49 protein-coding genes and 2 pseudogenes (1 of these 51 cut by a window edge) are annotated in these 56,323 nt (G+C 71.1%); 17 read left to right on the top strand and 34 right to left on the bottom strand.

The window, feature by feature from the left end; all coding sequences use genetic code 11:
- On the bottom strand, window positions 1-4,016 hold the 5' portion of the coding sequence (locus AB0C46_RS15555) for an Ig-like domain-containing protein (protein ID WP_362828335.1). 2,719 nt of this gene lie to the left of the window's left edge; the window shows 4,016 of its 6,735 coding nt (coding positions 1-4,016); it begins with the start codon at window positions 4,014-4,016; its stop codon lies beyond the left edge, outside the window.
- A 695-nt stretch (window positions 4,017-4,711) separates the two neighbouring features.
- Between AB0C46_RS15555 and AB0C46_RS15550 the strand changes: the two genes are divergently transcribed.
- Complete coding sequence (locus AB0C46_RS15550; RefSeq protein WP_362828334.1) at window positions 4,712-5,251, top strand: GNAT family N-acetyltransferase; 540 nt, start codon at window positions 4,712-4,714, stop codon at window positions 5,249-5,251.
- 208 nt (window positions 5,252-5,459) lie between these two features.
- Here AB0C46_RS15550 and AB0C46_RS15545 read toward each other — a convergent pair whose 3' ends face one another.
- A complete protein-coding gene (locus tag AB0C46_RS15545) occupies window positions 5,460-5,924 on the bottom strand; it encodes a GNAT family N-acetyltransferase (protein WP_362828333.1) in 465 nt (154 codons plus the stop codon).
- Between the two features lie 131 nt (window positions 5,925-6,055).
- On the bottom strand, window positions 6,056-7,522 hold the full coding sequence (locus AB0C46_RS15540) for a PLP-dependent aminotransferase family protein (RefSeq protein ID WP_362828332.1): 1,467 nt from the start codon (window positions 7,520-7,522) through the stop codon (window positions 6,056-6,058).
- Window positions 7,523-7,569: 47 nt separating this feature from the next.
- Between AB0C46_RS15540 and AB0C46_RS15535 the strand changes: the two genes are divergently transcribed.
- The 4 genes from AB0C46_RS15535 (at window position 7,570) to AB0C46_RS15520 (ending at window position 9,904) form a co-directional block, all read left to right on the top strand.
- Complete coding sequence (locus tag AB0C46_RS15535) at window positions 7,570-8,130, top strand: carboxymuconolactone decarboxylase family protein (RefSeq protein ID WP_362828331.1); 561 nt, start codon at window positions 7,570-7,572, stop codon at window positions 8,128-8,130.
- Complete coding sequence (locus tag AB0C46_RS15530) at window positions 8,127-8,582, top strand: carboxymuconolactone decarboxylase family protein (RefSeq protein ID WP_362828330.1); 456 nt, start codon at window positions 8,127-8,129, stop codon at window positions 8,580-8,582. The genes AB0C46_RS15535 and AB0C46_RS15530 overlap by 4 nt, the downstream gene beginning before the upstream one ends.
- The gene (locus AB0C46_RS15525; protein ID WP_362828329.1) at window positions 8,579-9,340 is read left to right on the top strand and encodes an isocitrate lyase/phosphoenolpyruvate mutase family protein; all 762 of its coding nucleotides are present in this window, start codon (window positions 8,579-8,581) and stop codon (window positions 9,338-9,340) included. Before AB0C46_RS15530 ends, AB0C46_RS15525 begins: the two co-directional genes overlap by 4 nt.
- A gap of 66 nt (window positions 9,341-9,406) precedes the next feature.
- Window positions 9,407-9,904, top strand: a complete 498-nt coding sequence (locus tag AB0C46_RS15520) for an N-acetyltransferase (protein WP_362828328.1) — start codon at window positions 9,407-9,409, stop codon at window positions 9,902-9,904.
- A gap of 183 nt (window positions 9,905-10,087) precedes the next feature.
- Here AB0C46_RS15520 and AB0C46_RS15515 read toward each other — a convergent pair whose 3' ends face one another.
- Window positions 10,088-10,618: a carboxymuconolactone decarboxylase family protein gene (locus tag AB0C46_RS15515; protein WP_362828485.1), complete on the bottom strand. Its 531-nt coding sequence runs from the start codon at window positions 10,616-10,618 to the stop codon at window positions 10,088-10,090.
- Between the two features lie 142 nt (window positions 10,619-10,760).
- On the opposite strand from AB0C46_RS15515, the gene AB0C46_RS15510 reads away from it, so the two are divergent.
- A complete protein-coding gene (locus tag AB0C46_RS15510; RefSeq protein ID WP_362828327.1) occupies window positions 10,761-12,191 on the top strand; it encodes a PLP-dependent aminotransferase family protein in 1,431 nt (476 codons plus the stop codon).
- 449 nt (window positions 12,192-12,640) lie between these two features.
- Window positions 12,641-14,008 (top strand): amidohydrolase, encoded by a 1,368-nt coding sequence (locus tag AB0C46_RS15505; protein ID WP_362828326.1) that lies wholly within the window; start codon window positions 12,641-12,643, stop codon window positions 14,006-14,008.
- A 128-nt stretch (window positions 14,009-14,136) separates the two neighbouring features.
- Here AB0C46_RS15505 and AB0C46_RS15500 read toward each other — a convergent pair whose 3' ends face one another.
- From AB0C46_RS15500 to AB0C46_RS15460, 9 genes are all read right to left on the bottom strand, one after another.
- Window positions 14,137-15,294, bottom strand: a complete 1,158-nt coding sequence (locus AB0C46_RS15500; RefSeq protein WP_362828325.1) for a hypothetical protein — start codon at window positions 15,292-15,294, stop codon at window positions 14,137-14,139.
- Between the two features lie 406 nt (window positions 15,295-15,700).
- On the bottom strand, window positions 15,701-16,717 hold the full coding sequence (locus AB0C46_RS15495; RefSeq protein ID WP_362828324.1) for a DUF4344 domain-containing metallopeptidase: 1,017 nt from the start codon (window positions 16,715-16,717) through the stop codon (window positions 15,701-15,703).
- A gap of 428 nt (window positions 16,718-17,145) precedes the next feature.
- On the bottom strand, window positions 17,146-17,358 hold the full coding sequence (locus AB0C46_RS15490) for a hypothetical protein (protein WP_362828323.1): 213 nt from the start codon (window positions 17,356-17,358) through the stop codon (window positions 17,146-17,148).
- A 183-nt stretch (window positions 17,359-17,541) separates the two neighbouring features.
- Window positions 17,542-18,534 (bottom strand): ABC transporter substrate-binding protein, encoded by a 993-nt coding sequence (locus tag AB0C46_RS15485; RefSeq protein WP_362828322.1) that lies wholly within the window; start codon window positions 18,532-18,534, stop codon window positions 17,542-17,544.
- Window positions 18,535-18,536: 2 nt separating this feature from the next.
- Window positions 18,537-20,537 carry an ABC transporter permease subunit gene (locus tag AB0C46_RS15480; protein WP_362828321.1) on the bottom strand — a complete coding sequence of 667 codons (2,001 nt, stop codon included), beginning with the start codon at window positions 20,535-20,537 and terminating at the stop codon, window positions 18,537-18,539.
- Window positions 20,534-20,704, bottom strand: a complete 171-nt coding sequence (locus tag AB0C46_RS15475) for a hypothetical protein (RefSeq protein WP_362828320.1) — start codon at window positions 20,702-20,704, stop codon at window positions 20,534-20,536. The genes AB0C46_RS15480 and AB0C46_RS15475 overlap by 4 nt, the downstream gene beginning before the upstream one ends.
- Complete coding sequence (locus tag AB0C46_RS15470) at window positions 20,704-21,837, bottom strand: glycine betaine/L-proline ABC transporter ATP-binding protein (protein ID WP_362828319.1); 1,134 nt, start codon at window positions 21,835-21,837, stop codon at window positions 20,704-20,706. The genes AB0C46_RS15475 and AB0C46_RS15470 overlap by 1 nt, the downstream gene beginning before the upstream one ends.
- Entirely contained in the window at window positions 21,837-23,378 is a 1,542-nt protein-coding gene (locus AB0C46_RS15465; protein ID WP_362828318.1) for a GMC oxidoreductase, read from the bottom strand. The genes AB0C46_RS15470 and AB0C46_RS15465 overlap by 1 nt, the downstream gene beginning before the upstream one ends.
- Window positions 23,379-23,439: 61 nt before the next feature.
- Window positions 23,440-24,942, bottom strand: coding sequence for an aldehyde dehydrogenase family protein (locus AB0C46_RS15460; protein WP_362828317.1), 1,503 nt, complete (start codon window positions 24,940-24,942; stop codon window positions 23,440-23,442).
- A 216-nt stretch (window positions 24,943-25,158) separates the two neighbouring features.
- Here AB0C46_RS15460 and AB0C46_RS15455 point away from each other — a divergent pair, with 216 nt between their 5' ends.
- From AB0C46_RS15455 to AB0C46_RS15445, 3 genes are all read left to right on the top strand, one after another.
- Window positions 25,159-25,965 carry a hypothetical protein gene (locus AB0C46_RS15455; RefSeq protein WP_362828316.1) on the top strand — a complete coding sequence of 269 codons (807 nt, stop codon included), beginning with the start codon at window positions 25,159-25,161 and terminating at the stop codon, window positions 25,963-25,965.
- Between the two features lie 141 nt (window positions 25,966-26,106).
- Window positions 26,107-26,679: a Uma2 family endonuclease gene (locus AB0C46_RS15450; protein WP_362828484.1), complete on the top strand. Its 573-nt coding sequence runs from the start codon at window positions 26,107-26,109 to the stop codon at window positions 26,677-26,679.
- Window positions 26,680-26,752: 73 nt separating this feature from the next.
- A complete protein-coding gene (locus AB0C46_RS15445) occupies window positions 26,753-26,962 on the top strand; it encodes a DUF5988 family protein (protein WP_362828315.1) in 210 nt (69 codons plus the stop codon).
- A 27-nt stretch (window positions 26,963-26,989) separates the two neighbouring features.
- Here the strand turns inward: AB0C46_RS15445 and AB0C46_RS15440 are convergent, their stop codons facing one another.
- The 3 genes from AB0C46_RS15440 to AB0C46_RS15430 are packed head-to-tail and all read right to left on the bottom strand — an operon-like array spanning window position 26,990 to window position 30,156.
- The gene (locus AB0C46_RS15440) at window positions 26,990-27,952 is read right to left on the bottom strand and encodes a hypothetical protein (RefSeq protein ID WP_362828314.1); all 963 of its coding nucleotides are present in this window, start codon (window positions 27,950-27,952) and stop codon (window positions 26,990-26,992) included.
- Window position 27,953: 1 nt separating this feature from the next.
- The gene (locus tag AB0C46_RS15435) at window positions 27,954-28,325 is read right to left on the bottom strand and encodes a hypothetical protein (RefSeq protein WP_362828313.1); all 372 of its coding nucleotides are present in this window, start codon (window positions 28,323-28,325) and stop codon (window positions 27,954-27,956) included.
- Window positions 28,326-28,341: 16 nt separating this feature from the next.
- On the bottom strand, window positions 28,342-30,156 hold the full coding sequence (locus AB0C46_RS15430) for a hypothetical protein (RefSeq protein WP_362828312.1): 1,815 nt from the start codon (window positions 30,154-30,156) through the stop codon (window positions 28,342-28,344).
- Window positions 30,157-30,431: 275 nt separating this feature from the next.
- On the opposite strand from AB0C46_RS15430, the gene AB0C46_RS15425 reads away from it, so the two are divergent.
- Window positions 30,432-31,067, top strand: a complete 636-nt coding sequence (locus tag AB0C46_RS15425; protein ID WP_362828311.1) for a peptide deformylase — start codon at window positions 30,432-30,434, stop codon at window positions 31,065-31,067.
- Between the two features lie 78 nt (window positions 31,068-31,145).
- Here the strand turns inward: AB0C46_RS15425 and AB0C46_RS15420 are convergent, their stop codons facing one another.
- The gene (locus AB0C46_RS15420) at window positions 31,146-31,421 is read right to left on the bottom strand and encodes a DUF397 domain-containing protein (RefSeq protein ID WP_362828310.1); all 276 of its coding nucleotides are present in this window, start codon (window positions 31,419-31,421) and stop codon (window positions 31,146-31,148) included.
- A gap of 88 nt (window positions 31,422-31,509) precedes the next feature.
- Window positions 31,510-32,193: pseudogene (locus AB0C46_RS15415) on the bottom strand (helix-turn-helix transcriptional regulator); the annotation flags it as partial.
- 215 nt (window positions 32,194-32,408) lie between these two features.
- On the opposite strand from AB0C46_RS15415, the gene AB0C46_RS15410 reads away from it, so the two are divergent.
- A complete protein-coding gene (locus tag AB0C46_RS15410; RefSeq protein WP_362828309.1) occupies window positions 32,409-32,786 on the top strand; it encodes a hypothetical protein in 378 nt (125 codons plus the stop codon).
- A gap of 82 nt (window positions 32,787-32,868) precedes the next feature.
- Here AB0C46_RS15410 and AB0C46_RS15405 read toward each other — a convergent pair whose 3' ends face one another.
- The 4 genes from AB0C46_RS15405 to AB0C46_RS15390 form a co-directional block, all read right to left on the bottom strand.
- Entirely contained in the window at window positions 32,869-33,861 is a 993-nt protein-coding gene (locus tag AB0C46_RS15405) for a malate dehydrogenase (RefSeq protein WP_362828308.1), read from the bottom strand.
- Between the two features lie 481 nt (window positions 33,862-34,342).
- A complete protein-coding gene (locus AB0C46_RS15400; protein ID WP_362828307.1) occupies window positions 34,343-35,452 on the bottom strand; it encodes a DUF2690 domain-containing protein in 1,110 nt (369 codons plus the stop codon).
- Window positions 35,453-35,705: 253 nt separating this feature from the next.
- A complete protein-coding gene (locus tag AB0C46_RS15395; RefSeq protein WP_362828306.1) occupies window positions 35,706-36,737 on the bottom strand; it encodes a helix-turn-helix domain-containing protein in 1,032 nt (343 codons plus the stop codon).
- Window positions 36,734-37,660: a helix-turn-helix domain-containing protein gene (locus AB0C46_RS15390; RefSeq protein ID WP_362828305.1), complete on the bottom strand. Its 927-nt coding sequence runs from the start codon at window positions 37,658-37,660 to the stop codon at window positions 36,734-36,736. Before AB0C46_RS15390 ends, AB0C46_RS15395 begins: the two co-directional genes overlap by 4 nt.
- Before the next feature lie 316 nt (window positions 37,661-37,976).
- On the opposite strand from AB0C46_RS15390, the gene AB0C46_RS15385 reads away from it, so the two are divergent.
- Window positions 37,977-38,390: a peptidase inhibitor family I36 protein gene (locus tag AB0C46_RS15385; protein WP_362828304.1), complete on the top strand. Its 414-nt coding sequence runs from the start codon at window positions 37,977-37,979 to the stop codon at window positions 38,388-38,390.
- A gap of 137 nt (window positions 38,391-38,527) precedes the next feature.
- On the opposite strand, the gene AB0C46_RS15380 is transcribed toward AB0C46_RS15385, so the two are convergent.
- Complete coding sequence (locus AB0C46_RS15380) at window positions 38,528-38,956, bottom strand: DUF3017 domain-containing protein (protein ID WP_362828303.1); 429 nt, start codon at window positions 38,954-38,956, stop codon at window positions 38,528-38,530.
- A 66-nt stretch (window positions 38,957-39,022) separates the two neighbouring features.
- A complete protein-coding gene (locus AB0C46_RS15375) occupies window positions 39,023-39,877 on the bottom strand; it encodes a bifunctional methylenetetrahydrofolate dehydrogenase/methenyltetrahydrofolate cyclohydrolase (RefSeq protein ID WP_362828302.1) in 855 nt (284 codons plus the stop codon).
- A gap of 241 nt (window positions 39,878-40,118) precedes the next feature.
- Between AB0C46_RS15375 and AB0C46_RS15370 the strand changes: the two genes are divergently transcribed.
- On the top strand, window positions 40,119-40,904 hold the full coding sequence (locus tag AB0C46_RS15370; RefSeq protein ID WP_362828301.1) for an RDD family protein: 786 nt from the start codon (window positions 40,119-40,121) through the stop codon (window positions 40,902-40,904).
- Between the two features lie 189 nt (window positions 40,905-41,093).
- On the top strand, window positions 41,094-41,657 hold the full coding sequence (locus AB0C46_RS15365) for a hypothetical protein (protein WP_362828300.1): 564 nt from the start codon (window positions 41,094-41,096) through the stop codon (window positions 41,655-41,657).
- A 175-nt stretch (window positions 41,658-41,832) separates the two neighbouring features.
- Here the strand turns inward: AB0C46_RS15365 and AB0C46_RS15360 are convergent, their stop codons facing one another.
- From AB0C46_RS15360 to purN, 9 genes and pseudogenes are all read right to left on the bottom strand, one after another.
- Window positions 41,833-42,576: a class F sortase gene (locus AB0C46_RS15360; protein ID WP_362828299.1), complete on the bottom strand. Its 744-nt coding sequence runs from the start codon at window positions 42,574-42,576 to the stop codon at window positions 41,833-41,835.
- Between the two features lie 65 nt (window positions 42,577-42,641).
- Complete coding sequence (locus AB0C46_RS15355; protein WP_362828298.1) at window positions 42,642-44,102, bottom strand: glycosyltransferase family 2 protein; 1,461 nt, start codon at window positions 44,100-44,102, stop codon at window positions 42,642-42,644.
- Window positions 44,103-44,106: 4 nt separating this feature from the next.
- Window positions 44,107-44,709: an exosortase/archaeosortase family protein gene (locus tag AB0C46_RS15350; protein ID WP_362828297.1), complete on the bottom strand. Its 603-nt coding sequence runs from the start codon at window positions 44,707-44,709 to the stop codon at window positions 44,107-44,109.
- 24 nt (window positions 44,710-44,733) lie between these two features.
- Window positions 44,734-44,910: a hypothetical protein gene (locus tag AB0C46_RS15345; RefSeq protein ID WP_362828296.1), complete on the bottom strand. Its 177-nt coding sequence runs from the start codon at window positions 44,908-44,910 to the stop codon at window positions 44,734-44,736.
- A gap of 3 nt (window positions 44,911-44,913) precedes the next feature.
- On the bottom strand, window positions 44,914-46,011 hold the full coding sequence (wecB, locus tag AB0C46_RS15340) for a UDP-N-acetylglucosamine 2-epimerase (non-hydrolyzing) (RefSeq protein ID WP_362828295.1): 1,098 nt from the start codon (window positions 46,009-46,011) through the stop codon (window positions 44,914-44,916).
- A gap of 83 nt (window positions 46,012-46,094) precedes the next feature.
- Window positions 46,095-47,327, bottom strand: a complete 1,233-nt coding sequence (locus AB0C46_RS15335) for a DUF11 domain-containing protein (protein ID WP_362828294.1) — start codon at window positions 47,325-47,327, stop codon at window positions 46,095-46,097.
- 47 nt (window positions 47,328-47,374) lie between these two features.
- Window positions 47,375-49,336: a sigma-70 family RNA polymerase sigma factor gene (locus tag AB0C46_RS15330; RefSeq protein WP_362828293.1), complete on the bottom strand. Its 1,962-nt coding sequence runs from the start codon at window positions 49,334-49,336 to the stop codon at window positions 47,375-47,377.
- Between the two features lie 632 nt (window positions 49,337-49,968).
- A pseudogene (gene purH, locus AB0C46_RS15325) lies at window positions 49,969-51,519 on the bottom strand (bifunctional phosphoribosylaminoimidazolecarboxamide formyltransferase/IMP cyclohydrolase); the annotation flags it as partial.
- 17 nt (window positions 51,520-51,536) lie between these two features.
- Window positions 51,537-52,184, bottom strand: a complete 648-nt coding sequence (gene purN / locus AB0C46_RS15320) for a phosphoribosylglycinamide formyltransferase (RefSeq protein WP_362828292.1) — start codon at window positions 52,182-52,184, stop codon at window positions 51,537-51,539.
- A 245-nt stretch (window positions 52,185-52,429) separates the two neighbouring features.
- Between purN and AB0C46_RS15315 the strand changes: the two genes are divergently transcribed.
- Window positions 52,430-53,299 carry a hypothetical protein gene (locus AB0C46_RS15315; protein ID WP_362828291.1) on the top strand — a complete coding sequence of 290 codons (870 nt, stop codon included), beginning with the start codon at window positions 52,430-52,432 and terminating at the stop codon, window positions 53,297-53,299.
- 62 nt (window positions 53,300-53,361) lie between these two features.
- Here the strand turns inward: AB0C46_RS15315 and AB0C46_RS15310 are convergent, their stop codons facing one another.
- On the bottom strand, window positions 53,362-55,137 hold the full coding sequence (locus AB0C46_RS15310; RefSeq protein ID WP_362828290.1) for a DUF6350 family protein: 1,776 nt from the start codon (window positions 55,135-55,137) through the stop codon (window positions 53,362-53,364).
- 99 nt (window positions 55,138-55,236) lie between these two features.
- On the opposite strand from AB0C46_RS15310, the gene AB0C46_RS15305 reads away from it, so the two are divergent.
- Window positions 55,237-56,121 (top strand): hypothetical protein, encoded by an 885-nt coding sequence (locus AB0C46_RS15305; protein WP_362828289.1) that lies wholly within the window; start codon window positions 55,237-55,239, stop codon window positions 56,119-56,121.
- Window positions 56,122-56,323 lie beyond the last annotated feature (202 nt).

Raw genomic sequence — 56,323 nt, 5'->3', positions numbered from 1 at the left:
TAAATGCCCGCCGTCACCAGCCCGTTGGTGACCACACTGGTCGTACCGCCGACGAGGGTGCCGGTCAGCGTCACCGTGGTGACACCGTCGGTCGCGACGAAGGTCACCGTGCCCGTCGGGGTGCCCGCACCCGGCGCGACCGGGGCGACGGTGGCGGTGAAGGTCACCGGCTGACCGACCACGGACGGGTCCGGCGCGGAGATGACCGCGGTCGTCGTCGACGCCTGGTTCACCGTCTGGGTGTCCGTACCGCTGGATGTCGTGAAGTTGGGGTCACCGCTGTAGGTCGCGGTGACCGTGTGGCTGCCGACGCTCAAGGCGCTGGTGGTGACGCTCGCCGTACCGCCGGAGAGCGTGCCCACCAGCGTCGGGCCCCCACTGATGGCGAAGGTGACCGTGCCGGTCGGCGTACCCGCACCCGGCGCGACCGGCGCCACCGTCGCCGTGAAGGTCACCGGCTGACCGAAGACCGACGGGTCCGGCGACGAGGAGACCGAGGTGGTCGTCGAGGCCTGGCCCACCGTCTGAGTGTCCGTACCGACCGAGCCGGTAAAACTGGCGTCGCCACTGTAGGTCGCCGTGACGAGGTAAGTGCCCACCGTCACCAGACCGTTGGTGGTGACACTGGTGGCGCCGCCACTGAGCGTGCCGGTCAGCGTCACCGTGGTGACACCGTCGGTGGCGACGAAGGTCACCGTCCCGGTCGGCGTGCCCGCACCGGGCGCGACCGGCGCCACGGTGGCCGAGAACGTCACCGACTGGCCCACCACGGACGGATCCGGTGTCGTGCTCACCGCGGTAGTCGTCAACGCCGGGGCCACGGTCTGAGTGTCCGCACCCACGGAACCGGTGAAGTCGGGGTCACCGCTGTAGGTCGCGGTGACCGTGTGCGCGCCGACACTCAACGCGCTGGTGGTGACGCTCGCCGTACCGCCCGAGAGCGTCCCCGTGAGCGTGGGACCACCGGAAATCACGAAGGTCACCGTGCCGGTCGGGGTACCGGCCCCCGGCGCGACCGGGGAGACGGTGGCCGTGAAGGTCACCGGCTGGCCGAACACGGACGGGTCCGGCGCCGAGGAGACCGCGGTGATCGTGGCCGCCTGGCCCACCGTCTGGGTGTCCGTACCGACCGAGCCGGTAAAACTGGCGTCGCCGCTGTAGGTCGCGGTGACGGTGTAGACGCCCGCCGTCACCAGGCCGGTGGTGACCACACTGGTGGTGCCGCCGGCGAGGGTGCCGGTCAGCGTCACCGTGGTGACACCGTCGGTCGCGACGAACGTCACCGTCCCGGTCGGGATACCCGCGCCCGGCGAGACCGGGGCGACGGTGGCCGTGAACGTCACCGGCTCACCGACCACCGAGGGATCCGGCGCAGAGCTGACCGTGGTGGTCGTCGATGCCTGGTTGACGGTCTGGGTGTCCGTACCGACCGAGCCGGTGAAGCTGGCGTCACCGCTGTAGGTCGCCGTCACCGTGTGCGTACCGGCACCCAGCACGCTGGTGCTGACGCTCGCCGTACCCCCGGAGAGCGTGCCGACCAGCGTCGGGCCCCCACTGATGACGAACGTCACCGTCCCCGTGGGCGTACCCGCCCCCGGCGCCACGGGCGCGACCGTGGCCGTGAAGGTCACCGACTGCCCGACCACCGACGGATCCGGCGCAGAGCTGACCGTGGTGGTCGTCGATGCCTGGTTGACGGTCTGGGTGTCCGTACCGACCGAGCCGGTGAAGCTGGCGTCACCGCTGTAGGTCGCCGTCACCGTGTGCGCACCGGCGCCCAGCGCACTGGTCGTGACGCTCGCCGTACCCCCGGAAAGGGTGCCGGTCAGCGTCGGGCCGCCACTGATGACGAACGTGACGGTGCCGGTCGGCGTCCCCGCTCCCGGCGCGGCCGGCGTGACCGTGGCCGTGAAGGTCACCGGCTGCCCGACCACCGACGGATCCGGCGACGACGTCACCACGGTGTTCGTCGATGCCGGGTTCACGGTCTGGGTGTCGGTGTCACTGGAGCCGGTGTAGTTCGCGTCTCCGCTGTAGGTCGCGGTGACGGTGTAAGTGCCCGCCGTGACCAGTCCGTTGGTGCTGACAGTCGCGACACCGGCGCCGTCGAGGGTGCCGCTGAGGGTCACCGTGGTGACCCCGTTGGTGATGACGAAGCTGACGGTTCCGGTCGGAACTCCGCCGCCGGGGGACATCGCTCCCACAAAGGCGGCGAAGTTGACCGTCTGGCCCGTCACGGAAGGGTCGGGGAACGAGGTGACCGTGGTGGAGGTCGAGGCCTGGTTGACGGTCTGGGTGTCCGTACCGACCGAGCCGGTGTAGTTGGCGTCACCGCTGTAGGTCGCGGTGACCGTGTGTGTACCGGCGGAAAGGGCATTGGTGCTGACGCTCGCCGTCCCACCGGAAAGGGTGCCGGTCAAGGTCGGACCACCGGAGATGACGAAGGTGACCGTCCCGGTCGGCGTACCCGCACCCGGCGGCACCGCGGCGACCGTCGCCGTGAACGTCACCGACTGACCGACCACCGACGGGTCCGGCGACGACGTGACCGTCGTGGTCGTCGATGCCTGGCCCACCGTCTGGGTGTCGGTGCCGGTGGAGGGGGTGAAGCTCGCGTCACCGCTGTACGTCGCGGTCACGGTGTGCGTGCCGGCGCCCAGCGCGCTGGTGCTGACGCTCGCCGTCCCACCGGAGAGCGTTCCGGTCAAGGTCGGACCACCGGAGATGACGAAGGTGACCGTCCCGGTCGGCGTACCCGCACCCGGCGGCACCGCGGCGACCGTCGCCGTGAACGTCACCGACTGACCGACCACCGACGGGTCCGGCGACGACGTGACCGTCGTGGTCGTCGATGCCTGGCCCACCGTCTGGGTGTCCGTGCCAACGGAGGAGTTGAAGTTGCCGTCACCGCTGTAGGTCGCGGTGACGGTATGCGGACCGGCGGAAAGGGCACTCGTGCTGACGCTCGCGGTCCCCCCGGACAGGGTGCCGGTCAAGGTCGGACCGCCGCTGATGACGAAAGTGACCGTGCCGGTCGGCGTACCCGCACCCGGCGCGACCGGGGCGACCGTGGCGGTGAACGTCACCGACTGGCCGACCGCCGACGGGTCCGGCGCCGAGGTGACCGTGGTGGTCGTCGACGCCTTGTTGACCGTGTGGGTGTCCGTACCGCTCGACGACGCAAAAGTGCCGCTACCGCTGTACGTCGCGGTAACGGTGTGGGGGCCCACGCTGAGACTGCTGGTGGTGACACTCGCCGTACCGCCCGAGAGCGTCGCGACGAGCGTGGGACCGCCGGAGATGGCGAAGGTGACCGTGCCGGTCGGGGTGCCCGAACCGGGAGGGACGGGGGCCACGGTGGCCGTAAAGGTCACCGACTGCCCGAAGACCGACGGGTCGGGGGACGAGGTGACCGTGGTGGTCGTCGGTGCCAAGACCTGCAGCACCGTATGGGTATCGGTGTCGGACGACGCATTGAATTGCGTACTGCCGCTGTACGTCGCGGTGATGAGATGGGTACCGGGGCTGAGACTGCTGGTGGTGACGGTCGCGGTACCGCCCGAGAGGGGGGCGGTCAGCGTGCCGCCCCCGCCACCGCCGATGACGAAGGTGACCGTGCCGGTCGGGGTGCCCGAGCCGGGCGCGACCGGCGAGACGGTGGCGGTGATGGCGACCGGCTGTCCGAAGGTCGACGGGTCCGGCGACGAGAGCACCAAGGTCGAGGTTGATGCCTTGTTCACCGTCACGGACCCGAAGCCGCTGGACGGCGAGAACTGGGGGCTGCCGTTGTAGTTCGCGGTGAAGGTATGAAAGCCGATGGGGATACTGCTCGTGGTGACGGACGCGGTGCCACCGACGAGCGGTGCGGTCAGGGTGGGGCCGCCGGCGACGACGAAGGTAACGGTGCCGGTAGGTGTTCCCAGACCCAGCGGGATGACCGTGGCGGTCAAAGTGACCGGCTGTCCGAAGACAGCCGGGTTTGGCGCTGAGGACGCCAAAGTAAAGGTGGGTGCCATGCTATGGCCCTCCGGTTGCTGGATGGTGGCGGGCCGTTCAGCTCCCCGCTGAGCTCGTGGTTCTGCGGGAAGTGGGCATCAACCTGGGCGCAGGCTCGGCAATAACAGCCGACGGAGATTCGCATCTGCATACCAATGTCCTCCGCCAGGTAGGCAACCCGCCGGTCGTTAGCATCAGTAGGCGCGCCGATCAGGCCGCCACGCCATAGGCGTCACGCGCATTTACCCTGAATGGCGCAGCGCCAAGTGGCGCTCATGACGCAGCGGGGCGCGCGCCGCAGGGCGTACGTGTGACACCTGTCGACACTGGTGACGCGCGGTCAGTACGGGGGACCGCCGCAAGCGGTCGCGCCACCACCCCCAACACCGTTGCACAACGGCGCGATTGAGGCCGCGACGCACGCCGGCGGGAATCCTCCAACCCTTCGCTGCATTTGCTACAGCAATGCATTTCGGTGAAGGGGCGGCGGGGCGGCGGCTTCCTTCGCGGCGGGCGGGGCGGAGACTCCCTTCGCCACTCAACCAGCTTCCCTGGGAAGCGGGTTGCGGGTGAGGTCGGCGCGCGAGCGGACAGCAGGAACACCAAGCCCGCTGACAGAGATTTTTCGCCAGTCGCCCGCATCTCCCCCCGTCTACGCTGGCCAACAGACCGGGCCACCAAAGCCCGTTCACCCGTCGGACGGAGGAGCCGGACCATGACAGAGCACGCCCGGGTACGGGAACAGCTGCCCGGACACCTGACGTTGCGCCGCCCGGCCCCCGCGGATCACCCACGACTGCAGCAGGCCCTCGCCGACTGGTGGGACGGCCTGGGCGGCGAAGCGGGCGCACGGCAACGCCAGTTGCTCGTACCGCGGCTCTTCCTCCAGCACTTCGCCGACACCAGCTTCCTGGTCGAGCGGCCCGACCACACCCTGCACGCCTTCCTGATCGGCTTCCTGTCCCAGACGGACCCCAGCACCGCATATATCCACTTCGTGGGCGTGTGCCCGGAGGGCCGGCGGGAGGGTATCGGCAGCGTCCTCTACGACCGCTTCTTCACCACGGCCCGCGCGGCCGGCCGTAGCCAGGTCCGCTGCATCACCAGCCCCAACAACCGCAACTCCATCGCGTACCACACCCGTATGGGCTTCCAGTTGGAGCCGGGCGACCGGATCGACGAGAACGGGGTCCCGGTGCAGGGCGACTACGACGGGCCGGGGCTTGACCGGGTGTCCTTCGTACGGGAGCTGTGAGGCGTTCCCGGCCGATCGGCACGGACCGGGACTGCGTCCGCGGGGAGCTGTGAGGCATCCCCGGCCCTCGGCTCGGGCCGGGCCCGCGGCCGCCTCCGGACCGGGTGGCAGCAGTAGGCGGGCCTCCGCTCCCCTCCCGGATCAACCGGATCAACCGGATCAAGTGGATCAAGTGGCGTCGGCAGACCGGGCCTCGGCTCCCTCCCGATCAGCTGACGGCCCGGCGGTAGATCTGCCGTGAGCCGCCTTCCGGGCCGGGATCGGCGGCCTCGGCGGGGGTGAAGCCAAGAGCTTCGTAGAAGGCACGTGCACCGCTGTCGACGGCGCCCGGGTGGTCGGCGCCGAAGGTGACCACTTCCAGGGTGCCGGGCCCTCGAACGAACCGGTGCATCGCGTCCGCGAACAGTGCCCGGCCGACGCCCCGCCCGCGCGCTCGCTCCGCAACAACGAGCCAATGGACGTGGTGAGCCATGCCCTTCGTCCCGAACAGCATCCCGCCGAGCAGCTCCGGCCCCGCGGAGGCGGCGACGAGGGCGGTGGACCGACGGATGTGCCGCTCCACGGCCCGGCGGAAGCCTGGGTCCTCGACCATCGGCCCGAACCAGTGTTCAACCTCGGCGGCGAGCTGGAGGAATCCGGCCAAATCCTGCTCTTGCGCGGGTCTGACGAACATCCGAGCAGTCTTTCAGGGGTGGGGTGGCGTGGGGTGGGCTTGGGGGAGGGCAGCCGGTGCGCAGCGGATGATGAGAGGGAAGTGGGCGAAGTGGGGGAAGTGGGGGCGCAGTAGATGAACGGGGAGGCCCCTTACCTCCCCTCCTCCCCCGGCTTCTTCACCTCCCCCACCTCTCCCTCCTCCCCCAACTCCCCCGGCGGCAGCGCCCTGAGCAGTGCATCCAGGGCGTTGGCGAAGGAGTGGTCGGGCGGGGTGCCGTAGGCCACCACCAGGGCGTCGCGAGAGGCCGGTGGGGCGGAGGGGTCGTGGAAGCGGCTCAGGCCCTCCAGGGCGAGGCCCTGCCAGCGGGCGCCCTGGATGATGGACTGTTCTGTTCCGGACGGGAGTTCCAGCACGACATGCAGACCGGCGGCGATACCCGAGACATGGACGTGGGGCGCACGGTCGGCCAGGGCGGCCACCAGCTGATCGCGGCGCCGTCGGTAGCGCAGCCGCATGCTGCGCAGATGGCGGTCGTAGGCGCCCGAGGACAGGAACTCGGCAAGGGTGAGCTGGTCCAGCGTCCCGGACTGCCATTCGCCGGTGCCCTTGAGCGCGAGCACCGGGTCGACCAGACGGTCCGGCAGCACCATCCAGGACAGCCGCAGCGCGGGAGCGAGGCTCTTGCTCGCGGTGCCCAGGTAGACGACATGGTCGGCGTCCAGTCCCTGGAGGGCGCCGACCGGCTGGCGGTCGTAGCGGAACTCGCCGTCGTAGTCGTCCTCCAGGATGAAACCCCCGGTGTCCCGCGCCCAGTTGACGGCGGCGGCCCGGCGCTCGGGGTGCAGCGGCACGCCGGTGGGGAACTGATGCGCGGGGGTGAGCAGGGCCGCCCGTACGTCGTCGAGCGTGGCCAGCTCCTCGGTGCGGGCGCCGCGTTCATCGACGAGGAGCGGGACGGTGCCCAGGCCGGCGCGGGTGATGACGGAGCGGTGGAAGTCCAGGCCGTACGACTCGACGGCCAGCCGCCCGCTGCCCAGCGCCCGGCTGAGCAGTGCCAGCCCCTGCATGAAGCCGGCGCAGATGACGATGCGGTCGGGGTCGGCGCGTACCCCGCGGGCGCGGGCGAGGTAGTCGGCGAGGACGGTGCGGAGTTCGGGGCGGCCCATCGGGGAGCCGTAGCCGAAGGCCTCGCTGGGGGCGGCGGTCAGCGCGCGGCGGGCGGCGGCGAGCCAGGCAGTGCGGGGGAAGGCGGAGACATCGGGGGTGCCCGGGGTGAGGTCGAAGCGCGGCCGGTCGGCGTGGCCGGCCGGGCCCGGGGCGCGCCGGGCGGCGGGCGCGGCGCGCGGCAGGGCCCTCTCCGCGACGCGGGTGCCGGAGCCCTGCCGTGCACTGAGCCAGCCCTCGGCGACCAGCTCGGCGTAGGCGTCGGCGACCGTGTTACGGGCGATGCCGAGATCGGCGGCGAGCGAGCGGGAGGACGGCAGCCGGGTGCCGGGGACCAGCCGCCCGGACCGTACGGCGTCCCGCAGGGCACGCAGCAGCGCGGCCCGCAGCCCGCCGGGGCCGGTGAGGTCCAGGTGCAGATCACGCCCAAAAGTGGCCCAGGAATTCTCCATGGCAATGGACCATACAGCTGCGCCATTGCCGTCTTAGCGTCGTAGCCATGACGACATCGACGACGACACAGACATCGACACCGACAGCACAGGCGACACCGGCGACGGCCTCCGCGACGGCCTCCGCGACGGCCTCCGCGACGGCAGGCGGAGCGGAGCACCGGCACGGCCCCCGCCTCCCTTGGGCGCAGCTCGCACCGGACGTCTACAAGGCCATGATCGCGCTCGATGCGGCGGCGAAGCAGGGTCTCGACCCGACGCTGGTCAAGCTGGTCAAGATCCGGGCGTCACAGCTCAACCACTGCGCCTTCTGCATCGACATGCACATCAAGGACGCCCGCAAGGCCGGCGAGACCGAACAGCGCATCTACCTCCTCAACGCCTGGGAGGAAGCCACCGCGTTCTACTCCCCCAAGGAACAGGCCGCCCTCGCCCTCACCGAGGCGATCACCCTCCTCACCGAGGGCTTCGTCCCGGACGCCGTGTACGACCGCGCCGCGGCCCACTTCGACGCCACCGAACTCGCCCACCTCATCGCCCTGATCACCACCATCAACGCCTGGAACCGCTTCGGCGTCTCCACCCGTATGGCCCCGGGCCGGGCATGACCACGGCGCCCCCGCGACTTCCCCTCGGCAAGCTCGCCCATGGCATCCACGCCCCCCTGATGGCGCTGACCGCGGCCGCCAAACAGGATCTCGACCCGACACTGGCCGAACTCGTCCTGATCCGCGGCTCGCAGCTCAACCACTGCGCGTTCTGCATCGACATGCACATCAAGGACGCCCGCAAGGCCGGCGAGACCGAACAGCGCATCTACCTCCTCAACGCCTGGGAGGAAGCCACCGCGTTCTACTCCCCCAAGGAACAGGCCGCCCTCGCCCTCACCGAGGCGGTGACCCTGGTGGCGCAGGGTGGCGTGCCGGACGCGGTCTACGACCGTGCCGCCACCCACTTCGACGACGCCGAACTGGCCCACCTCATCGCCCTGATCACCGTCATCAACATCTGGAACCGCCTCAATGTCGCGGTCCGAACCCCGATGGGAGCTACCTCATGACGGCCGCCACACTGCGCGCCCTGCACCACGGCCCGGATCTACCGCTGGTTCTCCCCGGCCCCTGGGACGCCGCCAGCGCCAAGGTCTTCGCCGACGCCGGGTTCACTGCACTCGCCACCCCCAGCGCAGGTGTCGCGGCCTCCCTCGGCTACGAGGACGGCGCGACCCCGCCCGACGAAATGTTCGCCGCCGTCACCCGCATCGTCCGGGCCGTCGACATCCCGGTCTCGGCGGATGTGGAAGCCGGATACGGCCTGTCCGCCAAGGAGTTGGTGGGCCGGCTCACGGACGCCGGCGCAGTGGGCTGCAACCTGGAGGACACCGACCACACCACCGGCACTCTGCGGGACGCGCACCAGCAGGCCGACTGGTTGGCCCAGGTACGCGCCGAGGCGGGCGACGCCCTGGTGATCAACGCCCGGATCGACACCTACCTGCACGGTGTCGGGGACAGGGACGAGACGATCCGCCGCGGACGCCTGTACGCCGCCGCCGGTGCCGACTGCGTCTACCCGATCCTCGCCCCGCCGCCGCACCTGGCCGGCCTGTCCACCGCCGTCGGCCTCCCGGTCAACGCCGTGGTGGTACCGGACGGCCCCTCCCCCCGCGAACTCGGCGCCCTGGGCGCGTCCCGGATCACCTTCGGCCCGGGACTGCAGCAACAGGCGATGGCGGCTCTGGCGGGGATGGCGGAGCGGTTGCGGGCGGAGCTGGAGGGGGAGGTCCCGACGGCGGACCGAGGTCCGAAGACCGGGTGACAGGCGGTCGGTTGGGCCAGGGCAGGGGCGGGGGCGGGCCGGGCCCGCAGAGTAGCCTCGGCCCTTATGAGTTGGCTGCCTGACGACTTCGTCCACCCCGTCCACGTACCCGTGCCCGACACCGCGCTTCACCTGCGGCCGATCCGGGAGGCGGACACCGCGCTCGACTACCCCGCCGTGATGGGCTCCCGAGAGCGCTTGTGGGAGATCTTCGGCCCGGCCTGGGCCTGGCCGAAGGAGACGATGACCTATGAAGAGGACCGCATCGACTTGCTGCGGCACGAGAAGGAGATAGCCGCGCACCAGTCGTTCAACTACGCGCTGCTGGACGGGGAGGAGACCGCGATCCTCGGCTGCGTCTACATCGACCCGCCCGAGCGCACCGGCTCCGACGGCGAGGTCTCCTGGTGGGTGGTGGACGACCTCGCCGGCAGCGAGGTGGAGCGCGCGCTCGACGCGCTGGTGCCCCAGTGGATCGCCGCCGACTGGCCCTTCCAGCAGCCCCGTTACCTGGGCCGCGACATCACCTGGCAGGACTGGCTCGCATTGCCACCCGCCTCGTGACAGTTCTAGGCGGTGCACTGGCACGGGCGGCGCCTGCACCGACACCGACGCCGACACCCGCATCGGCACCCGGCACCGGCGGCATCGGCAAGGCGCTCAGTGAGGTGGCCGCCGGCTGACCGGAACGGGAGTGTGGTCGGCGGGATCGGACGCGCCAGGGGCCGCACCGAGTCCCGCACCGCGTCACCGCTCGTCCGTCCCCGCCACCTTCCCCGTGCTGAGGGCCATCCGGTTCCAGGTGTTGATGGTGAAGATCAGGGCCAGCAGGCGGGCCAGTTCCGGCTCGTCGAAGTGGGCGGCGGCCCGCTGGTAGACCGCGTCCGGTACGCCACCCTGCGCCACCAGGGTCACGGCCTCGGTGAGGGCGAGGGCCGCCTGTTCCTTCGGGGTGAAGAAGTGCGAGGCCTCTTCCCAGACGGCGACCATGTGCAGGCGTTCCTCGCTCTCGCCGGCCTTGCGGGCATCGGTGGTGTGCATGTGCAGGCAGTACGCGCACTTGTTGAGCTGCGAGGAGCGGATCTGGACCAGTTCCACGAGGGCCGGGTCGAGGCCCTCACGGGCGGCGGCATCGAACCCGATCAGGGCCTTGAATGCCTTCGGGGCGGCCTTGGCGAAGTTGACCCTGCCCCGGGGGCGGCGGCCAGCCGCTGAGTTCGCCTCGTTCACCTTGATCGCGTCGTTCGCCTTGTTCGCCTTGCTCGCCTCGTTCACCATGTTCGCCCCGTTCTCCTCGTTCGCCTCGTCGATCTGTGCCTTGTTGAGCTGTGCTTCGTTGAGCTGTGCTTCGTTGAGCTGCGCTTCGTTCGTCATGCCTTGAATCTAGAACGGCAGGCGACCGGCTGTAGGGTGCATTTCCATGCCGGAATCATGGGTCAATTCTGCGGAGAGTCTGGGCGCCGATCTGCATCTGGAGCTGGCCGGAAGCGGTAGCCGGCGCGCCGTCCTCATCGGGGCGCTGCGGGACGCCGTACGGTCCGGGCGCCTCGTCCCCGGTACGCGGCTGCCGCCCTACCGCTCGCTCGCCGCCGACCTCGGCATCGCCCGTAACACGGTCGCCGACGCCTATGCCGAGCTGGTCGCCGAGGGCTGGCTCAGTGCACGGCAGGGCTCCGGCACCCGCGTCGCCCACCGCGCGAAGCCGCTGACACCCGCCCGCGCCCCGGCCCACCGCGCCCCGGAGAGCCGCCCCACGCACAACCTCCTCCAGGGACAGCCGGACGCCGCGTCCTTTCCACGTACCGCCTGGCTCGCCGCCGCCCGCCGCGCGCTGACCGCCGCCCCGCACGACGCGTTCGGCCCCGGCGACCCCCGCGGGCGTCCCGAACTGCGCCGTGCCCTCGCCGACTACCTGGCGCGCACCCGTGGCGTACGCACCGACCCCGAACGCATCGTGATCTGCTCCGGCTTCGCCCACGCGCTGCGCCTGCTGCTGCCCGCCGTGCTCCCCGGGCCCCTCGCCGTCGAGTCCTACGGCCTGCCGTTCCACCGTCATCTCCTGGCCACGGCCGGTGTCCGCACCCACCCCCTCGCCATCGATGAACACGGCGTCGAGAGTGCGGAGTTGCCCTCGATCGAGGGGACAAATGCGGTGCTGCTCACTCCCGCCCATCAGTTTCCGCTCGGTGTGCCGCTGCACCCCGACCGTCGCGCGGCGGTCATCAACTGGGCTAGAGGGAGCGGGGGTTACGTAATCGAAGACGACTACGACGGCGAATTCCGCTACGACCGCAAACCCGTCGGCGCCCTTCAGGGCCTGGACCCGGAGCGCGTCCTCCATATCGGCTCGGTCAGCAAGAGCCTCTCCCCCGCGCTGCGTCTGGGGTGGATGGTGCTTCCCGACCGCCTCGTCGACGCCGTACTGGAGGCCAAGGGCGAGCGGGAGGCCTGGGCGGGGGTCACCGATCAGCTCACCCTCGCCGAGTTCCTCACACAGGGCGCCTACGACCGGCACATCCGCCGGATGCGCCAGCGCTACCGCAGACGCCGCAACCAGCTGATCGACGCGGTGACCCACCATGCTCCGCACCTCACCGTCACCGGTATCGCCGCCGGACTGCATGCCGTTCTCCAACTCCCGGACGGGTCAGGTGAGTCGGATGAGCGTGCTGCCCTGCGGGCGGCGCGCTGGCAGGGCCTGGCACTCGACGGCCTGTCCGGCTACCGCCATCCGGCGGCCACCATGGCGCCCCGCCACGGCCTGGTCGTCGGCTATGCGACGCCCAGCGACAGCGCCTTCCCCGGCGCCTTGGAGGCCCTGTGCCGGGCGCTGCCGCCGGTGGTGGGTTAGGGGCCGTCGGCTTGGCGGTGGCAAGCCTTCGCCGCGAGCATTCGTGACGGGCGGCAAGCCTTCGTGACGGGCATTCGTGACGAGCACTCGTGACGAGCACTCGTGACGAGCACTCGTGGCGAGTGGCAAGCCTTCGCGGCGGGCTTTCGTGGCGGGCTTTCGTGACTGGCGCCCCCGCAACAGTCGGCGCCGTGGTGGACAGCGGCCCCGTGACGGTGGTTATCCCCACCCCCTGAGTGGTGGCTCGCCGGATGGGCAACGGCATCCGGGCGCAGCAATCCTGTGGGCACAGATTCTCGGATCACCGGGCAGCGAGGGCACGACATGACGTGCCGAGGGCCGACCTCCGTGGTGCAACCTCCCTGTCGCAACCTCCTGTTGCGACCTCCTGTTGCGACCTCCCCGTTGGACGCCCGGAAGACCGCTTGAAGGATCACGAAGGGGCAACCGTGAAGCATCTCGTGGAACATGCTCCCGCGCGCCGCACACTGCTGGCCGGCGCCGCGGCAGCCGGTGCGGGCTTGGTGTGGGGAACCGCGGGGAGGGCCGAGGCCGCCGGGTTGCGGCCGCCGGTGGGTCAAAGCGCGCTGGGTCAAAGAGCGCTGGAGCAAGGAGCACTGGAGCAATTAGCGCTGGAGCAAGGAGCGGTGGACGCCGAGGTGGCGCGTCTGGAGCGAGGGCTGATCGCGCTGCGGCGGGACCTTCACCGGCACCCCGAGATGCCGGGGCAGGAGCAGCGCACCGCCGGTGTGGTGGCCCGCGAACTGCGAGCGGCCGGACTGACCGTCGCCACCGGGGTGGGCGGCCACGGCGTCGTCGGCGTCCTGCGCGGTTCACGTCCGGGCCGGACCGTGGCCTACCGGGCGGACATGGACGCGGTGCCGCCGAAGGACATCGTGGGGGGCGGCCCGGCGACGGCCCATGTCTGCGGGCACGACATCCACACCACGGTGGCCGTCGGCGTCGCGCGGGTCCTGGCACGGCTGCGGCGGCAACTGAGCGGAACGGTGGTGTTCCTCTTCCAGCCTGCCGAGGAAACCCTGTCCGGGGCCCGCGCAATGATCGACGCGGGCGTGCTGGAGCGCACCGGCGTTGCGGAGATCCACGCGCTGCACTGCGGCCCGTTCCCCGTCGGCACGTTCGCGGTGACGCCGGGCTACGGGCTGCCGGGCCAGGACAAGGCGGAGGTGACTCTCGCGGGGCCTGACGCGCCCGAGGCCGCGCGGCGGCTGGCCGCCGAGATCGGCGCACTCGCCACGGTGACACCGCCGCAGACGCCCGCCGACATCGAACGGATGGTCGCCGACGCCCAGACGCCCAATGGGCCGCTGGCCCGCTTCGTGGCGGTCCGGGCCAAGGCACAGGAGGCCAAGGTGAGTGTGTCCTACCGGTGCTGGCCGCAGGAGCGGTACAAGGAGGTACGCGCGGACATCCGCCGGCTGGCCGCGTCCTGTGCGGGGGCCGGGGTGCGCTTCCCCGCCGAGCCGTTCCCCGCGGTGGTCTGCCCGGAACGCGACGCCCGGATGCTCGCCCGGCGCCTGCGCCGCACCGTGGGCCGGGGCGCGGTTACCCAGCTCCATGCCGCCTTCCCGCCCTTCAGCGGCGAGGACTTCGCCTTCTACCTGGACCGCGTCCCCGGCACGTACACCTTCCTCGGCGTCCGCGCCCCCCGCGCACCCATCACGACCGGCTACCCGCACTTCCCCGACTTCGCCCCGGACGAGCGGGCTGTCGGCCTCGGCGTACGGGCGATGGCCGGCTGGCTCGCGGAGCGGACCCATGGGGCGCAGGGCCTCCCTGGCGGGTCCGGCCATTAGGTCTGCCCGGCGGTCATGAGCCGAGCCGACGGCCTCCGGCTCACCCGCGAGCCGGAGGCCTGGGTCGGCTTCCTCACGTACGCGCCCGCGCCCGCTACTCGTCCGCGCCCGCTACCGGTCCCCGCCCGCTACCGGTTCGCGAACTTCTGGCTGATGTTGGCGAAGACCCGCTGGGCCTCCGGGCCCAGGTGTGGGCCGGCCAGCCAGGTGTGGGCGTTGGAGCTGATCGAGGTGTTGGACACCAGGGTCAGCTTGCCGGCGCGGTTGACGAACCAGCCGCCGCCGGAGGTGCCGCCGGTCATGGTGCAGCCGATGCGGTTCATGGCAGGTGTGCCCTGCTGTATGACGAGGCGGCCGGGGCGGGCCGGGCAGTTCATCATGCGTGCGCCGTCGTAGGGCGGCCCCGCCGGGTAGCCGAAGGCGTCGAGGGAGCTGATCTGGTTGGCGGCGGGGGCGTTGAACCAGACCCGGGCGGCGTTGCCGACGGTCTCCTGGAGCGACTTGCCGCTGCCGTTCTCCGGCTTGACGTGCAGCACGGCGAAGTCGTAGGCGGAGCCGCCGTTGCCGGTGGCCTCGCTGCCCATGTTGATCCACTCACCGGACGTGGTGATCCAGTCGGCCCAGAACCGGCCGTACGGAGTGACCTGCTGGGAGGGCGTGTTGTTGACCTGGTTCATCGGCACGCCGTTGTCGTTGTAGGACGGCACGAAGACGATGTTGCGCATCCAGCCGCCCCGCTTGCCGGAGTGCACACAGTGGCCGGCGGTCCACACGAGGTTGGACTTGCCCGGGTGCGCCGGGTCCTCGACGACCGTGCCGGAGCAGACCATCGGGCCCTTCGGACTGTCGAAGAAGATCTTCCCGACGGGGGCCATGTGGTCGTGGTACGGCCGGGCGACCTGCTCGGCGGTGACGGGCTGCGGTTCGGGGTCCGTGCCCTCGGACCCGCTTCCCGCGCCGGTGGCCTTGACGCCGATCTCCGGCGACGTCTTCGCCTTGGCCAGCCGGTCCGACTTCCAGTGGTCCTTGATGATCGGGTTGGCGAAATCCGATGCGTCGCGGGCCCACTTGTCCCAGTTCTGCCAGCCGCCGTCCTTCCACTTCTTCAGGTCGTCCAGGCTGGTCGGCACGCCCTTGGGGAGCTTGAAGCCCCCGCCGGCCTGGTCCTTCTGATCGGTGGACGAACTGCCGGCGGCCTTGTCGTCGGGGCCGCAGGCGGTGGCGGTCCCCGCGAGCAGTGCGACGAGTGCCGCGGCCGCGGCGGTGGAGCGGCGGATGGATGGCATGGAGCGGGAGTCCCCCTGATGCAGGGCGGCGCCGAGCGCACAGCGCGCCGTTGCCGCCGTTAATTGTCATGTCCCTCATCGGGCTGCGCCCTACTATGCCGTCACGCCATGACCGCCGGGCAAGCAGGTCCCGGACGCACGGCGCACGACAGGACGGGACGTACGCAATGTCACCTTCGTCGGTCCTGCTCCGCTACGGAGCGCCTCGCTCTGCGCCGATTCACCGCGGGCGACGCGGAGTTGGCGGTCGCGCTGCACGGTGATCCAGAGGTCCTGCGCCTCACCGGCACCGGTCGGCCGGTGGACAGGGCGACCGCGGCCGGCCGGGAGCCGGGGCCGGCCCGGCCCTGATCCGGAAGACGCCCCTAAAGAACGGCCGGAGTTACGGGCCGACGGCTCCGCGCGCTCATTGCGCGCCGCGGATCTTGTCGAGCTTCTTCGCGAGCGCCTTCGTCTCCGCGATCAGCTGGTCGTGTGCGTGCTGCTGCGCCTTGTCGCCCTGGTCCTTGAACGCCCCGCTGAAATGTGGCGTGAGTTGGGTCCACCAGCCGTAGTCCAACATCGCCCATGCCTGCGGGCACAACGGGGCGCGGGTCTTCGGCAGGTAACCCGCACCGACCAGGGGCCCGTCGAACCTCTTCGGGTCGCTCCCCTCCAGGTAGCAAAGGAAGGTGAAGACGCGCTGCTGGGTGACAGGGTGATCGCTCGACAGCCCTTCCAGCGTCAGCCTGCCCTCCTCGCGGGCGAGCTCGTCGAAAAGGATTGCGGTTGCCAGCGACGGCTCCGGTCCGACCTCGTTGACGGTGTAGAACGACGCGAACCCGTCGGCGGCGTCCTCCTCCAGGCCGAGGTTCGCCAGCAGAAGCTGACGCTGCAGTGCATGCCCCATCTCGTGGCCGAAGATGAACTGGGTCGACAGCGCGGTCAGGTCGTCGGCGTTGAACCTGGCCTCGGGAAACAGGGCGGGACGCTTGACGGTCTTGACCACGTTGCCGAAGGTGCCTTCGATCTGGGTCAGGAACGACGGGGGCACAAAGATCGTCCTGCCGTCGGGCTGGGTGACCGCATCCGTGACCCCCGGCGGGACCTTATCGGTCACCTTCACGACCAGGTCGTGCGGGAGGGCGACCGACTTGTTCACCCAGTCGGCGACCTGTTCGAGCACGCGGGACTTCCGGATCACCGCTACGGCCTGCCGGTCCTTCGGCTTGATCGCGTTGCCCTGGTAGACGACCGTGACCTTGCCCGTCGTGGCCGTCTTGTCCGCGTCCGTCTTATTCGCGTCCGCCTCGTTCGCGTCCGCCCTGTTCGTGTCCGTCTTGCTGTCGTCGCCGCCACACGAGGTGACGGCGAAGCCGGCGACGAGCAGCGCCCCCGCGAGAGCAGTCCGCAACGCGACCGAGGACCCACCACTGCTCAGCACCCTGGTCAGCTCTTTCCTCGGTCAGGTCGTACCCCGGTCAGGTCGTTCCCCGGTCAGCCCGATCCTTGGTCAAGGCGTCGGGGCGGACGGGGCGGACGGGGCGGACGGGGCGGACGGTTGCACTTTCGTGGCCTACGGAGCCACGTCCCGGTCCCGGAGCCAGGACGCGCACCCGACACGCGGATTATGATCGACAAACCCCGTGTCCACAACGACCCGTTTGCGGCGTTTTTGTGAGCGTTTTCGTGGCGTTGGTCCAGCCCGGCGGGCCGACCGGCCCTAACTCTCCTCGCGGAGCACCAGGTGGAGCAGGCCCGGGAAGCGGGTGTCGAACGTCGGCAGCCGCCAGAGCACCGGCAAGCTGCTGCTGCGGGTGGGCTGAGGGGCCGGACATGCTTCGGATGGGTGGCCCATGCCCCAAGGTCGGCCTACCGGCGGGCCAGCCGCGGGTCCCGGTGTGCCGGACCGGGACGGCTCATCCCGTAGCGGAACTCCTTGAGCTGCTCCGCCGTGGGATACCACTGATGGCGGCAACGGCAGCACCACCAGCGCCAGTTGTCCCAGTCGGTGTTGGTGTGCGTGGTGTCCTTCCACAGCCAGTCGTCACAGTCGGGCGTGGGGCATTTCGGCGGCAGCGGCATGACGGGCCTTTCGTCGGTGACGGCTGCCCAGCCTTCTGTGCCGGCTGCCGCGCCGTGCGGCGGTTCGCCGCCCGCCACCCGAACGGGTAAGGGCCCCGGCGTGCAGGGCCCGGAACGCGCTCGCGGGCAGTCGCACACCGAGTGTGCGACTGCCCGCGGGATTCCGCGCTTCCCGTACGGCGGCTACTTCTTAGGCAGCCACTTCTTCCAGACCTCCGGGTGCTTCTCCACCCAGCGCTTCGCCGCCTCGTCGGCGGACAGGCCGCCCGAGGCGATCGATTCGGAGACCTCGTTCTGGTCGTCCTTGGTCCACTTGAAGTTCTTCAGGAACGCCGAGGCGCTGCCGCCCTTCTTGGCGAACTCCGTGTTGAAGTACTTCTGGAGGGGCGTGGTCGGATAGGCGCAGTCGATGGACTGGGGGTCCTCGGCACCCTTCTCCGCACAGGCGTCGGTGTACTTGGGGAGCTTGACCTCCACCATCGGCACCTGGTTGAAGAGCCACTGCGGCTCGTACCAGTACGTCAGGAAGGGCTTCTTCTGCTTGGCGAACTGCTGGATCTGGGTGATCTGCGCCGCCTCGGAGCCCGCGAAGACGACCTCGTAGTTAAGCTTGAGGTTCTTCACCAGCGCCTTGTCATTGGTGACGTAGGACGGCGAACCGTCCATCAGCTGGCCCTTGTTGCCACTCTCCGAGGTGCGGAGCTGGTCGGCGAACTTGTTGAGGTTCTTCCAGTTCTTGACCTCGGGGTGCTTGTCGGCCCAGTACTTGGGGACGTACCAGCCGATGTGGCCGGTGACGCCGTTACCGCCGCCCGCCGTGATCGTCTTCTTGTCCTTGACGTACCGCTGCTCCTGGTCGGGGTGGCCCCAGTCCTCCAGGATCGCGTCGACCCGGCCCTGGCTGAGGGCGTCCCAGGCGGGGATCTCGTCCACCTGGACGGTGTCGACGTGGTAGCCCATCTTGTGTTCGAGCAGGTACTTGGCGACCGCGACATTGGACTGCGCGCCGACCCAGGTCTGCGTCGAGAGGGTGACCGACTTCGAGCCCTTGGCCGCCGCGAACGGCGAGGCCTGCTTGGTCATGTCGGCCTTGCCGCAGGCGGACAGGGAGAGGGAGAGGACCGCCGTGCCGGCCAGCGCGGCCGTCCCGATGATCGTGCTTCGCTTACGGGACATGGTCAGGCTCCCTTCCCCGCCGTACGGCGTTCCGTGGGCTGGGTGACCCGGTCGAGCATCAGGCCCAGGCACACGATGGCCACACCCGCGACCAGGCCGAGGGCCAGGTCTCCGGTGGCGAGGCCGGTGACGACGTCGTAGCCGAGGGCACCGCCGCCGACCAGACCGCCGATGATGACGACGGCGAGGACGAGGACCACGCCCTGGTTGACGGCCAGCAGCAGGGCGGGCCGGGCCAGCGGGAGCTGGACCTGGCGCAGCATCTGCCAGCGGGTGGCGCCCAGCGAGCGGGCGGACTCCATGGCCGCCGGGTCCACCTGGCGCAGCCCCTGGGTGGTGATGCGGATGACGGCGGGCAGCGCGTAGACGACGGCCGCGGCGGCGGCCGGGGCACGGCCCACGGCGAACAGGGCGACCACCGGGATGAGGTAGACGAACTGCGGCATGGTCTGCATGACGTCCAGGACCGGGCGCAGGATCGCCTCCAGGCGCTTGCTGCCGGCGGCGAGGATGCCGACGCCGAAGCCCAGCACCAGGGTCACCACCAGCGCGGCGAGCACCTGGGAGAGGGTGTTCATCGACGGCTTCCACACGCCCAGCACACCGATGGCGGCCATCGCGAGGACGGCGGTCAGGGCGGTGCGCCAGGTGCCGATGAGCCAGGCCAGCGCGGCGACGATGAGCAGCGTGCCGTACCAGGGCAGCGCGGTCAGGCCGTCACGCAGCGGGTTGAGCACCCAGTTGGTGAAGTGCGCGGCCCAGTCGGCGGTGCCGCCGATGACCGGGACTCCGGAGTAGAGGTGGTCGACCATCCACTCCTTGAAGTCGTTGACGGGGCGGGCGACGTCCACGGCCCAGGCACCCGGCCAGACCAGCGAGCCGCTCAGCCGTCCGGCCAGGGCGAGCACGGCGGTGACCACGGCGATCCCGGTCCAGGCCTGCCAGCCGCGCAGCCACTTCGGGCCGGGGGCGGCGGTGCCGGCGCCGAGCCGTTCGCCGGCCGCAGCGGTGGTGCGGTCCATGACGATGGCCAGCAGCACGATCGGGATCGCGGCGGCGAGCGCGGCACCGACGTCGACCGAGGCGAGCGCCTGGTAGACGCGGTCACCGAGACCGGCGGCGCCGATCATCGAGGCGATCACGACCATGCCCAGCGCCATCATGATCGACTGGTTGACGCCGAGGAGGAGTTCCTTACGGGCCAGCGGGAGCCGGGCGGTCAGCAGCTTCTGCCGGCCGGTGGCGCCGAGCGAGGAGACGGCCTCCAGGACGCCCGGGTCGGCGCCGCGCAGGCCGAGCGCGGTCAGGCGGGCCATCGGCGGAGCCGCGTAGATGACGGTGGCCAGCAGCGCGGCCGGTACGCCGATGCCGAAGACCAGCACGACGGGGAGGAGATAGGCGAAGGCGGGCAGGACCTGCATGGTGTCCAGAACCGGGCGCAGGATCCGGAACAGCCGTTCCGAGAGGCCCCCGGCCAGGCCCAGCAGCGCGCCGACGAGGACCGAGCCGACCACGGCCACGACCATCAGGGCGAGCGTCTGCATGGTCGGGACCCACATCCCCAGCAGACCGCTGACCACGAAGGAGATCAGTGCGGTGGCGGCGATGCGGACCCCGGCGACGCGCCAGGCGACCAGCGTCACGCCGGCCGTCACACCGGTCCAGCCGAGCGCGAGCAGCAGCAGGTAGACGCCGCGTACGGAGATCACGACGGCGTTGGAGAGGTGGCCGAGGAAGTAGACGAACAGCGGGTGGCTGTCGCGGTTGTCGATGATCCAGTCGCTGGTCTTGCCGAGCGGCCCGGAGACATCGACGGTCAGGCCGGCGGGCCACAGGCTGCCGGACCAGGTGGCGTGCAGCAGCGGCACCAGGACGGCCGTGGCGAGGACGAGCAGCAGGAGCTTGCTGACGGCGCGGACCTGCAGCACGGCCCGCAGGGGGCCGGGGCGTTCGGCGTCGCTGAGCGGGCGCGTCGCAATCGGGGGCGTGGAAAAGAAGCTCACACGCGCCCCCTCTTCACGGTGCCGGTGGGCACATTCATCGCGGCGCAGCGCTGGGCCTCACGCCAGTGGCGCAGCCAGGCGGCGCGCAGCCGGGCCCGGGGCGTGGCGGCGGGAGCTCTGGAGCCGACGGCGCGGAGGGCGCCGCCGCGGGTGGTCGCGGTGTACATCAGGCAGCCACCTCACCGTGCTGCGGGCTGTCGAGCCGGGCGACCACGTTCAGCAGACAGGCGTGGTCGACGATGCCCAGGCAGCGTTTGCCCTCGACGACCCGGGCCGCCCCGCCGGAGCGGGCGACCGCCTCGATGGCGTCGGAGATCAGGGTGTCGGGGCTCAGCGCGGGGCCCTGGTCGGCCTCGCCGTCCTCGGCCGGGCGCATCGCGCGGCGCACGGTCAGCACCTGCTCGCGCGGGACGTCCCGGACGAAGTCGCGGACGTAGTCGTCGGCCGGGGAGCCGACGATCTCCTCGGGGGTGCCGAGCTGGACGATCTGCCCGTCCCGCATCAGGGCGATCCGGTCGCCGACCCGCAGCGCCTCGGAGAGGTCGTGGGTGATGAAGACCATGGTCCGGCCTTCCTCCTGGTGGAGGCGGCAGACCTCTTCCTGCATATCGCGCCGGATGAGCGGGTCGAGCGCACTGAACGGCTCGTCGAAGAGCAGGACTTCGGGGTCCACGGCGAGGGCGCGGGCCAGGCCGACGCGCTGCTGCTGGCCGCCGGAGAGCTGACCGGGGCGGCGCTTCTCCATCCCGGCCAGGCCGACCTTGCCGACCATCTCGTTGGCCTTCTCGCGGCGCTCCGCCTTGCCCATGCCCTGGATCTCCAGGCCGTAGGCGACGTTGTCGACGACGGTGCGGTGCGGCAGCAGGCCGAAGTGCTGGAAGACCATGGCGGCGCGGCGGCGGCGCAGTTCGCGCAGCGCGTTGCGGTCCATGGCGCGGACGTCCTCGCCGTCCATCTCCAGCTCGCCGCTGGTCGGCTCGATCAGCCGGGTCAGGCACCGTACGAGGGTGGACTTGCCGGAGCCCGACAGGCCCATGACGACGAAGACCTCGCCCTTGTGGACGTCGAAGGAGACATCGCGGACGGCGGCCACACAGCCGGTCTGCTCGCGCAGCTCCTGGGCGCTCAGTCCGGCGACCGAGGAGTCGCCGGGGATGCGGTCGGCCTTGGGGCCGAAGACCTTCCAGAGGTTGCGGACGGAGAACACGACCTCACGGCCGTCGGACGCCTCGGTGGCGGAGGAGTCCTCGGACGTACGGGCGCTGGGTATCTCGGATGCGCCGGCGGACGTGGTAGCCATCACGCATCACCTCCTTGGGTCGGGGCCTTATGGAGCAGTTCGGCGCACTTCTCCCCCACCATGAGCACGCCCAGCATCGGGTTGACGGCGGGCATCGTCGGGAAGACGGAGGCGTCGGCGATACGGATGCCGGCCAGTCCGCGGATCTTCAACTCGGGGTCGACGACGGCCAGTTGGTCGCCGGCGGCGCCCATCTTGCAGGTGCCGGCCGGGTGGTAGACGGTGTGTGCCGCCTTGCGCACCAGCTCACTGATCTCCGCGTCGTCGGTGACCTCGGGGCCGGGGAAGACCTCCCGCTTGAGCCACTTGGCGAACGGCTCGGCCTGGGCGATCTTGCGGGCCAGCTTGACGCCGTCGACGAGGGTCTTGCCGTCGTAGTCGTCCTCGTCCTCGAAGTACCGGAAGTCGAGGGCGGGCTTGGCCTCGGGGTCCGCGGAGGTGAGGTAGAGGCGGCCGCGGGAGCGGGACTTGGGGATGTTCGGGGTCATCGACACCCCGTGCTCGGGGCGCTCGTAGCCCAGCCGCTCGGGGTTGTCGGTGAAGGGGATCTGGTAGAAGTGGAACATCAGGTCGGGGCCCTTGTGCTCCGGGTCCCGCTTGACGAAGAGCCCCGCGTCGGAGTCCATCGCGGAGTTGTCCGGGATCGGTCCGTCGGTCTCCCAGACGATCACCGACTCGGGGTGGTCGATCAGGTTCTCCCCGACGCCCGGCAGGTCGAGCACGCAGGGCAGACCGAGCGCTTCGAGGTCCTTCTTCGGCCCGATGCCGGAGTGCATCAGCAGCCGCGGGGTGTCGACGGCGCCGGCGCAGACCAGCACCTCGCGGGCGGCCTCGACGTAGACCTCCTCGCCGTCCTTCGTCCGGACGTGGACGCCCTTGGCGGTGGTGCCGTCCAGCTCCAGCTTGTACGCCCAGGTCTCCAGCATCAGCGTGAGGTTCGGGCGGTCACCGGCCTCGATGTGGGGGTGGAGGTAGGCGACGGAGGCGGAGGAGCGCTTGTTGTTCTCCGGGTGGTAGGAGAGGTCGAAGAAGCCGACGCCCTCCTCGAAGGGCTTGTCGTTGAAGCCGACGACCTCGGGGACGCCGAGGGCGCTCTTGGTGGCCTCGATCCAGTCGGTGGCGATCTGGTTCTGGTCCTTCTTCGCCACCCGCACGATGTTGTTGCGCAGCTTGCCGAAGTACGGGTCCATCTCCTTGGCGCCCCAGCCGGCCGCGCCCGCCGCTGCCCACTCGTCCCAGTCGGACGGCAGCGGCTTGAAGGAGATCAGCGTGTTGTGGGAGGAGCAACCCCCGAGCACCTTGGCGCGGCTGTGCAGGATGTGCGAGTTGCCGCGCGGCTGCTCGGTGGTCGTGTACTCGTAGTCGAGGTCGCCGCCGAGCAGGCCGAGCCACTTGCGCAGTGTCAGGACGTCCTGGCGGTCGATGTCCGAAGGGCCGCCCTCGATGACGGCGACCGTGACGTCCGGGTCCTCGGTGAGGCGGGAGGCGATGACGGAACCGGCGGTGCCGCCGCCGACTACGACATAGTCATACACAGGCATTGGGGGTGCTCCTTCTTACAACGTGCGTGGTGCGGGTGGCGCCAAGGGACGGGGCGGGGTGTCAGCCCGCGAACCAGCGCACCGGCTCCGGCCGGAGGTTCTCGTAAATGTGCTTGCTCTCGCGGTACTCGTCCAGACCCGTGGGACCCAATTCCCGTCCGATCCCGGACTTGCCGAAGCCGCCCCACTCCGCCTGCGGGAGGTAGGGGTGGTAGTCGTTGATCCAGACCGTGCCGTGCCGCAGCCGGGCGGCGACCCGGCGGGCGCGCGCGGTGTCGGCGGAGAAGACGGCCCCGGCCAGGCCGTACTCGGTGTCGTTGGCGAGCGCCACGGCCTCGTCCTCGGTGGTGAAGGTCTCCACCGTCAGGATCGGACCGAAGGTCTCCTCACGGATCACCTTCATCTCGCGGTGGCAGCCGTCGAGCACGGTCGGCGCGTAGAAGTAGCCGGTGGCCGGGCGGACGTCGGACGGCTTGGGCCGGGCGCCACCGCAGCGCAGCTGGGCGCCCTCGGCCAGCGCCGAGGCGACATAGGCCTCGACCTTGTCGAGCTGCTGCTGGGAGACCAGCGGGCCGCACTCGACTCCGTCCTCGGTGCCCCGGCCGAGCTTGATCTTCTCGGCGCGGCGGGCGAGCTCGGAGACGAAGCGGTCGCGCACCGACTCCTCGATGATCAGCCGGGCGCCGGCCGAGCAGACCTGCCCGCTGTGGATGAACGCGGCGTTCAGCGCCTGGTCGACGGCGGTGTCGAAGCCCTCTTCCGTGGCACACGCATCGGCGAAGACCACATTGGGGTTCTTGCCGCCCAGCTCCAGGGCGATCTTCTTGGCGCCGGAGACCGCGGCAGCGCCCGCCTTCGTCCCGCTGACGAGTCCACCGGTGAAGGAGAACAGGTCGACGTCCGGGTGCTCGGCCAGCCGCTGGCCCACCGGGAGGCCCGCACCGGTGACGATGTTGGCGACCCCGGCCGGCAGCCCGGCCTCGGCCAGCAGCTTGACCAGGTGCACGGTCGACAGCGGGGTGACCTCGCTGGGCTTGATCACAAAAGTGTTGCCGGCCGCGAGGGCCGGCGCGATCTTCCAACTTGCCTGCAGCAGCGGGTAGTTCCACGGCGTGATGAGCGCGCAGACACCGACCGGCTCATGCACGACCACGCTGTGCACATCCGGCGAGCCGGCGTCGACGACCCGGCCGCCGCTCTCGTTCATCACCACATCGGCGAAGTACCGGAAGGCGTTGGTGACGTCGTCGACGTCGACCCGGCCCTCCTCCAGCGTCTTGCCGGTGTCCCGGCTCTCGATGAGGGCGATCACCTCGCGGTCGCGCTGCAGCAGGTCGGCGACCCGGCGGAGCAGCGCGGAGCGCTCGGCGACGGCCGTACGGGGCCAGTCACCCTGGTCGAAGGCCCGGCGGGCGGCCGCGACCGCCGCGTCGGCGTCCTCGGCACCGCCCTCGGACACCAGCTGGAGCGTCGTCGCGTCGGCGGGGTCGAGGACCTCCCGCGTGCCGCCGGATGCGGCGGCCAGCCACACCCCGTCTACGTGAATGGTCTCGATTGACGACACGTCGTTCTGCCTTCCGGTTAAACCGATCTCGTTCCCACTGGTGCAACCACTGGCGTCACCAGCAACGTGGACCCCTCCCCGGAAGCCGCGGACCTATGCCCAAACGTTCATGGAAAGTGACTCGACTCACTGAATGTGCGGCCGAATGTCCCGGAACGTACCCTGAATAGCCGTATGTCCCAGGCTGCCTTTCCCCTCGGGACCGGAGGTATCCAGATGACCAGCAGACGGCGTGCCGCCACCGCCACCGCGGCCCTGACCTGCGGTGCGGCCCTGATCGCCGGGGCCGCCTGCACCGGCGCAGCGGCGGCCGAGGATCCGGACGGCGGCGAGGGCGACCTCGCGAACAAATCGGCCCAGCAGATCGCCGACGACTCCCTCCACCAACTGGTCGCCGCGAAATCGCTGCGGTTGCGCACCCAGAGCAGTGCTGATCCCACCAAACTCGACCTCACCCTCGACCGCGCCGGCAACTGCACCGGCGCCATCAGCAAGGGCGAGCTAGGCCGCGTCGATCTCGTCAAACGCGGGAACCAGGTCTGGATGAAGCCGGACGCCGCCTTCTGGAAGAGCCAGCTGCCCGGGAACGCGGGCAACGACGCCGCCGCCAAGTACAAGAACACCTTCCTGCACGGCACCACCAAGAACGCCTTCCTCCACAACCTCTCCACCGCCTGCGACCTCACCGCGTTCCAGAAGACCGCCGCACCCCCCGAGAACCCGCCCTCCGGCGCTCCCTCGCCCTCCGCCACCCCCACCCTCACCAAGGGCCGGCCGACCACCCACGAGGGCACCCGCGTCCTCCCCGTCGTCAAGAAGGCCCAGGGCGCCGTCCAGACCCTGTACGTGGCCATCGACGGCAAGCACTACCCCCTCAAACTCACCGCGGAGGTCGACCACCAGACCGGCACCATCCTGCTGAGCAACTACGACAGCCCGGTCTCCGCCAAGACGCCCGCCCCCGGCGATACGGCCGACATCTCGGTACTGGAGGACCAGCTGCGGGGTGCCCAGCGGGCGTGACCACCGATACGGCACGTAACTGTTCGTACATACGTATCGTTGAACCGTGCGGCTGCCCGCGACGCACGGGCGGCGGGGAGGAGCGGCACGGTGGCCATCAGCCTTGACCGGACCGAGACGATCGAGACCGACGGGACCGCGATGGCAGAGCCCGCTGAGCGGCGCAATGAGCTGAGCCTGGACGAGCTGTTCGAGCAGCTGGGGCGGGTGCCCACCCCCGAGGGATACAAGGTCGAGATCGTCGAGGGGGCCGTGTACATGACGCCGCAGTGCGACGTCCATTGGCAGACCATCCGCCGGATCGTGCGGGCATTGGAGGACCACTTCGGGATGGACGTCCCGGTGACCTCGGACGTGCGGATCACCTTTCCCGGCGAGCGGAACCGCTTCGCCCCGGACGTCGCCAAGCTGTCCGACGGCGCCGAGAAGGACGAGTTCGGGCGCTGGCGCCACCAGGACGTCGAGTTCATCGCCGAAGTGATCTCCCAAGGCACCGCACCGAACGACTACGGCCCGAAGAAGACGGCCTATGCCCTCGCCGAGGTCCCGGTCTACATGATCGCCGATCCCTACACCGGCCGGTGCCGCGTCTTCACCGAACCGCAGGACGGCGACTACAAGGTCGACCTCGCCGTCGCATACGGCTTGCCCATCGACCTCACCCGCACGGTCGCCGGAATCACCCTCCCCACCGAAGAGTTCCCCAGGGACTGATCCGCGGGCAGGCCGTCACCCGCGCTGCCGAACCGGAGGGGCCGTGACCCGCGGCCCGGAAGACAATGCAGGCATGGCTGACACAGCGGCGAAAGCAGTGCTCGAAGGCGGCCCCGAGGAGCTCCCCGCGCGGATCGTGCCGATCGATCCTCCCGGGACCGAGCTGAAGATCCCGTTCCGTAATGGCTATGAACACTTCCGCGCCACCGGCCGGCAGCAGCACACCTCCGAGGGCGCACTGCCCGTCTACGAGTGGTGGGAGCGCACGGAGCTGCCCGGGTAGCGACGCTCCGCGCGCTGTGCCTACCGCTCAGGTGTGGGGAACGAAGGTCCGCAGCGCGAGCTGCTGGATCCACTCCTGTTCCGGCCAGTCGGTCTCGGGGCCCAGGACGAGTACGGCGAACTGGCGGCCGTCGGCGGCCGTGAAAGCACAGTCGACGACCTTGACGCGCGTACCGAGCCGCTTGCTGTCATAGGCGTAGACCAATTGGTTGGCGTCTATGCCCGGCCCCGGGAAACCCAGCGGCTCAAGGCTGATCTCCTCGTAGCCGGGGTTGCCGGCCAGGCCCTGAGACGCCTGCCGCAGCGCCTCGCGCGGGGTGATCTCGGGATCGCTGATCTCGAAGATCTGCACCAGTCCGCGGTCGTCCGGGGCCGTGTAGAACACCCCGGTCTTGCGTTCGCTGCGCGTCCAGGAGCCGGGCACCGCGAGGGTGAAGCCCTTCTTGTCGTGGGCGAGACGGTAGCCGTCGGGCAGGTCGGTGAGGGTGGGGGCGGGCGCGGGGCTGTCCGGAGCGCCGGTGGACGGACCGGTGGCCGGACGGGACGGGGCGGAGGACTCGCTACGGGCCGGCGGCCGGGCGGAGGCCGGATCGTCGTCGGGCCCCCAGAGCAGATAGCCCCCGCCGACGGCCGCCGCGATCACGGCCACCGCGACACCGGCCACCAGTCCCGTCCGGCGCCGGGCACCGGGGTCGTAGCCGATGTCTGCTTCGGGGGTGCGGTGCGGGTCGGCGGCGGGGCCCGGTAAGCCGCCGGTGCACGCGCTGGGGTGCGGATACGGGTACGTGCTGCGCGGCGGCGCGGCCGGAGGCTCAGCGGCCGGGGGCGCGTCGGCCCCGCCGTCGCCTGCCCCGCCGTCCCCCGGCCCGCCCACCGGTGGTGTGAAGGACGGCCGGGGCGGCATCGGGCCCGTGTAGCGCGCGGGTGGCGGGGTGCCGTCCTCCCAGCTCTGGGTCTCGTTGTTCCAGCGGGCCTGGCCCCCGTGATTCATGTCAGCCTCCCGCCAGGGCCGTAACCGCCTGCGTCACCGCGGCACCGGAGGCCAGCAGGCCCACCACCGCGCCGGCGTCGGCGAGCGCCGTACGGAGCCGGGACAGCCGGCCGGGCCCCGCCGCCCCCTGGTCCGCGATCTCCGCCTCGGTCTCGGCGAGTTCCCCGCTCAGCGCCGTGATCTGCGGACTCTCCACGGCCCGGGACAGATCGTCGCGCAAGGCACGGACGGCGCGCAGCAGTTCCTCCTGCGCCGGGTCCGCAGGGGCGGCCCCGCCCTCGTAATGGGTCACGGTGTTGTGGTCGCCAATGGCGAAGGCACCCCGGACGCTGCCGATGTGGATGCCCTTGCCGCGCTCGTCAGCCGTTGCCACGCTGGGTACTTCCCTTCTAATCGGAGCCGCGATGGGGGGTGTTGTGGGTGATCGTGTTGTGGTCGCCGACGCCGACGGCGCCCTGTGCGGACTCGATGTAGACGCCGCCCTCGGCGACATGCACCACCCGCTGCTCGAACTCGGCGGTCTGATAGCCCGCCTCGCGCAGCGCCGTGGTCACCCCGGCCACCACCCGCTGCTGAACGGTCCCCAGATAGCGGGCGACGTCCATGTCCTGGAAGAGCGACGATTCACCGAACGAACCCAGCTCGCGTACGGAGGCACCGGGGCCTTCGGGGAGCGCCGCGCCGTGTCCCTCGGTGCCCAGCTGCCAGCTCGCCAGCAGGCCGCGCAGCAGCGTGAGGAGGGCATCTACGGCGGAGCGCGGGGTGTGGGACAGCGCCCACACCGCCTTGCCGAAGTGGTCGTGGCGCCGGAACTGGTGGGCGAGCCGGTCGGCGTCCTGGAAGAGCTGCCGCAGCGGCAACAGCACATGCGGTGCCACCTCCAGCATCAGCATCCCGCCCTGCGTGTGCACCCGTACGAAGAGCGTGGTGACGATGCCCTCGTCCCAGCCGCCGATACGGATGCGCAGGAAGTGCCGGCGGGTCTCGCCGCCCTCCTCCACCGCCGCCGCGCGGTGCCCCTCGAACTCCGCCGGTGCGTACGGCGCCGCGGTGCGGGTCGGCAGCCCCTCGGCCGGCAGGAAGACGCACTCGTCCATCTCCAGCGCGCGCAGCCGGTCGCGCACCGCTGCCGCCCCCGGCGAACCGTGCGGTGACGGCACCCGCAGCGCCGCCACCAGCGGGATGATCCGGGCCAGGATGGCGCCGTTGTCCAGCGGTTCGGGCTCGCGGTCCGCACGGGGGTTCAGCTCCACCGCCAGCGACCAGGTCTTGTACGGGTATCCGGCGCCGCAGAACGGGTGGGCGGCCCGGTACATCACCAGCGGCCCGTGCTGCTCGACCCGCACCCGCTCCCGCAGCCGCCGGGAGCGCTGACTCTGGGACCGTTCGGCAGGGTCGGACATGACGTCGGGGAAGCGTTCCCTGGACAGTTCGCGCGCCAGCGCACGGGCGAACTGGCCGCGTTGCAGCGCGACCACGACGGCCAGCGCCAGCGGCAGCAGCAGCGCGATCCACACCGGCAGCAGGGTGTTGACCCCCATGCCGCCCCCGAGTGCGGAGACACCCGTTCCCACGCTGAGGGCGCCCTCCGACGACGGGCTGCCGTGCGAGCCGTAGCTGTCCGGGGCGCCGCTCGTCAGGGGGTTGAGGGCGTCCGGGACGGGGAAAAACACCCAGTCCACGCTCACGTTGGCCCCGCCGAACGCCACGACCAGCAGCGACAAGCAGTAGAGCGTCAGCGACAGCCGTCCGTACCAGCGCAGTACGAAGGCGCACAGCACAGCCAGCCAGCGCGGGATCGGTGCCCGGTGGACAGCGCGGCCGAGTGCCATCAGGACGATGGGGAACAGGTAGAGCACCACGAGGCCCGCGGACAACGGGATGGCCGCGATCCATAACAGCACGATCGCTGCCGCCCAGCTCAGTTCCAGCCGCCGGGCGCGCAACGCGTGGGCCAGGACCCGGGCGGCGTCGATACCCAGCGAGGGCGCGGCGAACCGCTCCTCGTGGACGTACAGCTCGTCGATGACGGCGTCGCGGAAGGTGTCGTCCAGGTAGGTACCGGCGCACAGCAGCCGGGTGGCCTCGCTGGCGCCCGGCGGGGTCGGGAGGAGCGGCGGGGGCCCGGCGCCCTCCGGTGTCCGGCCCGACCGCCGGGGGCCGTCGGGCTCTCCTTGCTGCTGAGGCACATCCGTACGAGCCATGGCCCTCCCCCGAAACACCAACTGGCCGCCCCGCTGGCCTGGTTGACGGGCGAGCTGCCGGTGGCCGGGCGCGGGGCAGTGCGGAAGCCGCAGCATAAGGGAGCGAAGCGCTCCGTGTCAGCGCGATGACGCAAGGTTGCCGCGCGGCCTGCGGGCCCCGTCGCAACCCTGCACGTTCACGGCGATCACCAGCACGACCAGGACCAGCTCATGGACGGGCACTCAGCGTCGAGACTCGCATCTGCGACAATGCGGATATGTCACATATTGCCTTGATGGATGTAGTTGACGAAGTCCTCGATGGGCCACGCCCGTTGCCGATAGTTTCAGCAGGGGATCCCGTTCTCCGGCGTAAGGCATCGGCGCTCGAAGGGCAGCTGGATGACGACCGGTTGCAGCGCCTGGTGCAGGCGATGCGTGTAACGATGCACGAGATCACGGGAGCAGTCGGGCTGGCGGCGCCGCAGGTGGGAATCCCGCTCCGGCTAGCCGTCCTGGAAACCCCTCCCGAACTGGCCACAAGGCTGGCCGAGCGAGGAGAGCAGCCGGTTCCCTTCACCGTACTGATCAATGCCTCGTACAAACCGGTCGGTACTCGCCGCACAGCCTTCTTCGAGGGTTGCCTGAGTGTTCCCGGCTGGCAGGCCGTGGTGGCTCGCACTGACCGGATCGCGCTCACCTGCGAGGACGAAGCCGGCCGGAGAATTGAAGCCGAGCACGAAGGGGTGGCCGCCCGCATCATGCAACACGAGATTGACCATCTGGACGGAACTCTGTACCTCGACCGCGCGGAGATCCGGTCCCTGTCGAGCATGGAGGAGATAATCCAGCGCTGGATGCCAGCGGGCCTGGAAGCGGCTGCTCGCGAACTCGGCTTCAGCCTGCCGAAGGCCGATGGCGCCGGTCAGTGAGGAGACCAACCCGCCCCAGCCGCCCTCGGCCAGGCCCAGCGCCCGGCCGAGGGCGGCTGCGCGTACTGCCTGCGCGGGTCAGACGGACGCGGGGAACTCCCCGTCCTTGAGGGCAGCGACGAAGGACGACCAGCCGCCCGTCGGGAAGACCAGCACGGGGCCGTCAGGGTCCTTACTGTCACGGACGGGGACGGCGTCGGGGATACCGGGGGCTATTTCGATGCAGTTGCCGCCGTCGTCGTGGCTGTAGCTGCTCTTCATCCAGGTGAGCGCCACTTCGATGCAGTCGCCGCCATCGTCGTGGCTGTAGCTGCTCTTGATCCATATCGCTGTGCTCAGCTGGTGCTTGTCCATGGTCCCCGTACCCTTCCATGAAGTCGCCGATCAGCGCGGCGGATTCGGGGGCTGACAGAGCATCCGCCCTGAGCACATCATAGGTCTGGCTGTGGCGGGCGAAGACGGCCGGATCGTCGTGGAAATGACCACGCTCCAGGGACTCCGAGTAGAGCCAGCATTCCCCGTCGGGCAGCGTGATCAGGGCCATGGAGGCTTTGGGTCGCCGAACCTCGGCACGGTCGGCCGGGGCAACCTGAACGCGGATGTTGGCGTACTGCCCGACCCTCAGCAAGTGAGCGCACTGGTCGCGCATGACTGCCGGACTCCCCACCACATTGCGCAGGCAGCTCTCATCCAGAACGGCCACGTACAACGGGCCGTTGACAGTCAGGAAGCGCTGCTGTCGGCTCAGTCGCGCCCGGACTCGTTCCTCCACCTTCTCGGCGTTCGTGATGCGACGGCTGAACAGCGCGTGCGCGTAGTCAGGTGTCTGCAACAGCCCCGGGATGACCTGCTCTTGATATGCACGCAGGGCCACCGCCTCCGCATCCATCTCCGCCCGCCGCTCGAACCAGTCCGGATGCTGCACCTCCGGATACCAGTCGATCCGCCCCCATAACCGCAGCAGCACTCCCCCCGTCCCCAGCAGTTCATCGCACTGCTTGGCGAAGGTGTCCTGCGGTACGCGCGTGCCCGCCTCCACGCGGGCCACCTGCGACCGGTCGCACGGGATCTTGTTCGACAAGTCCGCCTGCGTGAACCCCGCCGCCTCCCGGAAGTGCCTCAACACCTCCCCGAAGACGGCGGCATTGGTGGCTGCCGTCCCACTCGTGGCGTTGCGTCGTCGTCGGCTCACCGCATCCCCCTTGGTGCCAGATGGTGAGTGTCACGCGTCTGACGTTGCGGCCCGCACTACGGGGCGCAACGCTGAACACACCCAACGTAATGGGTCATCCGGCCGACCGCGCCGCCTTCTCGCCAACCAACTTCTGGGAGTCAATGAGCATGAGTTACGACCGGGATGCCGTCCCCGCGCACATGCCGGGGCTGCGCCTGCTGCCGTGGGAGAGCGAGGGCGGGAAGCCGTGCTTCTTGTCGGCGGACGGGGCCGGGGGCGTGCTGTCCCGGCTGGCCGATGAGATCGAGGCGGAGCAGCTGTGTGACGGTGCCGATGTCCTCAAGGGCGCGGTGGCCGTACTGGACGACGGCAAGGCGGGGGAGCATGCGGTGCGGCTGGCGCTGCGGGCGACCACGCAGGCCTTCGGCAACGTACTGCGCGTCGCCGACAGCCGGGGCGCACGCCTGCCCGTGGCGGCGGACGGTGATCACGAGGCCGACGACAGGGAGCTGCGGGCCGAGCCCCAGATGACCGAGCGCACATGACCGAGCCCGCACGGCCGTTGCGGACCGTGCGGGCTCGGGAGGTGCTGCGGTGCCGCCCGTGTGGAGCGGCCGCGGCGGTGGGTCAGCCGAGGAGGCCGAGACCGCGGACGGCCTCGCGCTCCTCCGCCAGCTCCGCCACGGACGCGTCGATGCGCTCGCGGGAGAAGTCGTTGACCTCCAGGCCCTGGACGATCTCGTACGTGCCGTCCTTGGTGGTGACGGGGAAGGAGGAGATCAGGCCCTCCGGGACGCCGTAGGAGCCGTCCGAGGGGATACCCATCGAGGTCCAGTCGCCGGCGGCGGTGCCGTTGACCCAGGTGTGGACGTGGTCGATGGCGGCGTTGGCGGCGGAGGCGGCGGAGGACGCGCCACGGGCCTCGATGATCGCCGCACCGCGCTTGGCGACGGTCGGGATGAAGTCCTCGGCCAGCCACTTCTGGTCGCCCACGACCTCGGCAGCGTTCTTGCCCGCGACCTCGGCGTGGAAGATGTCGGGGTACTGGGTGGCGGAGTGGTTGCCCCAGATCGTCAGCTTGCGGATCTCGGAGACCGGGGTGCCGGTCTTCTTCGAGAGCTGCGACAGCGCGCGGTTGTGGTCCAGGCGGGTCATCGCAGTGAAGCGCTCACGCGGTACGTCCGGCGCGGCGGCCTGGGCGATCAGGGCGTTGGTGTTGGCGGGGTTGCCGACGACCAGGACCTTGATGTCGTCCGCGGCGTGGTCGTTGATGGCCTTGCCCTGCGGCTTGAAGATGCCGCCGTTGGCCTCCAGGAGGTCGCCGCGCTCCATGCCCTTCGTACGGGGGCGGGCGCCGACGAGCAGCGCGACGTTCGCGCCGTCGAAGGCCACGTTCGGGTCGTCGGAGATGTCGATGCCCTGCAGCAGCGGGAAGGCACAGTCGTCGAGCTCCATGGCGGTGCCCTCGGCGGCCTTCAGACCCTGGGGGATCTCCAGAAGGCGCAGCTTGACCGGCACGTCGGCGCCGAGCAGATGACCGGAAGCGATGCGGAAGAGCAGTGCGTAACCGATCTGGCCGGCTGCGCCGGTGACGGTGACATTGACGGGAGTGCGGGTCATGGCGATCTCCTGCGCGGTGTTTTCCGGGGGCAAGCCCCTGGACCACCATGGGTGGCGGTGGGTGTCCCTGCCCAGCTATCGAGGTCTCTTGGTATCGAGAGACCCGGCCGTCAGGCTATCGGACCCCTGCCCGGGACAGGCGACGGGCCGGGGTGGAACACCTCACCGGGTGCCTCCGGACGTCCGGAACACGGCGGTGCGGGGGTCCGGCGTGCGCTCCGCGCGGGCCGCTGCGGCCAAGGGGCGGCGGCCGCCCGCTCAAGGAGGGGGGAGTGCGGGCGGCCGCCCAGTTGTGCCACACCCGTGGGGGGGTATTCGTCGCATGCCCGGGATCCCGGCGGGCATGCCCCCTGTCTTTCGGACATCCTCCGCGGGCGGCGTTCCCGGGCCTGCGGGTGGGCGGGGCGGCCCCCGCTCCGGGCGGTTTCCCCGCCCGGGCCAGGGACGCCGCGGCCCCGGCCACGATCCGCCGGACAGGCCCCTAGCGGACCGGCGCGCCGGAAGACGGGGCGGGTGCTCCGGCGGGCGTGGCCGGAACCGGACGGGAGCAGCCCTTCACGCCCGCCACGGTCGTCCCGCAGGCCGCGACCTTCGCCGGGTCCCCGGTCACCTCGACCATCGGGGTGTAGGCGGCACCGTCCCGCTCGGCGCGCGCCGTGGCGCTGTGGCCGCCGGCGCTGAGGGTGGCCTGGTCGCCCGGGGCCGCACGGCTGATCCGGGCCCAGGCCGTGTGGCAGACCTTGCTGTAGCGGACCTCTATCACCGCGCGGCCCGCGCGTCCGCGGGACGGGGTGATGGCATGCGCGCCGCCGCAGCCCATCGCCTCCGGGTCCTTGCCCACGCAGCCGGCGCCGGTGCAGCGCACCCCGGCCGGCAGGACCTGCTTCGCGCTCGGCGCGGCCGCGGGCCGGGACGCCGCCTTCTCGGCCGTGCCGCCGCCCGGGTTCAGCAGCAGTACGGCGGCACCGGCCACCAGTGCCGCGCCGGCCGCACCGACGGCGAACATGACCGTCCGGCCACGGCGGCCGCGGCGGGCCGGGGCCTGGGCCGGGGGCTGCGCCGCGGCCGGGGACCGGTCCGCTGCCGCCGCCCATTCGGGAAAGTCCGCGGCCGACGGGAGGTCCGTGCGCCGCTGTTGGGGCACCGACGGCAGCTGTGCCGTCCGGGGCGCCTCCGCGGCCTGTGCGGCCTGGTTGGCCGGTGCGGATTTCGCCCTCTTCGCCCGGGGTTCGGCCGCCTGCTGCTCGGTGCCCAACTCCCCCAGCGCGGCGCGCGCCTGGGCCACGCTGATCGCTTCCATGGTGACGTCCTGCCGCATCTCTTCGCGGCTCCAGACCCGTTCGGCCAGCTCCCACAGGGTGGTGAGGTGGGCGGGGTGGGCGCCGGTCGCCTCGGCGAGCGCGACCACGGCGCGCTGCGGTGGCAGCAGCCGCCCGTTGAGATAGCGCTCCCAGGACGTTTTGCTGTAGCCCGTGGCGTCCGCGACGGCGGCCACGCCCAGTCCGCTGCGGTCCACGAGCCTGCGCAGCTGACCGGCGAACTCCCGCACCTGCGGATCCAGTTCCTCCGGAAGCGCCTTCCAGCGAGGCATTGCCTCCCCCTTATCCCCACTCACGTGCCCGAGCGCGGCTCCCCCGGACCGCCCTCCTTGCTCCCCGTAGGGACGCCCCCGGCCGGGAGGCGATCCCCTTTCACAGGCGCACGGGAGCATTCGGGCATAGGTCACCCCTCCGTGCGCCCCGTGACCCCTGCAGTGTGGCATTTCCGTCGGAGTCCAGACGACTTCCGTACGTATCCTGACAACATCCGGCCAGGATGTAGCCACTATCGGCCCCGCTCAGGCACTATGCCGAGAAGCACATCTTGGGCCCGCCGCCCGCCGGATAGAGGCACAGACGGACCCCCTCGGGCCCGCGGGCCGCCACCATCGGCGTGACGAGAGAGGCCTCGGCGTCGAACCGGTCCAGCACCCGCACCGACCGCGGTGTCACCCCCGGCACCACGACCTCGACCCGGTCCCCGATCCGGCCGTTACGGACCCGCCCCCAGACCGCGCCGCACAGCGTGCCGTAACGGAGCTGCACATGCTCTCCCCCGGCCGCGGTGCGCTCCACGGGCGTCCGCACCAGGTCCGGGAGTTCGCAGCGCATCGACTCCGGGTCCTTGCCGTCGCATGCCGCCGCCCGGCAGCCGGTCACTTCGGAAGCCTCAGGCGCGGCACCCACCACCGGGCCACCGCCCCCACCGGCCCCCGCCCGGACGGCCAGCGCCATGACGACCGCCACGAAGACCGCCACCCCGCCGGCAGCGGCACCGGCCGCCACGCCCGCCAACCGCCGGGCCCGCTGCGCCCGCTGTGCCCACTGTGCCCGCTGTGCCCGCTGTGCCCGCTGTGCCCGCTGTGCCGACCGTGGCGCCAACTGCCCCCGACGGGCCGCGGCCTGACCGCCCACCGGGGGCACGGTCACCTCAACCACGGGCGCACCCGGCGCGCTTGTCTCCCCCGGCCCGCCGGCCGCCGCGCTTCCCCCGCCCCGGGCCTGCGCCGCTCGCCCGCCCCGGGCCTGCGCCGTGCCCCCACCCCGGACCTGCGCCGTGCCCGACCGGCCCCGTCCGCTCCAGGCCGCGTCCGCCAGCTCCCACAGCGCCACCAGCCGGCCGGCCGGTTCCCCCGCCAGTCGGCACAGCGCCTCGACCGCGTCCCGCGGCGGCAGCTTCTTCCCGTTGAGATAGCGCTCCCAGGACGACTTGCTGTACGCGGTCCGGGCGGCGAGCGCGGCCAGGCTCAGCCCCGTGCGCGCCCGCAACTCCCGCAGCCCCGCGGCCAGCCGGGAACTCTCGACCCCGTCCCGCAGCTCACTGCCGGGCCCGCTCACCGGCGCAGCGCCTTCCAGGTGGCGGGGCCCACGATCCCGTCCGTGGGCAGCCCCGCTCCGGCCTGCAGACGCTGGACGGCGCGGCGGGTCCGGCCGCCGACGATGCCGTCCACCACGCCCGGGTCGTACCCCTGGTGGTGCAGCAGGCACTGTGCCTCGACGACGTCCCAGCCCTCCGCGCCGCTGGTCAGAACCGCCGTGTCCGTACTGCTGTGCCCGGCGTACAGGGCGCCGCCCCGGCGCTGGACACGGCAGCCGAAGGCCTCCCCCGGCCGGTGTGTGAACCCCGGTGCGGCACCAAGGGCACGACCGGCCAACGCGGCGCCCGCACCGCGCCAGACAGCCGTGTGCTCCTGCCAGGGACGGAGAACCAGCAGCGCCACCCCGGCCACCATGAGCACGGCCAGCGCGCCCAGGACGAGCGGCCCGAGCGGCACCTGGCGGCCGGTCCCGGGAACGCCGTCCACAGCGGGTACCGGCGTCTCCTCGTCACCCGCCGCCCGCGGTGGCGGCCCGCTCCGGCCCGGCGGGACGGGCGGAACGGGCGGGACCGGCGGGACCGGCGGTATCGACGAAATCGGTGGTATCGACGAAATCGGCGGAATCGGCGGCCGGGGTTCCAGCGATTCCGGTGATTCCGGCGATTCCGGCCGCCCGGCGCTCCAGGCCTGCGCGGCCACCTCGTGCAGCGCCAGCAGCCGGGTCACATCGGCCCCGCAGGCCCGCGCCAGCGCCTCCACGGCACCGGCCGGCGGCAGCTTCTTCCCGTTGAGATAGCGCTCCCAGGACGACTTGCTGTACGCGGTCCGGGCGGCGAGCGCGGCCAGGCTCAGCCCGCTGTGGTCCTTCAACCTCCGCAGCTGTACGACCAGTTGCCGCACCCGGTGGTCCAGCGATGCGGGCAGCCCGCTCCAACGCGACATGTCCCACCCCATACGCGTGCGTTCCCCCGAGGCCATGGCCCCCTGTGTCGCCGATGATGGCGCGGATGCCCCCTCCGTTTCTGCCCTTTGCCGTTCCGCACGCTGTCCGGGACAGTGTCCGGGCCCCTCCCCGTCCCACCGAAGCCTCCCGGACGGCGGCGTCCCCGCAGGTCAGCGGCTGGGACATCCCACAGCGTCCCTTCCGGGGCGGTCGCCGTGGCCGGACACCGGCGGGTGGGCGCAGAGTCGGTGGCGCAACAGCGGGCGGCGGTCGATCTCACGCCGCCTCCGCCGTATACGGGGAGGAACCCACACCATGAACGTCCGCAAGCGCATCGCCCTCACCGCGGCCGCCGTGGCCGTCTCCGGAGGCCTGGCACTGGCCCCGGCCGCCGGCGCGTCCGCCGCCCCGGCACCGGCCAAGCACGGCTCGGTCACCGTCCAGCGGGCGCCGGCCAACTGCCCGCGCGGCTACCTGTGTGTCTACCCGCGGTCGAACTACAAGGGCACACCGAAGAAGGTCAAGTCGAACAACCGGAACCTCAAGCACTACGGCGGCGCCTTCAACTGGCCCATGTCCGCCTACAACAACGGCACCCAGTGCAGCGTGACCGTCTACGAGAAGGCCAACTACCGGGGCCGGCACGCCAAGCTGAACCGTGGCACCGGCTGGAAGTTCATCGGCACCAACATCATGACCATCTACTCCAACAAGTGGTGCGTGCGCTGACCCGGCCGGCCGGGTAGTGCAGTTCGTCACAGCACGGCGGCGGCCCGCCTTCTCCCGAGGGGAGGGGCGGGCCGCCGTCATCGCCGTAGCGGCCGTGCACCCGGCCGCTACGGGGGAAACACCTAGGGGGAGACCACCTAGCGCACCGTGAAGTGGACGATGTCGTCCAGGAACGGGATATGGATCCACGGCTTGGGCTGCACCATCAGCGACAGCATCACGATCACGAAGCCGAGCAGACCGTATGTCGCCATGTCGGTGAAGCGGGAGCGGACAGCCAGCATCCCCACCGACGGCAGCACCCGCCGCAGCACCGCCCCGGCCAGCAGGGAGAGCCCGATCACAATCGCCCCGATACGGAACGCGTCGAGCGCCACGAGCAGCAGTCCGACCGCGACCCCGCCCATGACGCTGAGCAGCGGCCACTGCCGGGCGGGCGCGGGATGGCCGCCCGAGGCCGCGCGGCCGCCGCCTTCCGGCCGGGCCGTGTCGCGGGTGAGCGTCGGGAAGCGGCGCGAGGAGCGCTGCGGCTCGGAGGCTCCATCCGAATGCGCTTCGGCACCCATGTCGGGCAGTCCCTTCCGGTGTCCGGATACGTCTGTCGAAGACAAGGGTCTCAGGTTCCGCCGCGGTCAGCCGGCCGCGCGCTCGGCGGCCTCGACGACGTTGACCAGCAGCTGGGCGCGGGTCATCGGGCCGACACCGCCCGGGTTAGGGGCGACCCAGCCGGCCACCTCGGCGACGCCCGGGTGCACATCGCCGACGATCTTGCCGGCCTCGTCGCGGCTGACACCGACGTCCAGGACGGCCGCGCCCGGCTTGACGTCCTCGGGCTTGATGATGTGCGGCACACCGGCCGCGGCGACGATGATGTCGGCCTGCTTGAGGTGCGCGGACAGATCACGGGTGCCGGTGTGGCACTGGGTCACCGTGGCGTTCTCGGACTTGCGGGTCAGCACCAGCGGCATCGGGCGGCCGATGGTGATACCGCGGCCGACGACCACCACATGCGCGCCCTTGATCTCGACCTCGTGCCGCCGCAGCAGCTGGACGATGCCGTACGGGGTGCACGGCAGCGGGCCCTCGATGCCGAGGACCAGCCGGCCCAGGCTCATCGGGTGCAGCCCGTCGGCGTCCTTGGCCGGATCCATCAGCTCCAGGACACGGTTGGCGTCGATGCCCTTGGGGAGCGGAAGTTGCACGATGTAGCCGGTGCAGGTGGGGTCCTCGTTCAGCTCCCGTACGACCGCCTCGATCTCTTCCTGGGTGGCGGTCGCCGGCAGTTCGCGCTGGATCGAGGCGATGCCGACCTGGGCGCAGTCGCGGTGCTTGCCGTTGACGTACCAGCGGCTGCCCGGGTCGTCGCCGACCAGGAGGGTGCCGAGGCCGGGCTGCACGCCCTTGGCCTTCAGCGCCGCCACGCGGGTGGCGAGCTCGGACTTGATAGCGGCTGCGGTGGCCTTGCCATCCAGAATCTGGGCAGTCATGCCCCCCATCCTCCCGGATGAGGGCGGTCACGTTCCAATCAGGGCAGGCGGGGCGCCCGTGGCCGGAATTGATCATTGCACTTGCACAACAGTGAGCAACCTTGACTGGACAGAGTGAATGCGCAACTAGAACTATTGACGCGCAGTGCCGCAGGCTTCGTCGGGGGGTGGCCAGTGAAACCTGTTTTTCCTCCCAGTCATGCCGCGTCGTCCCCGACTGACACAACGGAGGAAAACAGCAGTGAGCTTTGGTGACCCGAACAACCCTTACGGCCAGCAGCCGCAGGCGCCGCAGGGTCCGTACGGCCAGCAGCCGCAGGCGCCGCAGGGCCCGTACGGCCAGCAGCCCCCGGTCCCGCCGCAGGGGCAGCCCGGCTACGGTTACCCCCAGCAGGCCCCGCAGCAGCAGCAGCCGTACGGCTACCCCCAGCAGCAGGCCGCCCCGCAGCAGCAGGCTTACGGCTACCCGCAGCAGGCGGCGACCCCTTACGGCCAGCCCATGCCGGGCATGGGCATGCCCGCCGGGTACGCGAGCTGGGGTGCCCGCCTCGGCGCCTTCCTGCTCGACGGCCTGATCATCGCCGGTGTGCCGATCATCCTGTACATCGTCTCCGCCGTCATGACGGCCAGCTCGATCACCTCGGCCCGCCCGGACTACTCCGGCTGCCAGACGGGCGACTACACCTGCATGCAGAACGCGGCCAACGATGCGGTGTCGAGCAGCACCCCGACCGGCGCCATCATCATGACGGTGATCGCGTGGCTGATGATCGTGGGCGGCAGCTTCTTCCTGATGGCCAAGGAAGGCAGCACCGGCCAGACCCCGGGCAAGAAGGCGCTGGGCATCAGGGTGCTCAAGGAGACCACCGGCCAGCCCCTCGGCTTCGGCATGACGTTCGTGCGTTACCTCTGCCGCTACCTGAACGGCCTGCTGTGCGGCATCGGCTGGCTGTGGCCGCTGTGGGACGACAAGAGCCAGACGTTCGCGGACAAGCTGGTCGGCTCCTTGGTCGTCAAGGCCCAGTAATCCCGTCACGGGCCGGCCGCCGGCCCGCTGAGCACCACTCCCCGAAGGCCCCCTCGCAACAGCGCGATCGGGGGCCTTCGCGGCTTTACGGTCAACGGGTCCCCGCCCCGCGGAGCATGACGGAAGCCCGGTGGCTTACCGTCCAGTACATCGCTGATATCCGCTCAAGACGCTTGAAGGACGCCGCTCGTGAGCTACCCCAACCAGAACCCTTACGGTCCACCGCCGGGTCAGCAGCCCCAGTACGGCTACCCCCAGCAGCCGCAACCGCCGTCACCGTACGGCCCGTACCCGGGTGGCGGCGGAATGCCCGGTATGCAGATGCCGTACCCGATGACGATGCCCGGCGGGGTCAAGGCCGCCCGGGTGATGCTTTTCGTGCTCTCCGGTCTGAACCTCATCGGCCTGGTCCTCGCGGTGATGGGGCTGGGCGGCGTCAGCAAGGCCTCGCACAACGCCTCGCCGTACGCCGCCTCGGACGACATCACGGCGATGAACATCGGCAAGGGCCTGCTGATCGCGGTGATCGTGATCATCGTGATCTTCACCGCGACCGCGATCACGCTGGCCCTGCAGTTCGCCAACGGCGGCCGCGGGGTCCGCACCGGCACCATCGTCTTCGGTGTCGCCAACATCATGCTGAGCCTGTTCACGTTCCCGGTCGGCCTGGTGCACACGGTCCTCGGCATCCTGGTGATGGTCTTCGTCTCCAAGGACGAGGGCAACGCCTGGTTCAGCCGCCCGCGTTACTGACCGCGCACATGCACAGCCCGCCGCAGGGCCCTCACCGCCACGAGCTGTGAGGGCCCTTGCCGTTCGGGTCCTGTTACGGCACCTGCGTGGCACAGAACGGCCCTGGCGGGTGGCCCGCCGGACCCAGGACCCGACGCCCGCCCGGCCGGGCCACCAGCGCCTCGCGCCCGCCCGCTCAATCCGGCCGGACCGCTGTGGCGATCACGTTGTCCCGGTAGGTGTTGCCGTAGCCGGGCACGTAGTCGACGGGCCCGCCGCAGGTGACCAGGACGAGCCGGCGCGGGCCGGACTTCCCGGCGAACACGGACGCGGGCAGCTTCGACTTCTTGACCACCTGGAGGCTCGCGATCCGCCATGTGGTGACCTCCCCACGGGCATCGCTGACGTACACGGCGTCACCGGGGCCGGCCCGGTAGAGGTCATAGAGGGCGCCGTTGCCCTGGCCCGGGTAGTGGACATGCCCGGCGAGCAGTGTCGTCCCGGCCTGGTCGGTGAGCCCCGCGCCCTGGTCCCACATGCCGACCTGATGAACATTGTGCGGAAGCACCAACGCCCCGTCCCTGATGCCCGAGGTGGTCACGACGGGACCGCTCAGACACAGCGCCGGGATCACGATGCGTGCTGCCGGCACGGTGGTGTCGCAGGCCCGGTCGTCCGCTGCACGCGGTGCCGCCTGTCCTGCCCGCACGGGCGCAAGCGGTCCGCCCGGAACGTCGGACGGGTCGAGCGAGAACGGAGCGGCAGGCAGGGGTGCCGCAGCGGGGCGGGCGGTCCTGGTCGCGTCGTGCGTGCGCGTGAGGAGCAGGACACCCATCGCGATGAGCGCCAGCCCGGCCAGGACGGCGGACGCGATCTTCCATGGCGGCACCCGGCGTCGACCGGAGCGGGGGCCGCGCGGGGGCCGCGCGGCCTGAGGCATGAGGGCAGGGGGGCGGCGAAGGCGGGTCAGGCGCCCGTTGCCGCGTCGGTCCGGCGGGGGGCTCATCAGCGCTCGGTCCCGTCGGATGCCGCAGCAGCTGGACGACCGTGGCCCGGGGCCGGAGCCGGCTCCAGTGCTGCGGTGGGTCCGGTCGGGCGGGTGAGGACGCGCTCGCCGAGCAGCGAACTCCCTTGCAGTTCCGGGGGGCCTTCGGACTCGCGAGAGGTCTTGGTCCAGCCATTGCGGCGCAGGATGATCCGGGCCAGTGCCCGCCACGCCGCGAGGTGGGCGACATAGGACCACGGGATCATCAGGTGGGCCATGACCAGGCCCTTCCACAGGGGCACCGTGCGCCCGCGCCACCAGTAGACGAAGCCCCAGAAGACATGCGGGGTGAACGAGACCACGTACCAGGCGACGCCGACCAGGATCCGGCCCAGCGTCGAGTTGGTGCCGTACTCAGGCAGGCCGTTGCCAGTGATCAACTCGAACAGGAGGTATTGCTGGAGCACCGACCAGGGCAGCGAGATGGCCCACGGGACGGCGAGGTATGCCGCAAGTTCCATGAACCGTCCCGTGGGCAGATAGCGCGAGCGCGCCAGCTCCGGCAGACGGCAGATGGACAGCATGTGGCCCTGGTACCAGCGGGTGCGCTGGCGGACGAGACGGCCGAGCCGGCCGACCCCTTGCTGCGTCACATAGGCCCACGGTGTCGCGGTCATCTTCCAACCGAGCACCGCCAGTGAGATGCCCAGATCAAGATCTTCGGTCAGGGACTCCGACCATGGATCCACACCGACCTCGTCCAGCGCGGACAGGCGGGTGAACTGGCCGTTGCCGCCCATGCTCACCGAGCCCACGGCCGCTCGGCCGAGCTGCCCCAGGCCGGACATGGCCCAGAACTCCATGTCCTGGAACGACAGCGCCAGTGAGTCACGGTTGCGGATGCGGACCACGAGCTGCAGACCGCCGACCGACGGGTCCGCGGCGAACTCCTTGGCCACGGCCGACGTCGCGTTCGCCGTCATACGGCCGTCGGCGTCCATGACGCCGACGATCACCTTCGACGTGTCGATGCCTCGCCGGGCGACATCGGCACGGACGAGGTCCATGCCGTTGTTGAGCGCCTTGCCCTTGCCCAAGCGGGCATGCGGAAGAGTGCGGCTGAGCAGCTTGACGCGACCGGTGTGCTCGAAGGTGCCGACGATCGCGGCCGTCCGGTCATCGGAGCCGTCGTCGATCATCACCACGGTCGCACCGGGCTGTTCGCCCAGGAGCGCAGTGATGGTCCCGCCGATCACCTCCTCCTCGTTGAGGCCCGGGATGAGGAAGTAGAAGGCGAATCCGTGCAGCTCGGCGTCCGGGTCCGGCTCGGCGTCGAGCAGCGCCTCCTGCTGGGACACCGGCACGCCGTCCTTACGGGTCTGCCGGATGCCCAGCACGGTGACCACGGTGATGTAGAGCAGCCCGAACGTGATGACCCCGGTCGAGATCACCGCAATGGACATCTGGACAACCTGTCCCATGGTGCTATTTCTCCTCACTGCCGAAGCTGCGTCGGGCGGCGGGGCTGCGCAGACCGGTCACCTTGAACTGCACGCCGAGCGCCACCACCGTGGCGATCAGGCTGATGAGCGATCCGACGAGGTTGTGGGAAAGCCAGAAGCTCCTCGCGCCCCACCAGTGCCACGCCAGCCCGATACCGGCCAGCCGCGCCGTCCCCGTCATCAGCAGCACCACCAGGCCGGCGGCCAGGCCGAGCAACGCCATCGCAGGGCGGATGCGCGGCTGGAGCACGGCCCACGCGGCGATGAGCACCAGCGGAACCAGGAGGATGGTGGTGGTACACGCCGCCGTGACGGCGATCCACAGCCCGTGCCCGTCCGAGTCCGACCCGGCGGAGTGGGGGACGTGGAAGGCGTCGCCGAGAACGATCGTGGAGGTGAACAGCCCCGCGGCCTTGCCTGCTGCGAGGGCCTCGAAGCTCCGGTAGGTGTGTGCCCAGACCGTCAGTACGGCCGGTGAAGCTGCCAGCAGGCAAAGTGCCACAGCCCACCGGGCGGTGCGGGCCGGCCAGGAGCCGGAGTCCGCGAGGTGCGCGCCAGCGGGGTGTTGTTGAGCAAGGGTGTCCATATCCGTTGTCCTGCTCGTCATGTCCTAGAGGAAGGTTCGGGTCAGCTGGCGGCGTGCGCGCAGGGAGAGGAACACCGCGATGGCGCCGAGCAGGAGCAGGGCCATACCGGTCACCTGGTTCCACGCTCCTGCCGCCGTGACCATGGCAGCCGCCGGAACACCGGCGTTGAGGGCAAGGTTCGGCAGAGATGCGTTGTACATCGCTCAGTCCTTCCTTTGTTCGATGAGCTGCTTGGTGGCCAGCGCGATCTGCGACGCGGCGGTGCCGTTGCCGTACGGGCAGGGCGTCTTGGCCAGGCGGGCGAGATGTTCGCCGAGTCCGAACAGGACGTACGCCACCGCAGAGCCGATCCGCTGAGGCGAGACCAGACGGGCGAACCCGGCCGCCATCGACTCGGCACGTTCGGTGGAGCGCCGGACAACGACCAACGGGCGCTTCAGGACACTGACTTCCTCGGCCACACCGCCGGAGTCCGAGACGAGGACCCCGGCGTGTGCGGCCAGCGACAGGAACTCGCGTGAGCCGACCGGCTCCACGACCCGCATCCTGTCCAGCAGCTCCTCGCACTTGGCCCGCTTCACCGCCAGCCTGGTGCGCGGGTGCATCGGGAACAGCACCGGCACCGAGTCCGCCAAGCCGGCCAGGGCCTCGATGATGAGGCGCAGTGTTGCGGGGTCATCGGTGTTCTCCGGGCGGTGGATGGTCGCCAGGATGTAGCGGTCCGGACGCAGGCCGTACGTATCCAGGACGGCCCACCGGTCTTCCTCGCCGGGCAGTTGCGACTCGACCGCCTCGACGATGGTGTTGCCGGTCAGCATGGTGCGGTTGTCGGGTATGCCCTCGGCTGCCAGGTTGACCAGGTTCTGCGGTGTCGCGGCACAGCACAGGTCGGCCAGGTGGTCGGCGATCACCCGGTTGTGCTCCTCCGGCATGGCCCGGTCGTGGGAACGCAGCCCTGCCTCGACGTGCACCAGCGCGATGCCCTCGGCGTTGGCCGCCAGCGCGGCAGCGGCGGTCGTGTTCGTATCGCCCTGCACCAGCACGGCCGACGGTGTGCGGCCGGCGAACACCCGGCCCAGCTCCTCGGTCAGGTAGCCCAGGCATCCGGCCCGGGTCCTGCTGCCCGCGTCGAGCCTCACCTCCGGCGCGGACAGGCCCAGCTCCCGCCAGAACTGTCCGGACATGGACTCGTCGTAGTGCTGGCCGGTGTCGATGACCAGCGCGCTGCCCGCACCGAACAGAGCGTTGATCTCACCGATGACCGGGGCCATTTTGATGATCTCGGGGCGAGTACCGACCACGACGGCGATACGGTGCCCGACAGAGGGACGGCGCCCCACCCCCGGCCCTGACCGGGCCGGGGGTGGAACCGTCTGGGTACGGGTCACACCCGGACCCGCGAGGCGCGCCGCCGCGCCGCGACACCGACGGACACCAGGCCCGCCGCGCCGATCGCCGCACTGGCGACGAGGGGATCCACCACCGGTCCACCCAGGACCGGGTCGATGTTGGTCTTCGCGGATGCCGAGTTGTTCGACGCCACCGGGTCGGGCTTGGCCCCGGTGACACTCGCGGAGCTGGTCAGCGTGGTCCCGGCCGCGTTCGGAGCCGTGCCCACCACCTGAATCTTCCTGGTCTCGCCGACCGCGAGGTTGGTTCCCTTGCAGGTCAGGTCGGAACCGGTGAGGGTGCAGCCCGCTGTGCTCGTGCCGGCCGCAGTGACACCGGCGGGCAGCTTGTCCGTCACCGTGTAATCCCCGGCCGACGGGCCGTTGTTGGTGACGCCGAGGTCCCAGGTGACCTTCCCGTTCGGCTGCACGGCAGCCGGGGCGGACTGGGTGACCGCCAGGTCGGTGCAGGTCGTGCTGCTCACCGTCATGTTGCCGAAGCTGAGATCGTCAGCCTGGCCGGATCCATTGCCCGCCCTTCCGAAAACAACGAGATTCCCGCTCGTCGGAACGCCACTGGGAAGGGTGAGGACCATTCGATGCGTGGTCCCCGGGCTGAGATCCGACCCGGCAGCCGGGCTGATTGTCGCGCCGCGGAGCACCTCCCAGCGCGCCGTCTGGTTGGCATCCCCTGCCCGGGGCGTTACCAGCCGCGCGTACTGGGTGCCGCCGTAGTGGATGTCGAGGTCAGCCCGTCGCGAATGCTGGTCGCCGGCCTGGTCCCAGCGGACATCGAACTCAATCTGTGCGCCCGACGACGGCACGTCGTTGAGGGTGGCGTCCAACCGGTTGAACCCAGTGTCCCCGGTGGCCGCCCAGTTCTTACCACCATCGGAAGTCTTCCAATCGCCAACGCCCGTGCTCCATCCAGTGACGGCTCCAGGCTTGCAGGTGGCGGGGGCGGCGGGGGCGGCTGCGGCGACCGGGGCGGTGGCAGTAACCAGCCCGAGAGCACTTCCGGCCATCAGTGCCGAGACCATCACGCCGCCGGCGGCCTTCCGCACGATTCCCGGGCGCGAGTTCACTCGCCCGCTTCGTGTGTCACGGTCACCGCGTCCGCCGGTCTCGACGGTAAAGGGCTGCAATCTCAATGTCCTGACCTCACTCTCTGCACTCACTGCCGGAACGGCAGTCGGTAGACGCAGGCTTGTTCGCTGCGTTCCGTGCATGGAGACGATCGGGACGCGGCGCGATTACATCCGGAGGTGACGCCTTTTCACGGAACTTTTCTTCGGGGCGAGTTCGGCCCTGGCCGCCGCTCGGCGTATTGGTACAGCGACACATCGGTGATGAGCGGGCCCGCATAGGTGCCGGTCGTCGTGCTCGTGAACCGGATGCTGGTGCTTTCGGAGTCGGCGATGAAATCGACCGTCACGCTTTCCCAGCCCATCGAGGCGGAGTCGGCTCTGCTTTTGCCCACGGTGTTGAAGGCGAAGTCCTTCGCCACCGAGCCGTTGACCGATACGGTCCCGGTCTTCACACCCGGATCCAGCGCCGTATTGCCTGCCAGCGCAAACGTGAGGGTGTAGGCGGCCCCGGCAGTCGTGGCGAAGCTCCGCTCGATCCTGTTGGGGCCGCTGCTGCTCCTGGATGCGCCGTTGAGGTCCACGACCTGGGTGGCCGTCGGATCGCCTGCCGGCCCTGGGAGGTAGCTCTGGCGGCACACGTCGACCGAACCCGAGGTCACCGCCCACCCACTCAGCGTGGAGCCCGTGCAGCCTGGCCACGGGGAAGCGCAGAAGGTCAGCCAGCCGCGGGTGGTGACCGGCGGGTCCTGGAACCGGGTCGAGTTCACCAGCTCCGGACCCGTCGGCCGCCGGCTCGGGGTTGGGGTTGGGGTTGGGGTTGGGGTTGCCGTAGGCGTAGGCGTAGGCGTAGGAGTGGCCGTAGGCGCCGGCCTTGCCGTAGGCGTAGGCCTTGCCGTAGGCGTGGGAGGAGGGGGACTCAGCAGGGGCGTAGGTGCTGCGGAAGGGGCGCTCAGCCCACTCAACGCCTTCAGACCCGTCGTTGCCGGCGAGGGCCCGGCGGTTTCGCCCGGCTGTGAGGGGCCCGGGCCGTTCCGTGTCCCCGGGGGAGCGGACCTCGGCGTGGCAACGCCTGAGGGCGTGGGCCGTGCCGCGCCGTGCCGGTCCTTCGGCGCCACCGTCGGCGACTGGTGCGGCTTCTCCGAGGGGGCGGTATCGGCTCCTCCCGGCAGGGCGGTCTCCGGGGCGTGGTGCTGGGCCGGGAAGAAGGCCACGGCCAGTACGAGCCCGCCGATCGCGGAGGCGGTGGCGGTGATCCCGGCCAGCAGCTGGGCACCGGACGGGACCGGGGATGCCGGAACGGTGTGCCGGGTACGGGTTGCCCGGCTGCGCAGCGGGCGGCGCGCCGACCGGGGCGGACCGGATTCCAGACCGGTGGTGGCCGAGGGGAGCAGCAGCGGGAACACCGCCGCACGCATCCGGTGGTTGACGTCGCGGGCGGCCACGAACGCCTCGGCGCATGGCGAGCACGACTCCAGGTGTCCGGTCAGCGCCGCGCTGCTGGCTTCGGAGAGTTTGTCCTGGAGGTAGCTGGCGAACCGGCGGCGGTGACCGGCGCACACCGGATTGTCCGTCGCCGGGACATGTGTGGCGAGGAAGGCGTCCCGCAGGCGTTCACGGGCCCGGTACACCCATACCGCCGCCTTGGCCGAGGTGATGCCGAGCTCCGCGCCGATCTCGGGCGTGCTGTACCCCTGGACCGCACTCGCCCACATGAGCCACTTGTCACGCTCGTTCAGCGAGTCCCAGGAGGTTCTGGCGATGTCTGCCGCCTCACCCGGGTCGGGGGGCGCCACGGCACCGGCCAGCGTCACGAGCTGCTCTTCGTCACCGACCGGGACCGTCTTGGCGGACTTCAGGCGGTTGGCATCGATGACCAGGGAGCGGACGGTCGTGAGCAGGTAGGCGCGGAAGTTGTGGCTGGGGCCCTTGCCGGTGCGCAGGCAGCGCAGGACTCGGGCAAAGGATTCGGAAACGATGTCGTCGACGCTGCCCCGGGTCAGGCTGCGGGCCAGGTGGCCGGCGGACTTCTCGTAGCGAACCCACAGCTCGCCGAAGGCGTCCATATCGCCTTGTCGAGTAGCGTCGATGAGTTCGTCGTCGGTCGCCAGGACCCAATCGTCGCGCCGGCGTCGGCGTACTGCCCCCATCATTCTCCTTTTCCCTGCGCACCATGAGTGCCCGTCATCACGCAAAATTCCGCGGCTGTTACCGGCTTTGACCTCGCCCGCCTCACGGGACGCACACAGCGGCAGCGTCGCGCACAACAGCCCTCAACTCGCGTCGGGGTCACGGATGTGCCGAGGGGTCCGGGTAGCCGCGGTCGAGATCTACCGGCTGATAAAGAGGACTCCAGGGACGGGCTCAACACGCTTGACAAGCATCCATCCCCTCGGCTGACCCCTCATCAATTCGCTGCAAGGCGGGATCGCCAAAATTAGAGCCTCATGGGCAGGAGAAACATCCGTCAGCTGACGTACAGCCAAGGACATTGATGAGGTCCGGGTATGGGGCAAGGCCGCCGGGAATTCGTGGCCGGGTGTTTGCGTCGTCGGTAACCAGGGAGGAATGACGGCAGAGCGATTGCCGTCTGCGGGTGCTGGTGCTGGAACGGGCGGCGCCACGGCGCATCGCTTCTTCGCCCAAGAGGCATGCAGCGGGCGGCTGTTGCTCCGCATGGCAGCGCCGGAAAAGCCCGAGGCGCCTGCCCCGGCCGTCCGGGACAGGCGCCTCGTCGTGGATGTGCTCACACCGTCAGGCGGTGGTGTGAGCAGCGGTCACGTGATCAGTGGAAGAAGTGCCGGGTGCCGGTGAAGTACATCGTCACGCCCGCCTTCTTCGCGGCCTCGACCACCTGCTCGTCGCGGACCGAACCGCCGGGCTGGACCACGGCCTTGATACCGGCGGCCGTCAGGATCTCCAGGCCGTCCGGGAACGGGAAGAAGGCGTCCGAGGCGGCGTACGCGCCCTGGGCGCGCTCCTCGCCCGCCCGCTCGACCGCGAGCTTCGCGGAGTCGACGCGGTTGACCTGGCCCATGCCGACGCCGACCGAGGCACCGTCCTTGGCGAGCAGGATCGCGTTGGACTTGACCGCGCGGCAGGCCTTCCAGGTGAACGCGAGCTCCGCGAGCTCGGCGGCGGACAGGGCCTGGCCGGTGGCCAGCGTCCAGTTGGCCGGGTCGTCGCCCTCCGCCTGGAACACATCGGTGTGCTGGATGACCGCGCCGCCGGAGAGGAACTTCACGTCGCTCGGCTGGGCCGGCAGGCCCTCGACCTTCAGGACGCGGATGTTCTTCTTCTTCGCGAGGATCTCGACCGCGCCGGCCTCGTACGCCGGGGCCGCGATGACCTCGGTGAAGATCTCCGCGACCTGCTCGGCCAGCTCGACGGTCACCGGGCGGTTGACGGCGATCACACCGCCGTACGCCGAGAGCGGGTCGCAGGCGTGCGCCTTGCGGTGGGCCTCGGCGATGCCCTTGCCGATCGCGATGCCGCAGGGGTTGGCGTGCTTGATGATCGCGACGCACGGCTCTTCGTGGTCGAAGGCGGCGCGGCGCGCGGCCTCGGTGTCCACATAGTTGTTGAAGGACATCTCCTTGCCGTGCAGCTGCTCGGCGTTGGCGAGCCCGCCCTCCTGGCCGTCCGTGTAGAGGGCGGCGGCCTGGTGCGGGTTCTCGCCGTAGCGCAGGCTGCTCTTGCGCTCCAGGGTCTCGCCGAAGAACTCGGGCAGACCGTTGTAGCCGTGCTCGGGGGCGTACACATCGGTGAACCAGGACGCGACCGCGGTGTCGTACGCCGCGGTGTGCTGGAAGGCCTCCGCGGCCAGCCGCATGCGCGCGGCGAGCCCGAAGCCGCCGGTCTCGGCCGCCTCCAGGACGTCCCCGTAACGGGCGGGGTTGACGACGACGGCGACCGACGGGTGGTTCTTGGCGGCGGCGCGGACCATCGAGGGGCCGCCGATGTCGATCTGCTCCACGCACTCGTCGGGGGTGGCGCCGGAGGCGACGGTCTCCCGGAACGGGTAGAGGTTGACGATCACCAGGTCGAACGGCTCGACACCGAGATCGGACAGCTGCTGCCGGTGGTCCTCCAGGCGGAGGTCCGCCAGGATGCCGGCGTGCACCTTCGGGTGCAGGGTCTTGACCCGGCCGTCGAGGCACTCGGGGAAGCCCGTCAGCTCCTCGACCTTGGTGACCGGCACCCCGGCCGCGGCGATCTTCGCGGCCGTCGAACCGGTGGAGACGAGCTGGACGCCCGCCGCGTGCAGGCCCTGCGCCAGCTCCTCCAGCCCGGACTTGTCATAGACGCTGACCAGCGCGCGGCGGATGGGCCGCTTCGTACCTTCGGTGGCGGTCACGAGATACGTACCTTTCGTCCCTCAATGCGGTAGCCGTGCCGGGCCAGGTGCCCCACGACGTCGACGAGCAGCGATCGCTCGACTTCCTTGATGCGCTCATGCAGCGCGGATTCGTCGTCCTCGTCCCGGACCTCGACCACGCCCTGGGCGATGATCGGGCCGGTGTCGACACCGTCGTCGACGAAGTGGACGGTGCATCCGGTGACCTTCGCGCCGTACGCGAGTGCATCGCGCACGCCATGGGCACCGGGAAAGCTCGGCAGCAGCGCCGGGTGGGTGTTGACGGTGCGGCCGCCGAAGCGGGCGAGGAACTCCTTGCCCAGGATCTTCATGAAGCCGGCCGAGACCACCAGATCGGGCTCGTACGAGGCGGTCGCCTCGGTCAGCGCAGCGTCCCAGTCCGCACGGCTGTCGTAGTCCTTGACCCGGCAGATGAACGTCGGGAGTCCCGCGGACGCGGCGCGCTCCAGGCCCGCGATGGCGGCCCGGTCGGCGCCGACGGCCACGATCTCGGCCCCGTACGCCTCGGGGCCCTGCGCGGCAATGGCGTCCAGCAGCGCCTGCAGATTCGTCCCCGAACCGGAGACGAGGGCGACGATGCGGGCCGGGCGGGAGGACTGGACGGGGGCTGGGGAGGAAGCCACGGCGGGGCTCTTTTCCGATCTCGCGTGCTTTGTGTGGTCATACAAGTCTGCGGGTACCGCAGATCCGGGGAACCCTACGAAGGCGCCGACCGTCAGCAACGATACCGGCACACCGCGCGGCCCCCACGGGACGGGGGCGGGCACGGGAGGTAGCGTCAGGCGTAAGACTGCATGCAGTTCGTGGTAACCGCGCGCCGGCCGCTCAGGCCCGCGCGCGGACGAGACAAGGGGAAGACGCACTCCAGATGACGGACCGACGCCGCCGCGCGGCCCTCCTGCTCCTGCTGCCCACCACCGCCCCCGGGGTGGTGCTGCTGCCGCGTGAGCGCAAGTCGTCGTCCTCGTCGCCGGAGCCCACCGCCCCGGATTCCCCGGAAACCGAGCGGGACAACCCCTTCGCGCCGCCGCCGGCCGACGCCCCCGACCAGGAGTGGCGCCCGCGGCACCGCGCCCACACACCGGGCCAGGGCCACAACGGCGAGGAGGAGCCCCCGCAGGACGAGCAGACGCCGAGCTGGGGCAGCCAGTGGAGCCCCCGGCAGCCGGGCCGGCAGAGCGGCGGCTTCGGCAACCGGCCGGGCGGCCGCAACGGCCAGCAGGGCGGCGGCCCCGGTGGTCCCGGCGGCCCCGGCGGGCTGCGCTGGGACCCCACCGACCCGGCCCAGCGCCGGGCGCGCTACGCGCTGCTCGGCGGCATGTGGTCGTTCTTCTTCGTGCTGTTCAGCCTGCCGGAGGTCGCCCTGCTGCTGAGCGTGCTGGCGATCTACTGGGGCATCAGCTCGCTGCGGGCCAAGCCGAACCCCGCGAAGGCCTCCGCCGCGGCGACCACCGCCGCCATGGAGGGCCGGCCCGCGCCCGCGGACCAGCCCGACCGGGGAGAGGGGCCCGGCACCCCGCCCGCCCCGGGCTCCACCCGGCCGCAGGTCACCTCGGCGATCGCGGGGCTGGTGACCGCGTCGCTGGCGCTGATGATGGTGGCCGCGACCTTCACCGTGCAGATCGTCTACCGCGACTACTTCACCTGCGTGAACGACGCCCTGACGCAGTCGGCCGGCAAGTCCTGCGAGAACCTGCTCCCCAAGGAGCTGCGGCCGCTGCTGAGCACGCGCGAGTAGCGAGCGGCGCTCCGCGGGACGGGCCGGGAGGCGCCGTCAGGCGTCTGCCCTTGGACGGGCCGTCATGCGTCTGCGGCTGCGTCGTGGCCGGTCGCGCAGTTCCCCGCGCCCCCTTGGGGGGCGGCCGCACCGCACCGGGCTGCGGCGAGACGGCTCGGCGGGTCCGTGTCCTCGCTGTCTTTCTTGAGGCCGCCGCGGTCCTCGGTAACGTCGCCGTCCTCCGTGGCGTCGCTGTCCTCGGTGCTCGTCGGCTCGGGTGGAGCCGCCTCGGGCCCGGCCGCCTCGGTCTCCCGTCGTAGGGCACGCAGCCACCAGAACCGGAGCACGACCGCGCCCGGGATGCCGGTCAGGGCGGTCCAGGCCGCGGTCGCCAGGCCCGTGAGCCACCAGCTCGGGCCGAAGGCGGTGAGCGCGCCGGTGCCCAGTGCGCCGCCGGCGAGGCCCGCGAGCACGGCCATGACCACGCCGCAAACGCCGGCCCCCAGGGCCGCCACACATGCCGCCGGCCACCAGGACCAGGGCGCTCCCGGGGAGTCCGGCGCCGTCGCGGAGCGGGCCACCTGACGGGCGAGCAGCGCCCCCGCCACCACGGGCACGACGGCCACCGCCCAGGTCAGCGGGTTTCCCGGGCCGGCATCCGGCAGTCCGCCGAGCAGCGGCAGCTGCGGCAGCACGGGATGCGCCGAGGCCCCCAGCGGGGCGATGGTGCTGCCCGCGCCCACCGTGAAACCCGGCCCCAGGCCGTATGCGGCGCCCCAGACGGCCGCGTTCGGGAGCAAGGTGAGGCACAGCAGCAGCACCGTGGCGCGGCCCGCCCAGTCGGGGGCCAGCTGGAGGAGGTCGTCGCGCACCCGGCCCGCGTGCAGGCCGAGCGAGAGCAGGGTGAGCAGACCACCGGCGACGAGCAGGGCGCCGAGGGCGGCGCCGGCGGCCCGGCACACGGCGCCCCGGCGGGCGGCGGCGACCCGGGAGCCGCCGAGGAAGGCCCGCAGCCGGCGCGGCGCCCTGGACCTGATCCGCAGGATTCTGGCGGGCAGCAGCTCGGTGCCGGGGTGGCGGAGGAGGCGCCAGGCCGTGCCGCCGAGGGTGGCGGCCGTGGTGGCCGGGACGCACAGCAGCACGCTGAGCGGCTCGGCCTGCAGCCGTCCGCCAGTGGCGTAGAACAGCGCACCGGCGACGATCAGCAGATAGCCGCTGAACAGCGCGCCGAGCAGCGTGCGCGGCGCGACCGTACGGGCGGAGCCCGCGGGGCGGCCGACGGCCGGGGCGGGGCCGGTGGCCGGGGCGGAGCCGGTGGCCGGGGCAGGGCCGGTGGCCGAGGCGAGGCCGGTGGCCGGGGCAGGGCCGGTGGCCGGGGCAGGGCCGGTGGCCGGGGCAGGGCCGGTGGCCGAGGCGAGGCCGGTGGCCGGGGCAGGGCCGGTGGCCGGGGCAGGGCCGGTGGCCGAGGCAGGTCCGGCGGCCGGGGCTGGGCAGGGCGGCCCGTCGACCGAGGTGGCCAGGGCGTGGCGGGCGGCCCGGTGGAGCAGCCAGACGGGGAGGACGGCGAGCAGCAGCGGGGTCACGGCGACCGGGGCACCGGAGTGGGCGGTGGTACGGACGAGGTCGCCGCCGTGAGCCAGCAGCCACAGGTCGGCGGCGAGATGCAGGGCCCGGGAGGGGCCGCTGTCGGGGTAGGGGGAGGCGACCCAGAGCAGCAGCACGGCGACCGTCAGCGCGCCGAGGCCGAGACCGGCGGCCGTCACACCGCCGAGGAAGGCCGCGCCGATCGCGGAGGAGCGCTGTGCGGCGGTCCGGCCGTGCGAGGAAAACGTCAGACCACGATCGATCAACTGGCTCACGCCGCCATGCTGCCAACAAGACACCTATCCGCCATGTACTGGCGAAATGCCCGACGTGTCGCGCTGCGCCGGTGGTGCGGGTTTTCCACACTGCTCTGTATGACCCAGCGCGAGCAGGCCGCCACCGCCTTCGACGATCTCCACACCCGGCACGCAGCGGCGCTGATGCAGCAGGCCTATCTGCTCACCGGGCGGCCGTGGCTCGCCCGGCGGGCCGTGGAGCGGGGGTTCATCCTGGCCTGGCAGCGCTGGCCGGAGGTCGCGGTGGATCCGGATCCGGCGGGGTGGGTGCGGGCGGCCGTCCACGAGTACGCGCTGACGCCGTGGCACCAGCTGTGCCCCGGGCTGCGGACCGCCCCCGGCCCGCGGAAGCCGGCACCGGCCGCCGGTCCCTCGGACGGCGCGTTGCCGGCGGCCCTGCTGAGCCTGCCCGCCCCGTACCGCCGGGTACTGCTGCTGCACGACGGGGTCGGGGTCGGGCTGGGCGGGACCGCGGCCGAGGTCGAGGCGAGCACCGCGGCCACGGCGGGGCGGCTGGCGCATGCGCGCGAGCGGCTCGCCGGGCTGCTGCCGGAGCTGGGGCTCGACGGGCAGCCGCCGGAGCAGCAGGGCGAGATCCTGCGGGCCCGGCTCGCCGGTCCGCTGTCTGCAGCGGAGGTGACGCCGCGCGCCGCAGCGCAGGTACGGAGCGGCAGCGAGCGCAGCGCCCGGCGGACCACCCGGGCGGCCTTCGGGGCGGCCGGGCTGTTCGCGCTGGCGACGCTGGTGATGACGGCCCTCACCCCGGACCACTACACGCCGCCGCCGAAACGGCCGCTGGCGACCGCGCCGCACACCCGGGTCTCACCGGCCCGGCACCAGGACGCGGACACCCGGGAGCAGCGGAACGCGGCACGGGAGCGGAGAAACGCGGCCCGGGAGCAGGGGAACGCGGCCGTACGGAAGCGGCTCCGGGAGGCACGGCTGGCCCCCGACATCCGCTGATCCGTACGGCACGGCACGATCGGAACGGACGCGGCACGATCCGAACGGACGCGGCACGATCCGAACGGACGCGGCACGATCCGAACGGACGCGGCACGATCCGAACGGACGCGGCACGATCGGAACAGACGCGGCACGATCGGAACAGACGCGGCACGATCGGAACAGACGCGGCACGATCGGAACAGACGCGGCACGATCG

It is taken from the genome of Streptomyces sp. NPDC048637 (genome assembly GCF_040650675.1).
Classification (GTDB): domain Bacteria; phylum Actinomycetota; class Actinomycetes; order Streptomycetales; family Streptomycetaceae; genus Streptomyces.
The sequence above is the reverse complement of the archived record's forward strand: the minus strand, read 5'-3'. Positions and strand labels throughout refer to the sequence as shown.

What these genes read in the sequence shown, in the direction of transcription:
- AB0C46_RS15550 (WP_362828334.1), top strand. Translation starts at nt 4,712, where the DNA reads ATGACAGAGCACGCCCGGGTACGGGAACAGCTGCCCGGACACCTGACG.
- AB0C46_RS15420 (WP_362828310.1), bottom strand. Translation starts at nt 31,421, where the DNA reads ATGGACAAGCACCAGCTGAGCACAGCGATATGGATCAAGAGCAGCTAC.
- AB0C46_RS15375 (WP_362828302.1), bottom strand. Translation starts at nt 39,877, where the DNA reads ATGACTGCCCAGATTCTGGATGGCAAGGCCACCGCAGCCGCTATCAAG.
- AB0C46_RS15500 (WP_362828325.1), bottom strand. Translation starts at nt 15,294, where the DNA reads ATGCCATCCATCCGCCGCTCCACCGCCGCGGCCGCGGCACTCGTCGCA.
- AB0C46_RS15400 (WP_362828307.1), bottom strand. Translation starts at nt 35,452, where the DNA reads ATGCCTCGCTGGAAGGCGCTTCCGGAGGAACTGGATCCGCAGGTGCGG.
- AB0C46_RS15355 (WP_362828298.1), bottom strand. Translation starts at nt 44,102, where the DNA reads ATGGGACAGGTTGTCCAGATGTCCATTGCGGTGATCTCGACCGGGGTC.
- AB0C46_RS15380 (WP_362828303.1), bottom strand. Translation starts at nt 38,956, where the DNA reads ATGGGTGCCGAAGCGCATTCGGATGGAGCCTCCGAGCCGCAGCGCTCC.
- AB0C46_RS15530 (WP_362828330.1), top strand. Translation starts at nt 8,127, where the DNA reads ATGACCACGGCGCCCCCGCGACTTCCCCTCGGCAAGCTCGCCCATGGC.
- AB0C46_RS15540 (WP_362828332.1), bottom strand. Translation starts at nt 7,522, where the DNA reads ATGGAGAATTCCTGGGCCACTTTTGGGCGTGATCTGCACCTGGACCTC.
- AB0C46_RS15455 (WP_362828316.1), top strand. Translation starts at nt 25,159, where the DNA reads ATGACCAGCAGACGGCGTGCCGCCACCGCCACCGCGGCCCTGACCTGC.
- AB0C46_RS15465 (WP_362828318.1), bottom strand. Translation starts at nt 23,378, where the DNA reads ATGCCTGTGTATGACTATGTCGTAGTCGGCGGCGGCACCGCCGGTTCC.
- AB0C46_RS15545 (WP_362828333.1), bottom strand. Translation starts at nt 5,924, where the DNA reads ATGTTCGTCAGACCCGCGCAAGAGCAGGATTTGGCCGGATTCCTCCAG.
- AB0C46_RS15315 (WP_362828291.1), top strand. Translation starts at nt 52,430, where the DNA reads ATGACGGACCGACGCCGCCGCGCGGCCCTCCTGCTCCTGCTGCCCACC.
- AB0C46_RS15535 (WP_362828331.1), top strand. Translation starts at nt 7,570, where the DNA reads ATGACGACATCGACGACGACACAGACATCGACACCGACAGCACAGGCG.
- AB0C46_RS15440 (WP_362828314.1), bottom strand. Translation starts at nt 27,952, where the DNA reads ATGAATCACGGGGGCCAGGCCCGCTGGAACAACGAGACCCAGAGCTGG.
- AB0C46_RS15350 (WP_362828297.1), bottom strand. Translation starts at nt 44,709, where the DNA reads ATGGACACCCTTGCTCAACAACACCCCGCTGGCGCGCACCTCGCGGAC.
- AB0C46_RS15335 (WP_362828294.1), bottom strand. Translation starts at nt 47,327, where the DNA reads ATGCACGGAACGCAGCGAACAAGCCTGCGTCTACCGACTGCCGTTCCG.
- AB0C46_RS15450 (WP_362828484.1), top strand. Translation starts at nt 26,107, where the DNA reads ATGGCAGAGCCCGCTGAGCGGCGCAATGAGCTGAGCCTGGACGAGCTG.
- AB0C46_RS15360 (WP_362828299.1), bottom strand. Translation starts at nt 42,576, where the DNA reads ATGCCTCAGGCCGCGCGGCCCCCGCGCGGCCCCCGCTCCGGTCGACGC.
- AB0C46_RS15475 (WP_362828320.1), bottom strand. Translation starts at nt 20,704, where the DNA reads ATGTACACCGCGACCACCCGCGGCGGCGCCCTCCGCGCCGTCGGCTCC.
- AB0C46_RS15385 (WP_362828304.1), top strand. Translation starts at nt 37,977, where the DNA reads ATGAACGTCCGCAAGCGCATCGCCCTCACCGCGGCCGCCGTGGCCGTC.
- AB0C46_RS15510 (WP_362828327.1), top strand. Translation starts at nt 10,761, where the DNA reads ATGCCGGAATCATGGGTCAATTCTGCGGAGAGTCTGGGCGCCGATCTG.
- AB0C46_RS15485 (WP_362828322.1), bottom strand. Translation starts at nt 18,534, where the DNA reads ATGTCCCGTAAGCGAAGCACGATCATCGGGACGGCCGCGCTGGCCGGC.
- AB0C46_RS15470 (WP_362828319.1), bottom strand. Translation starts at nt 21,837, where the DNA reads ATGGCTACCACGTCCGCCGGCGCATCCGAGATACCCAGCGCCCGTACG.
- AB0C46_RS15445 (WP_362828315.1), top strand. Translation starts at nt 26,753, where the DNA reads ATGGCTGACACAGCGGCGAAAGCAGTGCTCGAAGGCGGCCCCGAGGAG.
- AB0C46_RS15515 (WP_362828485.1), bottom strand. Translation starts at nt 10,618, where the DNA reads ATGGTGAACGAGGCGAGCAAGGCGAACAAGGCGAACGACGCGATCAAG.
- AB0C46_RS15430 (WP_362828312.1), bottom strand. Translation starts at nt 30,156, where the DNA reads ATGGCTCGTACGGATGTGCCTCAGCAGCAAGGAGAGCCCGACGGCCCC.
- AB0C46_RS15425 (WP_362828311.1), top strand. Translation starts at nt 30,432, where the DNA reads ATGGATGTAGTTGACGAAGTCCTCGATGGGCCACGCCCGTTGCCGATA.
- AB0C46_RS15305 (WP_362828289.1), top strand. Translation starts at nt 55,237, where the DNA reads ATGACCCAGCGCGAGCAGGCCGCCACCGCCTTCGACGATCTCCACACC.
- AB0C46_RS15520 (WP_362828328.1), top strand. Translation starts at nt 9,407, where the DNA reads ATGAGTTGGCTGCCTGACGACTTCGTCCACCCCGTCCACGTACCCGTG.
- AB0C46_RS15405 (WP_362828308.1), bottom strand. Translation starts at nt 33,861, where the DNA reads ATGACCCGCACTCCCGTCAATGTCACCGTCACCGGCGCAGCCGGCCAG.
- AB0C46_RS15525 (WP_362828329.1), top strand. Translation starts at nt 8,579, where the DNA reads ATGACGGCCGCCACACTGCGCGCCCTGCACCACGGCCCGGATCTACCG.
- AB0C46_RS15410 (WP_362828309.1), top strand. Translation starts at nt 32,409, where the DNA reads ATGAGTTACGACCGGGATGCCGTCCCCGCGCACATGCCGGGGCTGCGC.
- AB0C46_RS15490 (WP_362828323.1), bottom strand. Translation starts at nt 17,358, where the DNA reads ATGCCGCTGCCGCCGAAATGCCCCACGCCCGACTGTGACGACTGGCTG.
- AB0C46_RS15390 (WP_362828305.1), bottom strand. Translation starts at nt 37,660, where the DNA reads ATGTCGCGTTGGAGCGGGCTGCCCGCATCGCTGGACCACCGGGTGCGG.
- AB0C46_RS15345 (WP_362828296.1), bottom strand. Translation starts at nt 44,910, where the DNA reads ATGTACAACGCATCTCTGCCGAACCTTGCCCTCAACGCCGGTGTTCCG.
- AB0C46_RS15330 (WP_362828293.1), bottom strand. Translation starts at nt 49,336, where the DNA reads ATGATGGGGGCAGTACGCCGACGCCGGCGCGACGATTGGGTCCTGGCG.